The following is a 55,895-nucleotide window of genomic DNA, read 5'->3' as shown; positions in this document are numbered from 1 at the left end:
GACGCGCGCCACCAGGGACGCGGCGAGCAGCCGCTGTGCCAGCGGGGTGTCCAACAATGTCACGTCACCTTGCGGCGGCAGGTTCATGCGGCTCACGCTAGGGGATCAACTCCTACAGAACAAGTGACACTCCTAAAAAAGGATCCGGGTAGGCTGACGGCCATGAGCGGCATGCGTAGCTATGGGGATCCGTGCGGTGTCGCGCGTGGGCTGGACATCATCGGCGAGCGGTGGGCGTTGCTGGTGGTCCGCGACCTGCTGCTCGGCCCCCGGCGATTCAACGACCTGCTCGGCGGCCTACCCGGGCTGAGCCCGAACGTGTTGAGCCAGCGACTGCGCCAGTTGACCGAGCACGGCGTGGTGCGGCGGCGGGACCTGGGGCCGCCCACCCGGGTCCACCTGTACGAGCTCACCGACTGGGGCCGCGACCTGGAGCCGATCCTTCTCCAGTTCGGACGCTGGGGAAGCCAGTCCCCCCAGTTTCCCGACGGCACGCTCGGCATCGACTCGCTGCTGCTGAGCATCAAGGCGGCCTTCGATCCGACGCGAGCCCCGGACCTGGTCGGCAGCTACGCGTTTCACATCGACGCCGACACGTACCTCGCCGACGTCGCTGACGGCTCGGTGCGGCTCCGACGCGGCACGGCGTCCGAGCCGGACGCGACGCTCACCACCGACATCGACACCCTGCGGGCCGTCTGCGGCCACCAGCTCACGATGACCGCTGCGGCGGACTCGGGGGCGTGGCGTCTGGGTGGTGACGAGGACGCCCAGCGGCGCCTCATCGAGCTGCTGCTGACCCCGTTCACTCCCGCGCGCTAGCGACCCGGCGGGAACCGCACGCCGGTGAGGTCTTCCGAGACGGCCCAGAGGCGTTGCTGCACGCTCAGGTCGTGGGATTCCGGGCTGGAGGTGACCAGCCTCGGGTAGCCGCGCGTTTCGCCCAGGCCGTCGGGGCCGTAGTACTGCCCGCCGAGGACGGACGGGTCGGTGGCGGCCCGCAGGGTGGGCAGCGCGCCCGCCGTCGCGGACTGGGCGATCATCGGGGCGAGCCAGGTGATTGGTCCACGGATGACCGCCGGGGCGTTGCGGACCAGTTCGGTGTTGGAGACGCCGGGGTGTGCCGCCACCGCGACGGTGGTGCCGTGCACGGCGAGCCGGCGCTGCAACTCGTAGGTGAACATCAGGTTGGCGAGCTTCGACTGACCGTAGGCGGCGACCCGTCCATAGGACTGCTCCCACTGGAGGTCGTCGAAGTGGATGGCCGCGCGGATGCGGTGGCCGACGCTGCTGACCGTGACCACCCGGGAGCCCGGCACGGGCAGCAGCAGGTCGAGCAGCAGGCCAGTCAGTGCGAAGTGACCCAGGTGGTTGGTGCCGAACTGCATCTCGAAGCCGTCGCGGGTGGTCTGCTTCGGGGTGTACATCACGCCGGCGTTGTTGATCAGCAGGTCGATCCGCGGGTGGGTGGCGCGCAGGCCGGCGGCGGCGGCGCGTACCGATTCCAGCGAGGTCAGATCCAGTTCCCGTACGGAGACGTCGCCGTTGATCCGGGCGGCGGCCAGTTTGCCCTTCGCGGTGTCGCGCACGGCCAGCACGACCGATGCCCCGCGCTCGGCGAGCTGCCGGGCGGTCTCGAAGCCCAGCCCGGTGTTGGCGCCGGTGACCACGGCCACCCGGCCGTCCTGGCGCGGAATCTGCTGCTCGGTCCACTTCATGTCAGGCTCCCCAATGTACCGCCGGTAACTTATGCTCGGAACGGTAATGTACCGCCGGTACGCTGTCAAGGGACCGCCGGTACCTAAGCTAGGGTTGGCGTCATGACGTTCCAGCGGGCGCGCAGCGAGGAGCAGCGTGAGGTCCGGCGCCGGGCGATCCTGGAGACGGCCTCCGCGATGCTCGACGAGATGCCGGTGGCCGCGGTGACCCTGAACGAGCTGAGCCGGCGGGTCGGCCTGGCCAAGACGGCGGTGCTGCGCTATTTCGAGTCCCGCGAGGCGGTGCTGCTCGACCTGATGGACGACCGGACGACGACCTGGCTGGCGGAGCTGGACCACGAGTTGGCCCACGGTGTCGACCTGAGCCGGTCCGCGGTGGAACGGGCGGAGCAGACGGCCGACGTGCTCAGCCGCTCGCTCGCCGCCCAGACCGTGCTCTGTGATCTCTTCGGCGCGCAGGGCGGGGTGCTCGAACACAACGTGTCGGTGGAGGCGGTCCGCCGGCACAAACGGGCCTCACTGGGCAACCTCGCGGTGATGGCCGACCTCGTCCGGCGGCACCTGCCCGAGGTCGGCGACCGCGCCGAACTGTTCTGCCTGAACGCCTTGATGATGGCTGGGGCGCTGTCCGCCTACACCTCGCCGCCGCCGAGCCTGCTCGCGGTCTACGAATCCGAGCCGGCGCTCGCGGTCCACCATATCGACCTGCGGACAGCCCTGCGGCTCGCCATCATCACCTCACTCGTGGGCATACTGCCGCGCTCCTGAGCCAAGGCGCCCTCATCTTCAGCAGGTTTTCTCGTGCGAATACGCGGCGGTGAGGAAGACTGGGACCATCAGCGGCGGTTTGCTCGTTCGATCCCCGTCGAAACACCATCATGTTGCGCGAGCGCCCGGTCATCGCTGACGGCGGAGCCAGCGAGCCGATCGGGGTGGCTGACAAGGAGTGGCGACGTTGAGTGATACGGATCTGAGCGCCCGCAGCGACCGGGGTAGCGAGTACGCCGACCTTTCCCGTCTGGTCCGGAACGCGGGTCTCCTCGACCGTCACCCCCGCCGCTACGCGGTGCGGGTGGCGGTGGTGCTGGGTTGTCTCGCCGTGCTGGGCGTGCTGTTCGTGCGACTCGGGTCGTCGTGGTGGCAGATGGCCACCGCGGCCGGCATCGCGGTGCTCCTCGGGCAGCTGGCGTTCCTCGGTCACGACGCCGGGCATCGGCAGATATTCCGCTCCCGCCAGGCCAACGACGTGGTCGGCCTGGTGTGCGCCAACCTGGTCACCGGGATCAGTTACGGGTGGTGGGTCGACAAGCACAACCGCCACCATGCGCATCCGAACACCGAAGGCCGTGACCCCGACCTCGTGGTGACGCCGCTGTCCTTCACCCCGGGTCAGGCCGCGAAGCAGCGCGGCCTGGGGGCGCTGTTCGTCCGGCACCAGGCGGCACTGTTCTTTCCCCTGCTGCTGGCGGAGGGTCTGCATCTGCACGGCGCCAGCGTCCGGGCGGTGGTCAGCCGCGGCGGGCTCAGGCGTCGACGAACGGAGGCCGGCCTGCTCGTCCTGCACTTCGCCGGCTACCTCGGGGCCGTGTTCCTGGTCCTGAGCGTTCCGCAGGCGATCGTGTTCATCCTGGTCAACCAGGCCCTCTTCGGTCTCTACCTGGGCAGTTCCTTCGCCCCGAACCACAAGGGCATGCCCATCCTGACCGAGGCCGACAACCTCGACTACCTCCGCCGGCAGGTCCTCACCTCCCGCAACGTGCGCGGGGGCCCGGTCATCGACGCACTTCTCGGTGGGCTCAACTACCAGATCGAACACCACCTCTTCCCCAGCATGCCCCGACCCAACCTCCACCACGCCCAGCCGCTGATCCGCCGGTTCTGCGCGGAACACGACATCGCCTACCACGAGACGACCCTCATCCAGTCCTGGGCGCAGGGGCTGGCACACCTACGGGCGATGGGCACCGGAACGACCCGGCAGCGCAACGGCTAACGGGTGAGGCCGACGAGCGTGGCCAGTCGCGCCACGCCGGCCGCCGCCGGCTGCGCGCGGGTGACATCGGCGATCACGGTACGCACCAACGGCCGACACCGCACCAGCCTCACCCCGTTGCGCCGCCACCAGCCCCCGGGCCAGCTCCACGGCGACCGCCCCGAAGCCGGCCCCGGCTGACCAGACCGCCCGCGCTTGATCCACTCGATTTCACCAATATCGCGGTATCAACCACGCCCGGACACCGCGATTTCAAGGAACCCGAGTCGATCGACCCGCCGGCCGAGGAGGCGCCACCGCCGACACGCCTCGCTGCCTCGCGTTCATCGACGCCCGTTATAAGTGCGCACGCTGGGAGATGCGTCGCCCACCATCCGTCAATAGTTTGACCGCCATGATTCTCCCGACGGAGCCGATCGGAAGTTTTCCCCGCCCGCCGGCGCTGCTGGCCGCCATCGCCGATCACGCCGCCGGGCGGATCGGGCAGGATGCTCTGGACGCGCAGTACGACGACGCCGTGCGCGACACCATCGCCACCCTTGAGCGGCTCGGCTCACCCGTGGTCACCGACGGCGAGCAGCGCAAGCCGAGCTTCGCGACGTACCCGCTGTCGGGTCTGGACACCCTCGCGCCCGACGGTGCCGTCGTCCCCTTCGCCGATGGCCACACGCGGCAGTTTCCCCGCCTCACCGCGGGACCGTTCCGCTACGCGACGCGATCGCAGGCATATCTGACCGCCGCGCGACAGCACGCGACAGTGCCGGTCAAGCAGTCGGTCATCGCGCCGTCCCTGCTCAGCCTGCTGTATCCGGAGAAGGGTATCGAGGGGTATCCCCGAGAGGCGTTCCTCGACGACCTGGTCGACGAGGCGGAGGCCGACATCCGCGGCGCGCTGGACGCCGGCGCGCAGACCGTGCAGCTGGACTTCACCGAGGGCCGGCTTTCGATCAAGCTCGACCCCTCGAAGGGCCTGCTGAAGTCTTTCGTGGCCCTGAACAACCGGGTGCTCGAACGGTTCACTCCGCAGGAGCGGGCGCGCATCGGTGTGCACACGTGCCCCGGCGGTGACCAGGACTCCACCCACAGCCTCGACGTGGACTACGCCGAGCTGCTGCCGAGCCTCTTCGCGATCGACGCCGGCGTCTTCTACGTGCAACTCGCCGGCGAGCCCAAGCCGGAACGCGTCCTCGCCGCGATCGCCGAGCACGCCCGCCCGCACCAGCGGATCTTCATCGGCGTGACCGACCCGGTCGACCCGGTGGTGGAGACCGCCGACCAGGTGCGCGACCGCGTGCTGCGGGCCGCCGAATACATCTCGCCCGACCGGCTCGGCACCTGCGACGACTGCGGGTTCGCGCCGTTCGCGGACGACCTGTCCACGTCGCGGGACACGGCGTTCGCCAAGGTACGCGCCCGGGTCGAAGGAACCGCCCTGGCCGCCGATCAACTGGCCGGCTGAGGCAGCGCGGCGCCCGGCCCGCACCGGGCGCCGCGCCACGGCCTCATCCGCCACCTCCGGACGGCCCCAGCGCGGCCAGGGCCAGGCGGTCGCGTTCCTGGGCGTGGGCGCCTAACCAACCCGGGCCGGCACACTCGTGCCGCTCAGCGGGTGACGCCGACGAGCGTGGCCAGTCGCGCCACGCCGGCCGGTGCCGGGTGGCCCCGGGCAACATCGGCGATCACGGTACGCGCCAACGGCCGACACCGAACCTCGGCCGGCGCGACACTGTCCGCGTCCACCAGCGCCCGTGCCGCTGCGCGCAGGTCACCCACCTGGAGGTACGCCCGCGCGACATCGACCAGGTACGCGCCCCGATACTCGGCCGGCAACCGCCGCCACCCCTCCCGCCGCACCACTGCCGAGTGCCGTCGTACCGCCTCGTCGGCGTCACCCCGCGACGCAGCCACCAGCACCCGCGCCACCTCGACAGCCGCCGGACCGAAGCTGGTGCGGTGCGTGTCGTCGTACCCCCGAAGGTTTGCGGCGACGCCCGCGGCCCGGTCGATCAGCTCGTCGGCGCGACGGTGCTCGCCGCAGCCGGCGGCGGCGAGCGCGGCCTGCACCAACAACGTCCCACCCACCGCCCTCCCCCAGTGATCGCCCTCGCCCTCGTGATCAAGAGGTTTGCGGCAAGTGTGATCTCCAAAAGCGCCGCAAACCTCTTGATCACCGTCATGGGGTGAGGGTGGAAAGACGCGGTTGGCGGCGGGGAGCAGCGCGGCCAGGGCCAGTCGGTCGCGGTTTTGCACGCGGAGCGCCTGACCCACCGAGATGGTCGCGGTTGCCGCGAGCAGCGGGTCATCGTGGGCGGCGGACATCGCGCGGTCGGCGGCCAGCCAGGCGAGGTCGGCCTCGCCGAGCTTCACCAACAGCGACGAGGTGATCCGGTACGCCGGCACCAGCAGCTCCGCCGACCGCGCGCCCTGGGCGGCGTCGAGCAGCCCCGGCAACACCCGCACCAACTGTCCGTAGTGCGCATGCTGGTAGGTCAACCAGGCATGCCCGACCTGCCTTCTCAGCTCGTCCGTCTGAGGTGGAGTCTGCGGGATGCCGTAGCGGGCGAGCGCGGCGCGGATGTCGTCCACCCCGTCCGGCGTGCCCGCCGAGGTGCTGCGCGGCTGGCCGAGCAGCACCTCCGGCTCGACCCGCAGGACATGGGCCAGTTCCTGGATCACCGAGTACCGGTCCAGGGTGCGGGCACCCCGCTCGATCTTGTCCACCCAACTCTTCGACCTGCGCAACCGGTCGGCGAGCATCTGCTGCGTCATCGACCGCCGTACCCGCCACCGCGCGACCCGTCGGCCGATCGGGAGGTCATCGTTGGTCACGCCGCCACCGCCGGTCCGGGACCGCGCGGGTCGTGTCATCCACGGGTACGCGCTCCGCCTCGGCCTGCGCCAGGAGGCGCTGCTTGGCGGCCTCCCGCTCGGCCGCCTCACCCTTGTTCTCCGGAGCGCTGTCGTCCCGACCGCTCATCCCCGCCTCCTCCGGTGGAGGCCCAGCAGCTCCGGATCGACCGTTGCGGCGCTGGACCATCAGGACGTACTCACGTCCCAAACCGGACAGTAGGGCGAATTGGTGATGCGGTGATTACTGGCAGTTATGCGGCCAGGTGGATGCCGATACGGCCGGCAAGTTGGCGCAGCTCGTCGGGGATCGCACGGCGCTGGGCACGCTGGGCCAGGGTCACCACGGCATCGCGGGCAAGGGGGTTGATGGCGAACGGGATTGGTGCCGCCCGCTCGGCCTGCACGAACGCGGCGAGGGCTTCGGCGTCCCGGCGACCGCCGTCCGCCAGCGCTCGCCCAATGTCGAGCCAGTACGACAGTTGGCGATTCGATGCCTTGAGCACCTGCGGCCGTATCGTCCTGGACAGTTCGATAACCTTGCCGGACTCGCCCTGCTCTGCCGCGATGGACATCTTCCAGAGTCCGACGTTGGTCGGTCCGAAGCAGCATCCGTTGAAGCCACCGCCGTCGGTCGGATCTCCCAGGCTCGCCGCCTCACGCGTGGCCTCTGCGAGGTGATCCCGGGCCACATCGGGACGAGCGTCCACGGTCGAGGCCAGCGCAGCCATGAGGTGAAGCTGACCAAGCATCTGGCGCACTCGGACATCCGATGCGTCACCTTGAAGCTCCACCAGTGACCGGTCAGCGGATCTGGCCGCCAACCGTGCAGACTCGATCGGCAGACTCTGGGCGTACACGAACCGAGATGCACCAAGCCACGCTCGATCTTCGACGTCCTCAGCAGCGGACACGGATACCCGAGCGGCGTTGAGGGCCAGGTGGCGGTAGCCGAGGTGTCGAATGCAGGTTGAGGCCAGGTAGGCGACCTGAGCGAGCGTGGTCCCGCCCACGGCGGCGGCTTCGAGCAGCAGGCCCGGGAGCATCCGGGCCATAGCCGGGTAGTTGCACGAATTGCGGAGCTGATCGGCGCGGGCGATCTCGGCTGCCAGTCGTTCCGCTGTGTAGGTCGAAGGGCGGCGCTCGCCGTCCTCAATCTCGATCAGGGCCGACCAGATCGCCGGCACGCACTCGGCGGCACTCTCACGAGCCGGATCGCCGGACTCGGTGCCCTGCCCGAGCAGGTCCGCCACCGTAACCTGAAGCGCGGCAGCGAACGCGACCAACGTGGACCGACGATCGATGGTCTTCCGACCCGACTCGACCTGCGACACGTACGACTGGGTGACACCAGCGAGCCCCGCGAGGACGGCCTGAGTCATACCACCACGCCGCATCCGCCAGTACCGGATCCTGGCACCGATGGTGTCCGGCTTCGTCACCATGCCTCCGGCCACCCCACGTAGAGGAGTCAATTGCGGCGCTAAGCCGCTACCAGCGCACGGTACACCGCAAAGCATCGGAATGTGACGCTGAGCAGTCGTGTTCGACTGCTTGCGTGACGCGCGGCAGCAGAACATGCGCAACCCTTCTGGCTGGCGTGGGAGCGGTGTATGAGTCAGGTTGACAAGGACCGCCGCGACCTCATCGAGTTCTGCAAAGGATTACTTCGGCCTGACTCCGGGTCGCATAGTCAGAAGTAGCCCCGATCCATCGCGGTTCGCCCTTGACCGAACCGTGTAGGTGACGCCGCAAGGGTGGTGACTCTCCGCCGTCGACCCACCCACCAGCACCCGCCGCGCAACCCAACACGTCACGTCCCGGTCGGCCAGTAAGCCCCGGATTGGGGATGCCGTGATTACTGCACGTTATGCGGCCAGGTTGATGCCGATACGGCCGGCAAGTTGGCGCAGGTCGTCGGGGATGGCTCGGCGCTGGGCACGCTGAGCCAGGGTCACCACGGCATCGCGGGCAAGGGGGTTGATGGCGAACGGGATTGGTGCCGCCCGCTCGGCCTGCACGAACGCGGCGAGGGCTTCGGTGTCCCGGCGACCGCCGTCCGCCAACGCGCGACCGAGGTCGAGCCAGTAGGACTGCCGACGGATGGACGCCACGAGCACCTGCGGTCGGACCGTCCGGGCCAGCTCAATGACTCGTCCGGACTCGCCCTGCTCGGCTGCGATGGACATCTCCCACAGCCCCACATTGGTTGGTCCGAACCCGCAGCCGTTGAAGCCTGCGCCATCGACTGGATCTCCGAGGGTCGCCGCCTCGCGAGCTGCCTCTGCGAGGTGATCGCGGGTGACATCCAGACGACCGCTCACGGCCGAGGTCAGCGCGGCGGAGAGGTGGAGTTGTCCGAGCATCTGTCGGACTCGCTCGTCTGCGGCGTCGGCTTGAAGCTCGGTCAAGGAGCGGTCGGCAGCGCGGGCGGCGACGGGGGCGGACTCGATCGGCAAGCTCTGCGCGTACGCGAAGCGGGATGCTGCGATCCACGCGGGATCCTCAGCGCGCTCGGCGACCGTCCCGGAGAGCCGGGCAGCGTTGAGGGCCAGGTGGCGGTATCCGAGGTTCCGCAGGCAGGTGGCGGCCTGGTAGGCCACCTGGACGAGCACGGTGCCGCCCACAGCGGCGGCTTCGAGCAGCAGACCGGGGAGCAAACGAGCCATGGCTGGGTAGTTGCAGGACGCACGGAGCTGTTCGGCGCGGGCGATCTCGGCTGCTAGTCGTTCCGCTGTGTAGGTCGAAGGGCGGCGCTCGCCGTCCTCAATCTCGATCAGGGCCGACCAGATCGCCGGCACGCACTCGGCGGCACTCTCACGAGCCGGATCGCCGGACTCGGTGCCCTGCCCGAGCAGGTCCGCCACCGTAACCTGAAGCGCGGCAGCGAACGCGACCAACGTGGACCGACGATCGACGGTCTTCCGACCCGACTCGACCTGCGACACGTAAGACTGGGTGACACCAGCGAGCCCAGCGAGGACGATTTGCGTCATCCCGCCACGCCGCATCCGCCAGTACCGGATCCTGGCACCGATGGTGTCCGGCTTGATCACCACGCCTTCGCCCACTTCCAACCAGAGGACTGAGATAACGATCAACAACCTCTATCCTGCACGACAAACGACACTGCCGTGAAATGCAGCCGTTGACGCTGGAGCGCCCTGGAGACCCAATCAAACCCGTTGACCATCACATGGCCACGCAGGGAAGATGCTTCCATGCTGCGTGTCTACCTCGATCAAAACAAGTGGGTAGACCTTGCCCGCGCAGCGACTGGCCACCGACTTGGCGGACGGTTCGGCGATGCCCTGGCGCTGGCTCGTGCTGGTGTTGCAGCTGGCACCGTGTCATTTCCTCTCGACATGTATCGGTACTGGGAAACCAGCAAGCGAGGCGACAACCGGTCGCGGAACGCAGTCGTCGACGTGATGCGAGAACTCTCGCGCCAACACACCATGGCGCTCCCGTTCGGCATCCTCGACGAGGAACTCGATCGCGCGCTCCAACGGCGATTTGGGCGACCCGCCCAACCCCGCCGGCAGCAGGTCTTCGGCGTTGGGTTGCGACACATCACTGAGGGCCGTATGAACTGGCCCAAGTTAGACCTCAACATGCTGCCAGACGGTGGCTTGTCGCTTCCTGATCACCCACGGGCACAGCTTAATCATGAAGTCACCGAGTCCATTGAAGAGCATCTGCTCCGCGCTGGCCCCGCCACCCTTCTGGCATCAGGGTTCGACCACGCCGCTTCCGACCACGGCCAGCGATTCGTCGACTTTGAGAACACACTCGCCGCATACATCAAGGAAAATCACCTGACCAAGAACGGCGTCGAACAAGCCGTTCGCGGTACCGATTTTATCGATATCCGACCCGCACTCATCGAGGCGCTCGAGGGCATCGGCGTCACCTATGACCAGTTCATGTCCAATTCCACCGTCGCCGACTTGATGAGGTTCATGGACGACTTACCCACCCGTTATGTCACCAATGTGTTGCGCTCCGCCAAGCACCGACAGACTCAGCAGAAATGGGAGCCGAACGATTTCATCGACATCGTCGCGCTTCCTGTCGCGTCGGTATACTGCGATGTCATCATCACCGAGAAGCAATGGATCCACCAAATGCGGCAGGGCAAAATCGAACAGCAGTACTCCACCCGATTGCTCAGCGACGCCGCCGACTTGGTCGAAGTCTTGGTCGATTCCTCTGTTATCTGAGAATTGACCGCGTCACAGCAGCAGGCGGCCCCATAACGACCGGATCAGCCGAAGGTTCGAAGTCTTTGCAGGCAGGACCGACTAGTGATTCTGGCTCGCGCCCAGTAGGCTGACCATATGTTTCCTTCCTTCGTCACAGCTGCCGCGGAAGACTCGGCGTTTTCGACAGGCAAAATGGTAACTCCCGTTGTCGCGGCCCTACTAGGGTTTGCTAGCGGCTACTTTTTGGAAATTGTCAAGTCGAAACGCGGTTCGCGTACCATCTTGGCGTGGGATCTGAAGGTCGAAGAGCCGAAAATTAGCTATGGCGCAACTCATGCTGACCATATCAAGATCAGTTACCGAGGCCACGAGGTTGACCGCCTGGTCAACGTCCGTTACACGCTTACAAATTCCGGGAACACTACCATCAAAGCTCAAACAGTTAGATTTGACTTACCTAAAGACGCCAGAGTGTTACAGCGTGAGCTAGATCCCGAACCCGAGCCAGAACTCGGCGTGCGAGACATCACAAACCAGGATCCGCAATTTGTTGGGCCACGATACAAAATCAGTCAACTGGACCCTGGAGATTCTGTCACCTTCGCCTTGGCAGCAGATGGAGGGTCATGGCACAACTGGAAGGGCGCCCTCCTTCGCAATGAAGAGCATACGGTCGTATATGAGCGTCGAGATGTTGCGCTACATCGTGATGATCAGACTCATGTGGCGCCTTTCTTATTCGGTCTCGCGGCGATTCTGATCATCACAACACTGACCGGGGCGACATCACTCACAATCTGGATCTTGGGCAAATTCTATTTTACTGAACTGGCCTATCTTGGAATTATCATCCTGCTAACTATTTTGTTTGCCGCCACGGCAGCATACTTGCTATCGCACGCACGCCGTGCGACGAGATCTATCGCGCAACGGTTGGCAGTGGGCGGTCACGCTGATGCGTCGCTGGCAGCCCACGGCGAGGAAGCTGGTTTGCATATGCGCCGAATGGCGTGATTCGAATTCGTCCGCCTGAGCCGGGGCAAGGCGAAGACAATTCTCAATAAATTCCTCTAATGCAAACCCCACGCTCACTATCGAAGCGACGGACACGACAGCGACGCCCAACCGAAAGTCATTGGCATGGCTTCAGGATCGGTTTGACGGCACTAGACACGTCGACAGCCAGTTTGCCTCCCCTACCGCTCGCCTTCGATTGACAATGACGCGGGCTAGCACCTTGTGCCCTGCTAGAGTCCCTTCGGGCAGGGGTTTTCTACATTGTCAGGCGTCGAGAAGTGACTGAGTATTCACAACGCCAAAGGGTACGTGCACGCTTGGGGCGACTTGCGACGTAGAGACTAGATGCCCCTGCTGGTCATCGAAGAAAATATGAGGTTTGAGAACGCTCAGAACGGCCCCCTTGTCGATGCCCCCCAGGAAGAAGGCATCGTTGACTGTGACTCCCCACGCCTTGAGGCTGGCGAGGGCACGGTGATGAGAGGGCGCATTTCGAGCCGTAACGATAGCAACATGTAGTCGGATCCGATAGCCTGAATCGGCGGCACGCCTCGCCTCTTCCCGCCGCTGAATCTTGTTAACCTGCTTGAGGAAATCACGCAAAGGACCGGGCGAATGCGGCGTCACGGCATTAGCCGTTTCGTGGGCATGGAAGCCATCAAGTCCTTCAGTCTGCATGACTCGCTCTGATGCGTCGTCTGCAAGAACGCCGTCGAAGTCAAATGCGATCCGAAGGTCGAGGTCGCTGCCGTCCTCCGTGTAGATGGAGGGAAGGACTTGGCCCGCAGGAAGGTTGCGTGCCATCGCCTCTTTTACATCCGTCGGATTAGCCGACATAAAGAGTGACATATGAAGAACGGGCATAAACTTGTATGGCGACTTGCCTTGCATGAATACAGCTCGAGTGATGGGAAGGCCATGATGCTCGACGGACTTCATCACTCTAAGGCCTGTGTCCGGGTCATTTCGCGAAAGAATGATTACCTCAACCAGGGGGCCGTCGTCCCCACTCAGGTCATTAAGCGAAAGAAGCCGTCTTATGAAGGGAAACGCGACGCCGGGTTCAAGCGGGTTTTCCAGATTTTCCTCCTGATACCTCCGGTACTCATCTTCGCCGTGATCGCGAAAGACTTTGTCCGAAGCAGTAAGGTCAAAGAGCGCACTAGAGGCGATCCCGATAACCAGACGGTTCTCTAAACTATATGGCAACTTCAGGCCCTCTGATTTCATCTACCTATCCGGCTAGGTTCATCGGCCTACCATCCTAGACTAGAACCAAAACTGGCCCAAACTCGCTTGGGACCTGAGCGATGTGTAGAGGCAAGTCTCAGACGGTGACACGAGGTACCGCGATTAGACCCAACCCGCAGACAGCGCCGCGAAAGAAGGCGTACTTTTGGATGTGGCGTGAGGGAGCAGCAATCAGCATCCATATTCTAATGCCCCCCGACTTCCTGCGGCCGGGTGTGACGGCGCGCCAATGCTGTAAGCGGACAATTCTTTATTCAACCGCCTGTCGGCGCCATTGTTCCGCAGCACCTACAGGTAGCATCCCAGACAGTTCATCTCGAAGATCCGTGGGCCTCACAACGCCACGATCGCCGCAGTCTCCGCCGGCAACTGGATCCGGTCCCGCATCACGGTGACCCCCTCCCCCGTGGCCAGCAGCACCCGCCGAGCCACCCCCGGCAGCGACACCCCCTGCCCCCGCCCGGCGAAGTTGGCCACGACAAGCGTGTCCCCCCGCCGCATGACCAGGAACTGGTCCCCGTGCTGCACAGACACCTCGTGCATCCGAGGATCCGACAGGTCCGGCGAGGAGCGACGCAAGGCAATCAGCCGCTGGTAGAAGGACAGCATCTCCCGGTGCTCGGGCTTGTCCAGCTCCGCCCAGTCCAACCGCGACCGTACGAACGTCTCCGGGTCCTGCGGGTCGGGCACGTCCCCTTCCGGCCACCCGTGCGACGCGAACTCCCGCCGCCGCCCGGTCCGCACCGCAGCGGCCAACTCCGGCTCCGGGTGCGACGTGAAGAACTGCCAAGGCGTAGAGGCCGCCCACTCCTCCCCCATGAACAACATGGGAGTGAACGGCGCCGTCAGCAGCAACACAGCGCCAACCCGGAGCAACGCAGGCGACAACGAGGCGGAGATCCGGTCCCCGGTGGCCCGGTTCCCGATCTGATCGTGGTTCTGCAAGTACGCCACCAGCCGATGCCCCGGCACCCGCGAGTCCAAAGGACGCCCATGGTGCCGGTTGCGGAAGCTGGACCACGTGCCAGCGTGGAAGAACCCGCCGGTCAGCACGTCCGACAGCGTCTCCAGGGAGCCGAAGTCGCCGTAGTATCCCTGCCGCTCCCCCGTCAGCAACGTGTGCAGGGCGTGGTGGGCGTCGTCGTTCCACTGGGCGTGCAGACCGAACCCGCCCGCCTCCCGAGGCGTGATCAGCCGGGGGTCGTTGAGGTCCGACTCGGCGATCAGCGACAACGGCCGGCCCAGGTGCGTCGACAGCGACTCCACCTCGATGGCCAGCTCTTCGAGCAGCGGCACCGCGCGGGTGTCCGGCAGGGCGTGTACGGCGTCCAGGCGTAGCCCGTCGACGTGGTAGTCGCGCAGCCACATGAGCACGCTGTCGATGATGTAGCGGCGTACCTCGTCGGAGTGCGGGCCGTCCAGGTTGACCGAGCGGCCCCAACTGTTGCTCTGCTCGGCGAGGTAGGGCCCGAACCGCGGCGCGTAGGCCCCGGAGGGCCCGAAATGGTTGTAGACAACGTCGAGGATCACCCCCAGCCCCTTGGCATGGGCGGCGTCGACGAACCGTTTCAGGCCGTCGGGGCCGCCGTAGGGCTCGTGTGGGGCGTACCAGCAGACGCCGTCGTACCCCCAGTTGTGTTCGCCGTTGAAGGCGTTGACCGGGAGCAGTTCGATCAGGTCGACGCCGAGGTTCACGAGGTGGTCGAGGCGGTCGATGGCCGCGTCGAAGGTGCCGTCCGGGGTGAAGGTGCCGATGTGCAGCTCGTAGAGGATGCTGCCGGGCAGCTGCCGGCCCGTCCACGAGGAATCACTCCACTGGAACGCGAGATGGTCGTAGCGGCGGCTCGGCCCGTGCACTCCCGCAGGCTGCCACGGTGACCGGGGGTCGGGCAGTGGGGTTTCGTCGTCGTTCAGCAGAAAGGAGTAGTCGACGCCCGCGTCGGGCACCTCGACCCTCCACCAGCCGTCGGCGGCGGCGCGCATCTCGTGGTCGGTGTCGCCGGCCAGGCGCAGCCGCACCCGGCTGGCGTCCGGCGCCCAGACGGAGAATTCGGTCATGAAAGGGCCTCCTCGGCAGCGGTGGGAGGAGCCAGCAGAGCGACGGGATAGTCGGCCAGGAGATTGTCCAGCGACGTCTCCCCGCCACTGTAGACCCGGCCGGTGAACAGGTCCTTCATCTCGTGAACGGGAAGTGACAGGGCTGTGTCACACCACCCGCCGGCACGCGCGAGACCCAGCGGCAGGCGGGTGGCCACGGCGATCACACCGCCCCGGTCGAAGGCCACCACGTGCCGGCCCGCCGGCCCGTGCGCGGGCACCGGGCGGTAGGTGGTGAACAGCTCCGGGTGCGCCCGCCGCAGCCGCAGCGTCCGGGACACGACGAGCAGCTTCGCCGCTCCGTCGGTGTCGATCGGGGGACGCCAGCCGCCGTCGATCCGCGCCAGCAACTCCCGGCGTACGTCGAAGTCGACCGGGCGGCGGTTGTCCGGGTCGACCAGGGAGTTGTCCCACAGCTCGGTGCCCTGGTAGGTGTCCGGCACCCCGGGCATGGTGAGTTGGATCAGCTTCTGCCCGAGCGCGTTGCACCAGCCGGCCGGGGTGATCGCGGCGGCGAGTTCGGTCAGCTCGTCGTGCAGGCTCGGATCGTCGTACATCCGGTCGACCACGTCGTGCAGGGCCTGCTCGAAGGCCGGGTCCGGGTCCGCCCAACTGGTCGAGGCCCCGGCCTCCCGGGCGGCCTTCTCGACGTACGCGTGCAGCCGCTCCCGCTCGATCGGCCACGCCCCGACGGCGGTCTGCCAGAGCAGGTGGGCGAAGGACGGGTCGGGCAGCGGGGCGTACGCCATCCAGCTCTTGACCTGCTCGGCCCAGCGGCCCGGCAGCTCGCTGAGCACGGCGAGCCGGGCCCGGACATCCTCGCCGCGTTTGGTGTCGTGGGTGGAGAGGGCGGTCATGCTGGCCGGCCAGCGGACCTGCTGGGCGGCGGCGAAGCGGTGGAACTCCGCCGGTGGCACCCCGAAGTGGGCGGGGCTGCCGCCGACCTCGTTGAGCGCCACGAACCGGGTCCAGCGGTAGAACGCGGTGTCCTCCACGCCCTTGGCCATCACCGCGCCGCTGAGCTGCGGGAACCGCATGCCCAGCTCGTCGGCGGGGTCGCGCAGCCGGCGGGTGATCGCGTCCAGGGCGCCGGCCAGGTCGGGGCGGCGGCGACCGGCCTCGGAACGGGCGGCGGCGAGGTGCCGGGCGCCGTGCGGCGGGTAGCCCCGGTAGACCGGGAACGCGGCGGCCAGTTCGGCGAGCGCCGCGCGGGCCTGCTCGGTGGGCACCTCGGGGGCGAGGGCGGCCAGTCGGGTCAGCTCGGCGGCGAGCAGCCGGGTGGCGGCGGCCAGTTTGGTGGCGTGGGTCAGGTCCTCCCAGGAGGTGTGCCGCCCGGCCAGTCGGGTGTCCAGCGCGGTGAAGTCGCCCTCGGCGTCGGTGTCGACGAAGAGCCCGCTGACCGCAGCGAGGGCGTCGTAGCCGGTGGTGCCGTCCACCGGCCAGTCCGGCAGCTCCTCGCCGTACTCCAGGATCTTCTCCACCACCAGCCAGGCGTGCGGCGCGGCCTCCCGCAACCGGGTCAGGTAGCCGGCCGGGTCGCGCAGGCCGTCCGGGTGGTCGACGCGGATGCCGTCGACCTCCCCGTCGGCGGCCCAGCGCAGGATCAGCTCGTGGGTGGCGGCGAAGACCGCCGGGTCCTCCACCCGCAGACCCGCCAGGCCCGCGATGGCGAAGAACCGGCGGTACGTCAGCTCGGCGTCACCACGCCGCCAGGAGACCAGCTGGTAGTGCTGCCGGTCGTGCACCTGCGCCGCGCTGCCGTCGCCGGTGCCGTCGGCGATCGGGAAGCGGTGCTCGTGGTAGCGCAGCTCCCCGTCGACCACCTTGAGGTCGTCCAGGGCGGCCTCGTCGTCGGCAAGCACCGGCAGCAGCAGGCGGCCCCGGCCCCAGTCGATGTCGAACCAGTCGGCGTACGCCGAGTCGCGCCCCCGGCGCAGCACGTCCCACCAGGGCGGGTTGGCGGGCGGAACGGCGACCCCGGCGTGGTTGGGCACGATGTCGACGACCAGTCCGAGCTGCCTGTCGCGCAGCGCGCGCAGCAGCCGCTGCCGGGCCGCCTCCCCGCCCAGCTCCGGGTTGACGGCGCGGTGGTCGACCACGTCGTAGCCGTGCTGGGAGCCGGGCGTGGCGGTCAGCAGCGGGGCGCTGTAGAGGTGACTGACGCCGAGGGCGTCGAGGTAGTCGACGATCGCCGCGGTGGCGTCCAGGTCGAAGCCGGGGCGCACCTGGATGCGGTAGGTGGCCCGTGGAGGGGTGGCCGGCATGTCAGATCGTCCTCTCCAGCACGACGAGGGACCGGTCCGGCACCCGGATGGTGCCGCCCGCGCTGATCACCGTGGCGTCGTCCGGCTCGGGTTCGGCCGTGCTGATCACCCGTTCCCACTTCTGGCCGTACTCGCTGCCGGGCATGGTGAAGTCCAGCGGCGCGTCGTGGGCGTTGAAGCAGAGCAGGAACGACGCGTCGTGGTGCTTCTGGCCGTACTGGCCGCGCTCGCGGATGCCCTCGCCGTTGACGAAGAGCGCCACCGAGCGGCCGAAGTCGTTGCCCCAGTCCTCGCCGGTCATCTCCCGCCCGTCCGGGGTGTGCCAGGCCAGGTCGGGCAGCGGCTCGTCGATGCCGCGGCCGTTCACCGGCAGGCCGGTGAAGAACCGGCGACGCCGGAACACCTGGTGCCTCTTGCGGAACGCGGTGAGCGTCTGCACGAACTCCAGCAGCTGCTCGTCGACGTTGTCCCAGTCGACCCAGGCCAGCTCGCTGTCCTGGCAGTAGACGTTGTTGTTGCCGCGCTGGGTGCGGCCCAACTCGTCACCGTGGCCGATCATCGGCACGCCCTGCGACAGCATCAGGGTGGCCAGGAAGTTGCGCCGCTGCTTGGCCCGCAGCGCGAGCACCGCCTCGTCGTCGGTGTCGCCCTCGACCCCGCAGTTCCAGGAACGGTTGTGGCTCTCGCCGTCGCGGTTCTCCTCGCCGTTGGCCTCGTTGTGCTTGTCGTTGTAGGAGACCAGGTCGTTGAGGGTGAACCCGTCGTGGACGGTGACGAAGTTGATGCTGTGGAACGGGCGGCGGCCGTCGTCCTGGTAGAGGTCGGCGGAGCCGGAGATGCGCGAGGCGAATTCGGCGAGGGTGGCCGGCTCGCCGCGCCAGAAGTCCCGCACGGTGTCGCGGTACTTGCCGTTCCACTCGGTCCACAGCGGCGGGAAGTTGCCCACCTGGTAGCCGCCGGGGCCGACGTCCCACGGTTCGGCGATCAGCTTCACCCGACTGACCACCGGGTCCTGCTGCACCACCTCGAAGAAGGTGGAGAGCCGGTCCACCTCGTAGAACTCGCGGGCCAGGGTGGCGGCCAGGTCGAACCGGAAGCCGTCGACGTGCATCTCGGTCACCCAGTACCGCAGCGAATCCATGATCAGTTGCAGGGAGTGCGGGCTGCGTACGTTGAGGCTGTTGCCGGTGCCGGTGTAGTCGACGAAGTAGCGGCGGTCCTCCTCGCTGAGCCGGTAGTAGCTCGGGGCGTCCACGCCCTTGAAGCTCAGCGTCGGGCCGAGGTGGTTGCCCTCGGCGGTGTGGTTGTAGACCACGTCGAGGATGACCTCGATGCCGGCCGCGTGCAGCGCCTTCACCATGCCCCGGAACTCCTGCACCTGCTGGCCGAGGCGGCCCAGCGCCGAGTAGCCGTGGTGCGGGGCGAAGAAGCCGATGGTGTTGTAACCCCAGTAGTTGCGCAGGCCCAGGTCGACGAGGCGGTTGTCGTGGATGAACTGGTGCACCGGCATCAGCTCGATCGCCGTCACCCCGAGCCGGGTCAGATAGTCGATCATCGGCGGGGAGGCGATGCCCGCGTACGTGCCGCGCAACTCCTCCGGGATGTCCGGGTGGCGCATGGTCAACCCGCGCACGTGCGCCTCGTAGATCACCGAGTGGTGGTAGGGGGTGCGCGGCGGCTTGTCGTTACCCCAGTCGAAGTACGGGTTGACCACCACCGACTTCGGCATGAACGGCGCCGAGTCGGTCTCCGACATCCGCTCCGGCTCCGCCAGGTCGTAGTCGTAGACCGCCGGGTCCCATTCCACGTCACCGTCGATGGCCTTGGCGTACGGGTCGATCAGCAGCTTGTGCGGGTTGCACCGCAGCCCGTTCGCCGGGTCGTACGGGCCGTGCACCCGGTAGCCGTAGCGTTGTCCCGGCTCGACTCCCGGCAGGTACGCGTGCCACACGTACGCGTCCACCTCGCGCAGCTCGACGCGGCGCTCCGCGCCGGTGTCCCACTCGTCGAAGAGGCACAGCTCGATCCGCTCGGCCACCTCGGAGAAGATGGCGAAGTTGGTGCCCATCCCGTCGTAGGTGGCGCCCAGGGGGTACCGCTCGCCCGGCCAGACCTGCATGTCGCTCCTTCAGACCATGGTCATGTGCGCGCCCGCGCCACGAGCGCGCCGGCGGAGGCCGCCCGCGCGCAGGCGGGTATTGCCCCCCGGCCGGGCGCGCCAATCCATCCTTCCAGGCGATGACCAAAAACCACCTGTCTGATGCGTGCTACACCGATCGGGTGTCCTCCGTCACGATGACCCCTTTCGAGATGCGTTCTTGGCCCGGATGCACTTTCCTTGTTCGGGGGCAAGCGTCCGCGCGCGTCCCGCCAGGCCCTCAGCCACCCTTACACCTCTCGCTCCGCCGCCACTGACGCCGGCGCGTACCACCATGCATGGACGGAGATTGATGTGACGACCCTGCGGGTCGACGAGCAGCTCGCTGCCACCAAGGACCGGGCCCACCGGCCCACCGTGACCTCCCGGCCCCAGCTTCCGACCCAGCCCGGTTCCGGCCTCACCGTGCAGCCCGGCACGCCCGTGCCGACGCAGGCCGGCCCCGGGGTGCCCCCGCAGACCCGTCGCATCCTCATGCTGTCCTGGGAGTACCCGCCGGTGCTCGTCGGCGGTCTCGGTCGACACGTGCACGCGTTGTCGGTGGCGTTGGCCGCCGCCGGCCACGAGGTCACCGTCGTCACCCGCCACAGCGAGGGCGCACCCCTGGAGGAGTACGCCGAGGGCGTGCGCATCCTGCGCGCCCCAGAGGACCCGGTCACCTTCCCCCTCGCCACCAGCTCCCTGCTGGCCTGGACGATGGCCTTCAACCACACCCTCACCCGCACCGCCCTGCGCGCCACCCAAGCCGGTTCCTACGACGTCATCCACGCCCACGACTGGCTCGTCGCGCACACCGCGATGACGTTGCGCGACCACCTGGACATCCCGCTGGTCAGCACGATCCACGCCACCGAGGCGGGTCGGCACCAGGGCTGGCTGCCGGAGGAGATGAACCGCACCATCCACGGCGTCGAGCAGTGGCTCAGCAGCGAGTCCAACCGGGTGATCGTCTGCTCCGGTTACATGCGTGACGAGGTGAACGCGCTGTTCGGCGTACCGGCCGGGCGGGTCGACGTGGTCGCCAACGGGGTGGAGCCGCACCGTTGGCGGGTGCCCGCCAGCGCGGTGGCCGCCGCCCGCGCCCGGTTCGCCGGGGACGGCCCGCTGGTCACCTTCGCCGGCCGACTCGTCTACGAGAAGGGCGTACAGCACCTGATCGCCGCGCTGCCCCGGTTGCGCGAGCGGCACCCCGGGCTGCGTGTCGTGATCGCCGGCGACGGCCCGTACCGGGCCGAGTTGGAGGCCGACGTGCACCGCCGCGGACTGGGCGGGATGGTCACCATGCCGGGCTTCCTGGGCGGCACCGACCTGCCGGCGCTGATGGCCGCGTCCGACTGCTTCGCCGTGCCGAGCATCTACGAGCCGTTCGGCATGGTCGCCCTGGAGGGCGCCGCCGCCGGCGCTCCCCTGGCCGTCGCGGCCACCGGTGGTCTCGCCGAGATCGTCGAGCCGGGCGCCACCGGGATGACCTTCCGCCCACACGACCCGGAGAGCCTGACCGACGCCGTGGACGCGCTGCTGTCCGACCCCGACCGCTCCCGCGTCATGGCCCGCCACGCCCGCCGGATGGTCCACGACCAGTACGGCTGGTCGGCGATCGCCCAGCGCACCGCCGCCAGCTACGCCGCCGCCATCCACCACGACGCCGCGTTCACGGCCGAGCGGGCGGAGCAGCGGATGTCGCAGGGGCGGGCGCTCCCGGCGCTTCCCGAGGGCAACCTGCTGGCCGCCGCCGGCCTGCGCTGACCCTCGCCGCCCGGCCCGTTCGCGGTCGATCGACTCGGCTTCCTTGAAATCGGGGTGTCCCGGTGCTGGGACACCCCGATTTCCTCAAAGCCGAGTCGATCGCGGTGGACGGGTCAGCAGTCGATGTACGACCCGCCGTCGTCGAGGTAGTGATCAAACACCCAGCCCGAGTAGGTCGGACCCCCGTTGCCATACCGCACGTGGGTCCAGCCGTTCCATCCGTTGATGTAGTCGCCGTAGCCCTGGCAGTCCAACGTCACCCAGTGCCCGGTCGGGATCCGGGTGACCAGCCCGCAGCTGGTGTGCGGCCCGGTGCGAAGGGCCAGGCCGGTGCTTCCGGCGTCCTGCACCTGGTTGCTGCCGTAGTCCTTGTCCGACCAGGCATGGCTACAGCTGGCGCTCGCCGGCGCCGACGTGACCGCCACGATCCCGGCCGCCGCGACCAGGGTGAGCGCCGCCTGCGCGAGCGCGACAATTGGCTTGGATCTCCGCATTTGTTCTCCCCGTGGTATACCGCCCGATCTTGGTGAGCGGTTTGGAAGACCCTATGGGAAACGATCGATGCATTCAAGCGCGTGGATGGTATCGCCAATGCGCAGCGGCAGCCGTGCCACCGTGCAGCGGGTCGGCCGGGCCTGTCAGGATGTGCGGATGTCTCGTCCTGTCGACGCTCTGGATTCCACCTTTCCGATCGCCGCCTCAATCGCGCTGGACCTGATCCGACGCCCCGAGGTGTCCGCGCAGTGGTCGAGTCCGAGCGCGTTGCCGCACCTGTCCGTCGGAGGTCTGGCGTGCCACCTCGGGCGTCAGGCGGTCCGCGCGGCCGAGCTGCTACCGACGCCGACCGACCTACCCACGTTGGATTCGGCCGACGACCACTACGAGCAGGCCCCCTGGGTCAGCGAGGGCACGCCGGACGAGGAGTCGGTCGTCGAGGGCCCCGACGAGGCGGACGCGGCACGCGGACCAGCCGACCTGCACGGCCGCTCCGCGGACGCCCTGGAAGCGGTCGGCGACCTGCTCTCCAGGGGTGCCGTACGTGACGTCGTGCCGATCCCGTGGCAGGGCTGGTCGCTGCGGCGCGGGGACTTCCTGCTCACCCGTCAGCTGGAGATCGTCGTGCACGCCGACGACCTCGCGGTGAGCGTTGGCCTGCCCACGCCGGAGTTTCCGGCAGAGGTCTTCGACCCCGTCCGCGACCTGCTGGTCCGACTGGCCGTACGCCGTCGTGGTCAGTCCGCGCTGATCAGCGCCCTGAGCCGCAGCGAGCGCGCACGGAACATCTCCGCGTTCTGACGTGTGCCGACGGCCTCGGGTAGGCCCGGCGAACCGGCCACGCCCAGCAAACCGGCTGAGCCCGCCAAGCCCGCCGAGCCGACTGAGCCGACTGAGCCCGCTGCCATCCATTCGTCTCCCACGGGCCCTGTCGAGCTGCCCCAGAAGCGGGGCAAGCGCGATTCGAGGACAGAGCGGAGGGCACAGGGAGAGCACGAGGCCACACGGAAGCACGGACGCAAGGAGCGCACGAAGCGCAAGGAGCGCACGAGGCGCAAGGAGCGCAAGGAGCGCACGAGGCGCAAGGAGCGCAAGGTGCTCACGAGGCGCAAGGGACGCACGGACGCACGGAACCACGGACGCAAGGACGCACGGAGCAAGGGGGCGCACGGGACGCAAGGAACCACGGACGCACGGACGAACGGACGCCCGGCGCGCACGGAGCAAGGGAGCAAGGGGGCGCACGGGACGCAAGGGGTGTACGGGGCGTAGGTGCAATGTTGGGCCGTCGAGCAGGGGCGCAGGTCCGAATGTAGGGCAGCCGGGTCGGCAACGCCTCACCGAGAAGGCAATGTCAGCACTGCCCCACCTGTGGGGCAGCTCTACAGGCGCCGAACCAGACAGCTGTGCGCCACGGCGGCCGGGGCGCGGCAGCGCGGCGCGGCAGGGCAGCGCGGCACGGCCCGGCAGGGCGGCGCGGCCCGGCAGCGCGGCGCGGCAGGGCAGCGCGGCACGGCGCGGCCCGGCAGCGCGGCGCGGCCCGGCAGGGCCGCGCGGCCCGGCAGGGCGCGGCACGGCAGCGCGGGGCGGCACGGCAGCCCGGCACGGCGCGGCACGGCAGCGCGGGGCGGCTACGCCGGACAAGGCGGCAGGCCGTCGACCCCGATGGGGTCGACGGCCTGCCGGCGAAGCGACGAGCGGGTCAGCGCTCGTTGAAGGGGACGTAGTCCCGCTCGGCGGAGCCGACGTAGACCTGCCGCGGACGGCCGATCTTGGTTTCCGGATCGGAGATCATCTCGCGCCACTGGGCGATCCAGCCGGGGAGCCGGCCGAGCGCGAAGAGCACGGTGAACATCTTGGTCGGGAAACCCATGGCCTTGTAGATCAGGCCGGTGTAGAAGTCCACGTTCGGGTAGAGCCGGCGGGAGACGAAGAAGTCATCGGCGAGCGCGATCTCCTCCAACTCCATGGCGATGTCCAGCAGCGGGTCGGGCTTGGCCATCCGGCCCAGCACGTCCTGCGCGGCCTTCTTGACGATCGCCGCCCGCGGGTCGTAGTTCTTGTAGACCCGGTGGCCGAAGCCCATCAGCTTGACGCCGTCCTGCTTGTCCTTGACCTTGCGGACGAAGGACCGGACGTCGCCGTCGCCGGCGTGGATCTGCTGGAGCATCTCCAGCACCGCCTGGTTGGCGCCACCGTGCAGCGGGCCGAACAGCGCATTCACGCCGGCCGAGACCGAGGCGAACAGGTTGGCGTTGCTGGAGCCGACCAGGCGCACGGTCGACGTGGAGCAGTTCTGCTCGTGGTCGGCGTGCAGGACGAAAAGCATGTCCAGCACCTTCGACATCACCGGGTCGACCTCGTAGGGCTCCGCCGGCACGCCGAAGGTCATCCGCAGCAGGTTGTCCACGTACCCCAGCGAGTTGTCCGGGTACAGCAGCGGCTGACCGATGGACTTCTTGTAGGCGTACGAGGCGATGGTGGGCACCTTCGCCATGAGCCGGACCGTGGAGATCTCCACGTGCTCGGAGTCGAACGGGTCCAGGCTGTCCTGGTAGAAGGTGGACAGGGCGCTCACCGCTGACGAGAGCACCGCCATCGGGTGGGCGTCCCGGGGGAAGCCGTCGAAGAAGCGGCGCATCTCCTCGTGCAGCAGCGAGTGCCGCCGAATCCACTCGGTGAACTCGGTCAGCTGCTGCTCGGTCGGCAGCTCACCGTAGATGAGCAGGTAGGAGACCTCCAGGAAGGAGGACTTCTCGGCCAGCTGCTCGATCGGGTATCCCCGGTAACGCAGGATCCCCGCGTCGCCGTCGATGTAGGTGATCGCGGATGAGGCAGCGGCGGTGTTGACGAAACCCGGGTCGTACGTGGTCATCCCGGTTTCTTTCAGCAACTTGCTCACCCCGATACCGGCGGGGCCCTCGACCGCAGGATGCACCGGCATCGACAGCTGCCCACCGGGGTGATCGAGCTTGACTTCCGTCATGTGGTTCCTCGCTTCGCCGGCAGATCTACGTTGAATTGCCTTCGCTTCTACCGTAATTGCGGCTCGGGGGACACCGCCCGCCGTGGTTCGGCGGTGAGGTATGCGTCACCCGTTTCCCGACCCGGCCGCCGGGAAACCCGGCATCTCGCCAGCCGGGACCAGGCCGCACCGAACCGGGCAGCCAGCTCAGGACAGGGCGAGGCGTCGCAGCGTACCGTTCGTCGCGACCTGGTAGACGTCGAGCTTGTTGGTGCCGGCGTGGAACAGCTTGTCGTCGGTGATCAGCGCGGCGAACCGGCGTCCGCCAGGGTCCGCCGGCACCACCGGGACGACGGCCCCGACGCGGCCGTTGATGGCGACCGCAAGGAGGGTGCCGTCCGGGATCTGGTCCGGAACGTCCCCCCAGACCAGCGCCGGGAGGCTGCCGGTGTCCGGGTCCATGGCGGTGAACGCGGCCAGGTCGGCCACCCGGGCGCTGCCGGCGGACGGGCCGGCGCGTACCTCCGTGCCGACCAGGGGGTGCGGGGTCGGCAGGGCCGGCGGGGTGGGCACCCCACCGGGGAAGGTGACCGGCTCGCCGGGGCGGTCGTAGAAGTGCTTCGTGCCGTCGGTGCGCGGGGCCTGCCGGGCGGAACGGCCGTCGACCCGCCACGGCAGCCGGATGCCGGCCTCGTCGGCCACGGTCGGCAGCAGGTCGACGTGTTCCCAGTTGCGGTCGTCCACCCGGCCGGTCTGTTGCCGGGGCTCCTTGATGAACGTCGGCACCCAGGCGACCTCACCGGCGGCGGCCTTGATGGCGTCCATGCCCCGGCCCTGGGCCCCCGGCCGGAAGCTGACCCCGTGGTCGGCGGTCACCACGACGAGGGCCTGGTCGTAGAGGCCGCTGGCGCGCAGCGTCCGCAGCGTCTCGCCGATCAACCGGTCGGTGTAGCCGAGCTGGGCGAGGTGCCGCTGCCGGGCCAGGTCGATCCAGCCGGCGCCGTCGTTGGGCAGGTCCTCCGGGGCGTCGTAGCGTGCCCCGGACGGCAGGTACGCCCACGGTGAGTGCGGCATCAGCAGGTGCAGGAAGTGCAGGGTGGGCCGGGACGTGGGCTTCAGCCCGGCCAGGAAGCTGGTGAACCGGGCCGGCTGGTTGTCGTCCAGGCTGTCCCAGCGGAACTTCGGGTCGGCCGGCACCGGTTCGGCGGCGTCCAGGCCGGCCTCGGCGCGGGTCTGCTCCCGGTACGAGTCCTCCGGGTCGACCGCGCTCTGGGTCGGTCCGGCGATTTGGCCGAGCAGCTTGCCGGTCTCGCGGACCAGCACGCCGAGCCCGCGCTGCGGGGTGGCCGGCTGCTCGCAGCGGCTGGGCGGGCAGAGTCGGGTGATGCTCTCCTCGGCGCGGATGTCGTACAGGCCGCCGAAGGCGGTGAAGATGTTGTCCGGGTACTGCGAGTAGTGCGGGGCGACCGAGTGGGCCGGGTAGCGGCCGGTGAGCATCGCCGGCAGCGCGTTCGGCGTCCACCCGCTGACCCCGGTGGAGTTGCGGTACCAGGTGGAGCCCCCGGCCAGCTCGGCGAAGTGCGGGTAGCGTGTGGCGTCGATCTTTCCGTCCGCGCCGAGCAGGCTGACCAGGGGCAGCTCGTCGAGGATCAGCATGACCACCGGCGGGTGCACGGCCGAGCCCTGCGCGGTGCCGGCCGCACCTCCGTCGCCGCGCGGCAGCACCACCGCCGAGGTGGGTGAGACGAAGAGGAACAGCGCCACGAAGGCCACCGGGCCGGCGGCGGCCAGTCGCAGCGCCCGGCCCGGGGCCTGCCACCGCCGGTGCGCGGTCGCGCCGGCGGCTCCGGTCAGCACGGCCACCAGCAGCAGCGGTACGCCCCGAAGTGGCGTCACGTGCCGGCCCACCTGCACGGCGAGGGCGGCGACCAGCAGCCCGACCAGCGCGGTGTGGGTCAACGCCCGGGTGGTGCGGCCGGCCAGTCGGCTGAGCGCGCCGAGCAGCGCCACCCCGGTCGTGGGGACCACCGTCACCAGGGCGACCAGCAGCAGGATCTGGCCCGGGTCGGCGCGGTGGAAGAGGAAGAAGTCGGGGCTGCGGCCGAGCACGTCCAACAGTGGTTGGGTGGCCACGAGCCCGACCAGCGCGATGATCTCCAGCAGCCGGCCCAGCTCGCCTCGCCAGCCCCGGTTCCACCGCGGTTCAGCCACCCATCACCGTCCGGTAGAGCGTGCGGGTGCCCGAGGGCAGTTCCAGCCGGTCGGTGATCCGCCCCCGGGCGGCGAGCAACGCCTCGAACGTGTCGCGTCGGTAGTCCGGAAAGAGACCGGCGGGCTTGTTGGCCAGCAGCCGGGTCGCCATCGGGTCCTCCGGGTGGACGAACTCCACCACGATCGCGCCGCCGGGCGCGGTGAGCCCGGCCAGCCAGTCGATGACCTCCGGCAGTGGCACGTTGCGTGCGATCGCCAGGTGGTGCACCACGGCCAGGGCGAGCACCACGTCGGCGCGGGCCCGCTCGGCGAAGCCGGCCCGCTCGACGCCCCGCCAGCCGCCCCCCGGCGAGGGGTCGGCCAGGTCCAGCACCAGCGGAAGGATCCGGCGCTGCCCCTCGGCACGCAGCTTCCGGTACAGCTCGTCGACCACGGTCGGGTCCTGCTCGACGGCGACCACGTAGTCGGCGTGCCCGACCGCCAGTCGGGAGTACCGGCCGTCGTTGGCGCCCAGGTCGAGCACCAGGCGGGGGCGGGCGCCGGCGGCCACCGCGGCGGCCACGAACTGTTCCTTCGCCACCCGGTCGCGGGCCGAGTAACCGCAGGTGCGTTGGTAGTCCGACCAGTGGGTCTCGGGCGCGCGGCGGTCCAGCTTGCGGACGAGTTTCTCGATGCCGCGTACCGTGGCGAGCAGCAACTCCCGGGAGAAGCCGGCGGCCCGCAGTTGGTCGCGGACGTCGCTGGTGCTGGTGGCGGCGTTTCTGTGCTGCATGGCCCGGTGCAGGTGCAGGTGGGTGAGCACGCCGGGGCGCAGCCGGCGGGCCCCGGTGAAGAGCGGCCGCAGCTCGTCGGCCTCGATGCCGTCGACCCGGGCGCGCAGCCACGGTTGGAAGTCGACGCCCAGGTGGGCGGTGAGCATCAGCGGGTAGAGCACGGTCTGGCAGAACTGCCGGTAACCGGCCCACGGTTCGCCGTCGCGCACCGGCTCGAAGGAGCCGATGTCGATGAAGACCGGCTGGGCGCCGCGCCACTGCAGGTTGTACGCCGAACCGTCCTTGGTGGTGAAACCCTCGCGCAGCGCGGCCTTCAGGATCTCCAGGTGCAGCAGCGCGGCGTCGCGCAGCATGCTGAACGACCACTCGTACGGGTGGGAGACGAACGGGATGCGTTCGTGGCGCAGCACGGCCGCCCACGGGGCACCGGTCGCGGCGGGCACCAGCGCGGGCGGGGCGTCCTCGGTGGCGCAGACCTTGCGGGCGGCGACGAGCGCCGGGAAGAACGTGCTGCCGGCCAGTGCCCGCCAGTGCTCGGCGGCCTGGGTGTCCAGCCCGCGCAGCACCTCGTCGCCGACGTGGAAGACCCGGTTGGCCGGGTCGCGGAAGGAGGCCGGCTCGGGCCGTACCTGGGTGGGTGAGATCGCCATGGTGGGGATCGGTCCGCTCAGCGCTGGTCGGTGGGTTGCCGGCGGAACCGGTCGACGAGCCGTCGCCAGTAGAGCTTCGCGGCGACCGCGGCGCCGGCCACCCCGCCGACGACCGCCTGCACGATCAGGCTGCCGGATCCCGCGTCCAGGTAGGCCAGATGTTCCACCGATCGCTCCTTGCCCTCGCCGTCTCGACACCGGCGTCCCGGGCGTACACCGATGAGGCTTTTAACCCAGAAAGCCGGACTTGTCCATCACCGTACGCCGGTCGTCATCGCCGTCGCGGGCACATCGGCGTACTCCCAGCCTCGCCACAGAATGTGGCCGGAACGGGCGTACCGCGCCGGTACGCTGCGGACGTGCGCTGGATGATCGTGGACGCGCCGCTGGACTCCTCCGGCTCCGGGCGCGGCGAGGAGCGGGCCCCTTCCGCGCTGCGCCGCGCCGGCCTGCGCGAGGCCCTGGCCGCCGACGACGACGGACGGATCGACGAGGCTCGGCTACGGGACCCGAACCGCGACCCGGAGAGCGGGGTGATCGGCGCGGCGGGTCTGGTCCGGGCCGGTGGCGCCATCGCCGCGCGGGTCGGCGCGCTGATCGCGGACGGGCACCGACCGCTGGTGCTGGGCGGAGACTGCGCCATCCTGCCCGGCATCTGCCGGGCCCTGCCCCCGGCGACCGACCTGTGGTTCGTCGACGCCCATCCGGACTTCCTCGACGGCGCGACCTCGCCCACCGGTGAGGCCGCCGACATGGACCTCTCGGTGGTCACCGGGTACGGTCCGGCCGCCGCCGTCGGCCCGCAGGGCGCGCTGATCGAGCCGAGCCGCGTCCACCTGCTCGGGCATCGCCCGGCCACCGACGAGAGCAGCCGGTTCGAGGCGGGCCGGATCGACCCGGCGATTCACCAGGTCAACGCCGCCGAGGTGCGGCGCCGGGGCGCGGCGACGGTGGGAACGCACCTGGCCGCCAACGGCGAGGGGCCGGCCTGGCTGCACCTCGACCTGGATGTGGTGGACCCGCGGGACCTGCCGGCGGTGACCTACCCCGAGCCGGACGGGCTGCCCTGGGCGGACCTGATGGCGCTGGTCACCCCGCTGGCCCGCGCGGACCGGCTGCTCGGCATGAGCGTGACCGACCTGAACACCGACGAGGACCCCGACGGGCGGCACACACGGCGCGTCGTCGAGGTCCTCGCCGAGATGCTGGGCGACTGACCGGCCGGAGGCCGAGCCGTGTGCCGACTAGGCGTCAACTGTGGGATTCGGCAACCGGACGCTGAACACCGTCCGGCCCGGGCGGCTGTCCACTCCGACCGTCCCGAGGTGGGCCTCCACCACCGCCGCGACGATCGCCAGACCGAGGCCGGTGCTGCCATGCGCGCGCGACCGGGAGCTGTCGCCCCGGGCGAACCGCTCGAACATCTCCGGTTGCAGCTCCACCGGCACCCCGGGCCCGTCGTCGGCGACGGTGAGCACGGCGCTGGTGGCGTCGACCGCGAGGGTGGTGGTGACCGTGCTGCCCGGCGGGGTGTGCACCCGGGCGTTGGTCAGCAGGTTCGCCACCACCTGGTGCAGCCGGGCGGCGTCACCCGGCACCCGGATCGCCACCTCGGGAAGTTCGAGCTGCCAGCGGTGGTCGGGGCCGGCGACGTGCGCGTCGCTGACCGCGTCCACCACCAGGGCGGTCAGGTCCACCGGTTCGACCGCGAGCGGACGGCCGGTATCGAGGCGGGCGAGCAGCAGCAGGTCGTCGACGAGGCTGGTCATCCGGGTGCTCTCCGACTCCACCCGACGCAGCGCGTGCGCCACGTCGGCGGGAACCTCGTCGCGGCCCCGCCGGGCCACCTCGGCGTAACCGCGGATCGCCGCCAGGGGGGTGCGCAACTCGTGGCTGGCGTCGGCGACGAACTGGCGTACCCGAGTCTCGCTGGCCTGCCGAGCGGAGAGCGCGTCGGCGACGTGGCCAAGCATCCGGTTCAGCGCCGCGCCCACCTGACCGACCTCGGTGCGCGGGTCGGTGTCCGGGGCCGGAACCCGGACGGCGAGGGCCACCTCGCCGCGGTCCAGGGGCAGCTCGGTGACGCGGGTGGCGGTGGCGGCCACCCGGTTGAGCGGTCGCAGGGTCGCCCGCACGATCAGCGCACCGGCGGCGCCGGCGAGGACCAGCCCCACGGCGGCCACCCCGGCCTGCGCGGCGACCAGCGCCCAGACGGTCTCCTGGACGCCGGAGAGGGGGACCGCGACGACGCGCACCCGGCCGTCCCAGTACCTGCGGGCCACGGCCCGGTAGTCACCGCGATCGCCGAGGTCGACGGTGCGCGGCCTGGCGTCGACCGGCAGCTCCGCCAACGCGGCGACCTCCCCCACCGGCACGGACTGCTCGTCCGGGAACGGATCGGCGCTGGACGAGCTGTTGGTCAGGGTCCGGGCGCCGGTCACCCGACCGTCGGTGACCTCGGCGACCACCGCACCGGACGGCAACCCGGCTGGGATGGCCGGTCCGTTGCCGGGGAAGGCCGGCCGTCCCGGACGGTCGCCCCGCATGGCCGTGGCGGGGGCCAGCTGGGCGTCGAGCCGGTCGATCAGGAAGTGCCGCAGCGCCACCGTGGTCAGGCCACCGATGGCGACGCTGACCAGGGCCAGCAGCGCGAGCAGGGCAAACACCAATCGGGTACGCAACGAGCGTCCGGCCAGCCAGCGGCGGGCGGCGCGCAGCGGGCGGGGGTTACTCGGCGGGCTTGAGGACATAGCCCGCGCCGCGCAGCGTGTGGATCATCGGCGGCCGACCGGCGTCGATCTTCTTGCGCAGGTACGAGATGTACAGCTCCACCACGTTGGCCTGGCCGCCGAAGTCGTAGTTCCACACCCGGTCGAGGATCTGTGCCTTGCTGAGCACCCGGCGCGGATTGCGCATCAGGTAGCGCAGCAGCTCGAACTCGGTCGCGGTGAGGGTGATGAGCTGGCCGCCCCGGCGGACCTCGTGGCTGTCCTCGTCGAGGCTGAGGTCACCGACGGTCAGCACCGCCTCCTCCCGGGCGGCGACCGCGAGCCCGGAGCGCCGCAGCAGCGCACGCAGCCGGGCGATCACCTCCTCCAGGCTGAACGGTTTGGTGACGTAGTCGTCGCCACCCACGGTCAACCCGGCGATGCGTTCCTCCACCGCGTCGCGGGCGGTCAGGAAGAGCACCGGCACGGTGGGGGCGTGCTCGCGCAGCCGACGCAGCACCTGGAAGCCGTCCAGGTCGGGCAGCATCACGTCGAGCACCACGGCGTCCGGCTGGAACTGGCGGGCGGTGCTCAACGCCGCCATGCCGTTGCCGGCGGCGCGGACCTGCCAGCCCTCGTAGCGCAGCGCCATCGACAGCAGGTCGGTGAGCGTCGGTTCGTCGTCGACCACCAGCACCCGGACGGGTTCGCCGTCGGGGCGACGCAACTCGATCCGGCTCGGCGCGGCCTGCCCGTTCATAACCATGTGGCCCATCGTGGCCGCGTCACCTGTACCGCGCCCCTGCGGAGGCTGTGTGCCAGCTGTGCGACCGGGCCGACGCGACGCCGGCGACACCACCGGTCAGCCCCGCCTCGTGGTCACTCGGACACCCCGTACGCGTCGGTACGCACGAACCGCATGCTCCAGCCGCCCGCCTCGTCGAGCCGGTCGCGTTCGTAGAGATGGTCGGGGCCGGGCTGCACCGGACCGGTGCCGTCGGGATGCCGCATGATCCATCGGTGGGGTGGGGCACCGTCCGGCCCGGCCGGCAGCAGCCGGACCAGGCCGTCCGCGGGCCCGCCGACGAAGCGTACGGTGACCTCGCTCATCGCGGCGCCCCCTCGGGTGACCGTGCCGGCACAATCGGTGACACCGGCTCTGGCTCGCAAGCTACCGCACCGGTCGCCGCGGCGCAGCGGGCTGCCCCGGCCGGCCCGCTCGCGACCGGCCGACGGTTTGCCCAGTTCGGAGCCCGGGTACCGCGACGTGAGCACCCCGCCGTCGGCGGGGCGAGGACGAGGAGTGGTCGATGCGCACGCTGGACGGGCGGTACCGGCTCGATCAGCGGATCGGCGTCGGCGGAATGTCCGAGGTGTGGCGGGCGCACGACCAGGTACTGGACCGACCGGTCGCGGTGAAGCTCATCTCCCCCGGTCCGGACGACCGGCACGGCCCGGTGGACCGGATCCGCACGGAGGCCCGCTCGGCGGCCCGGCTGGTGCACCCGAACGTGGCGAGCGTGCACGACTTCGGCACCTCCTCGACCTGGCCGGGCCAGCCGATGCCGTACATCGTGATGGAGTTGGCCGAGGGCGAGACACTCGCCGCGCACCTGCGTGCCGGGCCACTGGACTGGCGGATCGCGGTGCGGGTCTGCGCGGAGGTCGCCGCCGCGCTGGCCGCCGCGCACGCCGAGGGCATCGTGCACCGTGACATCAAGCCCGCCAACGTCATGCTCACCCCGGCCGGGGTGAAGGTGCTCGACTTCGGCATCGCCATCCCCGCCGGAACACCGGACCCGATGCCGAGCGGGATGGTGCTGGGCACCCCGGCGTACCTGGCACCCGAACAGCTGGACGAGGCGCCGGCCACCCCCGCCGCCGACATGTACGCCCTCGGGGTGCTGCTCTACTACAGCCTGACCGCCCGTCTGCCGTACCGCGCCCAGACCGCCAACGAACTACTCGGCGTACGCCGCTGTCAGCCACCGGAGCCGCTGCCCGACATCGACGGGCTCCCGCCGGAGGTCGCCGAGCTGTGCCACTCCTGCCTCGCCGACGACCCCGAGCAGCGCCCGACCAGCCTGGTCGCCGCGCTGGTGCTGGCCGAGGCCGTGGACGCCCGGGTGTACGTGCCGATGACCATCCCGACGGCCCGCCGTCCGGCCCCGACGTCACCGTGGACCGACCGGGCCGCCGCGGAGGTCACCGAGGCGGTGGCGGTCGTCGACGAGCCCAACCGGGCCGCCGGGCGCTGACCGTGCCGGCCCACCGCGTTCCGCCGCGCCGGGCGGGCAGATCAGCGCTCCGGCCAGCGCGCCGGCCAGCGCTCGGGCCGCATCGCGGGGCCGCGCGGCGTTTCGCGGGGCGGCGGCCGGGTAGCCGGGCTGGTGAGCGACGGGAGAAACGCGATGCCGGATCAGAGTTCCTGGCTGCGTGAGGCCACAGCGACCGCCGAGGGCGGTCACGTACGCACCGACGATGGCGGGCTCTCCACCGCGCTGGCCTCACCGCTGGCGCCGCACTGCACCGGGCTGACCCCGGAACAGTTGCTGGCCGCGGCCTTCGCCTCCTGCCTGCACCACGCGGCGGTGGAGGTGGCCGGGGAGATCACCGACGAGGCGCACACCGTCCAGGTCCGGGCGGAGGCGAAGCTGGGGCGGGACACCGACGGCCGGTACCGGGCCGACGTGCACGCGGAAATCTCCTCGGCCGGCCTGAGCCGAGATCAGTTGGCCGACCTGGTCGAGTACGCCGACCGGCTCTGGCCGTTCTCCAGCAGCGACGCCAGTCGACACCGACTGACCGTCACCCCGGCCGAGAACGGCCGACACTGACCGTTACCCCGGCCGAAAACGGCCGACACTGACCGTCGCGGAGCCAGCCGCCGCAAGCGCGGCGCCTCGCATGATCGTGCTCCATCCTGGTTGTCGTGGCATTAGCCCGCCTCAAGGCCCCGACTTCCTGGATCGAGCACGATCTGCGCGTGCCTGACGGCTTGGGCAAGGCCCGGGGTCGGGTAAGGCCCGGGGGCCGCCCGGTGGAGGTGCGGGTCGACCATTCGGTTGAGGGCGCGGAGTGACATTGTGCGCGGCGGCCGGGCCGGTGAGGCGGCCGCATTCACCCGGCAATTCGGGAATAACCGTCTGGGGTGATCCGCGAGGTTGGGTCGCGTCACCGCCATTTTGCCGGTTAAAGTCGCCATGATCAGGGCAAATTGTGGCGCATGCCACCGTATGGACTGATGGCTTCGGACGGTCAGCTCTTTAGCCTCGGCAGGTGCATCCCGACGACCCCTCCGACCAGAAGCTGACCGACGCCCGCCCGACCACCCCTTCGGACGACGCCGCATCAACCGAACGGACGATCGGCCGTCACCGGGCCCCCGAACCGCCCCGGCGCGCCCTGCTGGGCTCGACTCCGGTGCGGGTGGCGTTGGCCACCGGTGTCACCTGCTGCCTCAGCCTCGTCGCGGTCGCCACCGCGCGCGGCAACGACGACGCGGCCCGCACGGTGGAGCCGCTCGCCGAGGCGGTGGCCGACCGCGCCGCCATCGCCGACGAGCGCGCCTCCCGCTCGCTGGACCGCGACGCCGCCCCGGCACGGATCCTGCCCAGCCCGACGGCGAAGCCCACGCCCACCCCCACCGCCGTCCGCAAGGCCCCCAAGAAGCCGGTGAAGCCACGCCGTCCCCGGCCGGTCGCCGGCCTGGACCAGGCGCAGATGGACAACGCGAAGATCATCGTGGACGTCGGCCTGGAGATGAAGATGCCGCGTCGCGCCCTGGTGGTGGCACTGGCCACCGCGATGCAGGAGAGCAACCTCTACAACCTGGCCAGCGACGTGCTCCCGGAGTCGGCGGAATACCCGAACCAGGGCAGCGGCTCCGACCACGACTCGGTCGGGCTGTTCCAGCAGCGGCCCAGCAGCGGCTGGGGCACGGTCGCCCAGCTGATGCGCCCGTCGTACGCCGCGCGGGCCTTCTACACCGCGCTCAACGAGATCCCCGGCTGGCAGGACATGAGCGTCACCGCCGCCGCCCAGGCCGTGCAGATCTCCGCCTACCCGGACGCGTACGCCCAGCACGAGGACCGGGCGACGACGGTCGCGGCGGCGCTCACCGCCTGAGCCGGGGCACCGGACCCGGCGCCCGCGCGTCTCAGCGACGACCGGGTGGGGGCTGCGCGCCCGCGTCCAGCCCGCCGGCTCCGACCCGACTGCCCGGTACGCCGGCGGCCGCGGTCGGAGTGTCGGCGGGCACCTGGTCGACGGTCACCTGGCCGAGGATCTCGTCCACCTGCGCCGCACGCCGCCGACGGGCATCCAGCGCCGCCTCGAAGTCACGTCGGGCCTGCACGGCGTCCGCGTACGCCCGCTCGCGCACCCGCCGCGCCTCCTCGCGGGCCTCGTCCAGCTCGACGCGGGCCTGGGCCAGGATCTGCGCGGCCTCGCGTGGCACCGCGTCACCGGCGTACCGGGAAACGGCGGCGTCGCCCAGGTCCAGCCGGTCCAGCAGCCCGCTGAGCCAGGCCGCCTCCTGGCGGATCTCGTCCCACTCCCGGGCCGCCCCGGCCGCGCCCTCAGCCCGCGCCGCAAGCCGGGACAACCGGATTCCCAACTCGTCCAGGCAGTGATCCACCTGCCGCTGGTCGTAACCGGTGTCAACGACGGAGAACCTCATACTGTCGCCCCCCAGGCAGCTGCTGTTACTTCCCCACCTGGATCCTCGGCCGCGGAGACGACCACCGAGGGGGTTCGGGGAAAATGTTCAGCATGCGCGCAGGTGACGCTGAGGTCAGGTGCGCTTGGGCAACACGACGACCCGGCCGAAGAACTCGTCGATGCGGCGGACCACGTCGTTGAAGTCGTCCAGGTCGATCGGCTTGGTGACGTACGCGTTGGCCTGCAACGTGTAGCTGCCGACGATGTCGGTGTCGGCGTTGGAGGTGGTCAACACGACGATCGGGATGGTCCGCAGATCCTCGTCCTGCTTGACCGCCCCGAGCACCTGCCGACCGTCCATCCGCGGCATGTTCAGATCCAGCAGGATCACGTCCGGCCGGCGGGCCTGCTCGTGCCGGCCCTCGGCGCGGAGGAACTCCATCGCCTCCTCGCCGTCACTGACCACGTCGATGATCTTCTCGACGTCGGAGTCCGCCAGTGCTTCCTCGATCATGAGCACGTCACCCGGGTCGTCGTCGACCACCAGGATGCGTACCGGCTGCGGGCTGTCTGCGCCCATCACTACCTGCCTCGGGGTCGGCGGGGACGGGACCCTGACGGTCACCGCGCTGGCGGGAAAATGCTGGCGGGGAAATCTAGCCCATCAGGGGGCACTGCGGGACGCGGGGTCGACCGACTCCGGCTCGTAGCGCAACACGTCGGCGAGGCCGGTCACCCGCAGCACCCGCTCGACCCGGCCGTTGGCGCCGGTGAGCCGAAGCCAACCCCCGTCGGCCGCCGCCTGGTTGTCGCCCCGCACGAACACGGCCATCCCGGTGGAGTCGCAGAACGTGAGGTCGGTGAGGTCGAGCAGCACCCTGGTCTCGCCGGCCGCGGTGAGCCGGTCGATCGCGGCGGTCAGCTCGGGGGCGGTGCTCAGGTCCAGCTCGCCCGCGAGCCGCAGGCAGGCGCCACCACCGTCGCGCTCGACGTAGCTGACGCTGAACGTCACCGTTCTCCCCCTCGCTCCACCCTCGGGGTGGGACGTTTGCAGTGCGGCAAGTATACGCAGGGCTGCCTCCACCGCCGCCGGGCGCGGTGATCGATCCGGAGGCCGGTCAGCGGGTGGCGGCGGTCAGCGCCGCGCATCCCAGCGCCAACACCCGCCCCGCCCGGGGGAAGTCCCGTAAAGCGGCGGCGTAGTGCTCCAGAGGCAGGGCGATCGCCCCCGCGGGCACCCCACGACTGCGCAGAATCCCCGACAGCCACTGCACGAACTCGGTGAACAACGAGGCGTCGTCGACGTAGACCGCAGCGGCCAGGAAATCCACGATGTGGCCCAGGTCGCTGATCGTCGCGTCCAGCTGGGCGGCGGTGTACGCCCGTGCCGCCGGCACCCGTTCCCGCAGCTCCGCCAACGCGCTGTCGATCAGCTCACCCCGACGGCGCACCAGGCTGGCGTACTCGTCGTCGGCCAGGTGGGTCAGCCGCGCCGGCGGCACCCCGCGCAGCGCCCGCTCGTCAGCGATCAACTCGGCCGCCGAGGGCGCGTCCGGCGCCCAGGCCACGCCGAGCCGCCGCGCCCACCGGCCGTCCGCGCCGAAACCGCGCCCTCCGACCACCACCGGCACGTCCGACCGGCGACAAGCCTCGATCATGCGGTGGGCGTACGGCAGCCGCATCGGCAGCGCGGACGCCAACGCGACCGCGTGCGCGTCGTAACGGTGCAGGTACGACACGAGGTGCGCCGCGGGCACGCTGGCGCCCAGGAAGGTCACCTGCCACCCGCGCAACCGCAGCACCTCGGCCACCAGCCGGGGCGGCAGCGCGTGCCACTCGCCGTCCATGCAAGCGACGACGACCCGCCCGCCGGTCGGCCGAATTTTGACGTGCGCGGCCACCGCCGCCACCACCCGCTCGCTGATGTGGGTGGCCGCGTGCTCCTGGGCGACGCTCCACTCGTTACGCGCCCACCGTTCGCCCACCTCGGCCTGTGCGGGCGCGACCAGGTCGAGCAGCACCCGCTCCGCCGGTACGCCCGCGTCGAGCAGGTCGATCGCCAGGTCGGTCGCGGCGTACTCGTCGGCGTCGGCGAGGCAGTCCAGGTAGCCGGAGTACGCGCTACCAAGGTCGGCGTCGGTCGTGGCGGCGGTCACGCGTCAGTTCCCTTCGGTCCGGTCGACGCCGGCGGTACCGCGTGCAGATGCCGCGCCCCGCGCCCACCCAGGCCGGCAGCTCGCAACGCCAGCACGGCGATGTCGTCGTGGTCGCCGTGCCCCAGCCAGTCGCAGGTGATCTGCTCGACCCGTTCGGCCAGGGCCGGCGCGGGCATCCGCTGGCAGCCGGTCAGCGCACTGACCAGCCGCTCGGGGCCGAACTGCTCGTCGCCACGCCGGCCACCCCGGGCCTCGGTCACCCCGTCGCTGTAGAGCAGGCAGGTCTCGCCCGGTGCCAGCCGCACGGTCACCTCGCCGACCCGGGGGTCGGACACCACGCCGATCAGCATGCCGCGCAGCGGCACCGCCTCCACCTCACCGGAGGCGCGCAGCACCAGCGGCGGCAGGTGCCCGCCGCCGGCCATGGTGAGGGTGAGACCACCGTCGCGCTCCGGGCGGGCCACGCCGAGCACCATCGTGGCGAATCTGCCCTGGCCGTGCGCCTGGGTCGTCTCGAGCAGCGCGTCGTTGAGCAACCGCAGCAACCGTGCGGGGTGCGACTCCAACCGGTGCAGCGCCTGGAGGCACTGACGTAACTGACCGGTGAAGACGGCGGCCTCGACGCCCTTGCCGGACACGTCGCCGAGGAAGAACACCGAGCCCCCGTCGGGGAGCCGGTGCGAGCCGTAGAAGTCGCCGCCGATGCGCAATCCCGCCTGCGCCGGCCGGTACGCGGTGCCCCACTGCACGCCGACGGCCTCGACCGGCTCGACCGGCAGCAGGCTGGCCTGGAGGGTGTCGGCCACCTCCGCCTGGTCGCGATAGAGCAGCGCGGTGGTCAACGCCGCGCCGGCACGGGCCGCGAACGCGCGGATCAGCTCCACGTCGGCGTCGTCGTACCAGCGGGTGGCGCGGCGGGCCACCAGCAGCACACCGACCGGCGCGTCCCGACCCGGCAGTGGAACGACCCGGGCGGCGCTCTCCGCGCCGGCGAGCCCCGGCAGCCAACCGGCGTCGACCGCCTGCTCGACCAGCCAGTCCACCGCGTGCGGCTCGGCCCCGGTGAGCGCGTCGGCGATGGCGGAGGGCAACCCACCGCCGGCCAACACGCCGCTGTCCACCATCGGCGCCTCGTCGTCGGCACGCGAGGCCCGCCACCAGCGGGATCGGCCGGCGCGTGGGGCGAGCACCAGCACCGCCACCTCGGCCAGGGTCGGCACGGCGAGTCGGACCGCCGCGGCAGCGGCCCGGTCGGGGTGCAGGGGGTTGCCCAGCTTGTCACCGACCACGGCCAGGAACGCCGAGCGGGCCCGCTCGGCGAGCAGCGCGTCGGCGCGGCTGGCGCTGTCGGTGACATCCTCGACGTACCAGCAGCAGCGGGCTCCCGAGAGCGGCACCTGGCGGGCGCTGAGCCGACGCCCGCGGTGGGTGAACGCGCCCACGGCGTTCTCGGTCAGCCCCGGCACGCCTGCCGCACTGAGCAGCTCGCCGGGTGTCACCTCCGGCAGCAACCGCTCGGCCACCGGGCTGACGTGCCGCACGACGCCGTCGGCGTCGCAGACCACCAGGCCCTCCCGGAAGTGCTCGACGACCTCGAACCAGTCGGGCGTGGCCTGACCCCGGTCGGGGGCCAGCGGCGGCAGGGCCGCTGGTGGGCGGGGGCGGACGTCGGCGGACCACGCCGGGGGTCGTGTCGTGCTCGGCGTGGAGAGCCGTCCGTCGCCCGGGTCCGTGTCCCTGACGTCGGAAGCAGTCACCAGCTGAGCCTCACTCCTTGTCGTCCACCGAACCCGTGCCGGAACCGGCGTCTACGGTCAAAACTTTCCAACCCACCCTACGCCCGAACACTGTTGGCGGCATCTCACCGCAGGTGGCGGGGGTCGGCACCGACCGCGACCGGTACCCGCCGCGCCGGTCGGCGGCGGCACCGTCGCCCGAGGATCGGCACGCCGCCGGGCGACTGACGCGCGCGCGGGCGGCTGACGCGCGCGCGTCAGTCGCCCTGGCTTTGCGTTTTGTTCCGCGACCGGGAAAATGGAGGGATGCCCGACCAGCTGCTGACCATCGAGACAACCCGGCTCGCCGCCGGGCACGTCCGACTTCGGCTGAGCGGTGAACTCGACTACGACACCGCCCCCGAGCTGATCGCTGCGGCGGCCGACCTGCGCGGCGACCGGGACGCCCCGGTCCAGGTCGACCTGACCGGTGTGACCCTCTGCGACTCCTCCGGGCTCAGCGCGCTGCTGGTGGTGCACCGCGCCGCCGGGACGATCCGGTTGACCGGAGTCAGCCCACAGCTGCAACGGATGCTCGACCGCACCGGCCTGAGCGAGTTGCTGGCCGAGGCTTACGCCGACGACGACGTGCGCGCCATCGGCTGATCCGCGGCCATCCCGGGAGCGAAACGGGGATGGCCCCCGACCCTGGGACCTGGGGTCGGGGGCCGGAGGAATGTCTAGGGCGCCGTCATCTGCTGGAGCCGGGGGCCGCTCTCGCGCAGCTCGCCGGTGGGGGCGGAGTCGACGTCATCGGGTTTCCCCGAATCGGGCGTCTGGTACAGGTAGCGGACGAACTGCCCACTCGCCTCGTTGTCGTCCGCGCCGGGCCACTGACCGATGCAGTCCATCCCGATCACCTCGCGGCCGGTCCCGTCGGCCTCCTCCAGCAGCGCCCACAGGCTCACCGGGTAACACCTGGTGATCTCGGGCGTCACCTGCCAGCGGGCGTACCAGCCGGGTCGGGCGGGGACGATCTCGACGATCTCCTTCATGACGACCTTCCTTCCGCGTACCTCGGAAGAACTCCGGTCCTGACCCGATCGTGCGGGCCGGGCGGGTGAGCACCCCTCACCCGTGCCGGATGAAGCGTGGCGGGGGCCGGGTGGACCCGGGCCGGTGGCCTCCGTTTCGTTCTCCGGGACGGCGGGAAGGCGACTGGCGCAGCCACGATCCCCAGCGGAAGGGGTGCCACCATGCGCAAGCAGATGGAGGGCGACAACCAGCGGCGTCGGGCGCTCGCCCGGCAGGCCCGCGAGCAGAATCGCCAGCCCAGCGAGATCGGTGCCAGCCTGAGCGCCTCCAAGCAGCTCACCAGCCTCGACCAGGGCAAGCGTGCCGGCCCACCGCCGGCCGGGCTGCACAAACCGGACACCACGCGCGGCGGGCCGGCACCGCCGGCGGTCGGCAGCGCCGACAACCCGAGGCCCCAACCGTCCCCGCCGAGCGGCGCGGCCGGCGTGCGCAGCATGGGGTACCACGACCTGGTCGACGAGGTCCGGCGGCGCGCCGGGGTCGACTTCAAGACGGCCAAGGTGGGCACCGAGGCCACCGTGCTGGTCCTCGCGTTCGCCCTGGGGACCGCCGAGCGGCAGCGGCTGCTCGCGGCGGTGCCCGCGTCGCTGCACGACGTACTGCCGGTCGACGGCATCGAGCGGCACCAGGACCTTCCCGGCTTCCTGGCCGAGGTGGGCCGGATCAGCGGCAACACCCCGGAGCAGGCCCGGTATCAGGCGGAGGCGACGATGGCCGCGCTCGCCGAGCAGGACGGCGACCTGGTCGAGTCGTTGCACGTACCGGACGGGCTGCGCGACCTGCTGAACCCGCCGGAGGCCGGCGGCGGCCTCGTGGGCGCCTCCACCACCACACCCACCCTGGACGCCGACGAGATCAGCGCGGCACTGGACGACCTGCCGTACTGGGCCGGCGACAGCCAGGGCCTCTACCGGGTCGTCGCGCTGCCGCCGGACAACCTGGACCGGGTGCTCGCCCGGCTCGACCGGCTGCGCCAGGACAACGGCCGTGGCCCCAGCATCGGACGTCCGGGAGACACCGCCGCCGTACTGACCGTGCGGACCAACCAGGCCGACGGGGTGACCGCGCTCGACGTGGATCTCGCCCGCCAGATCGATGCGGCGATCGACGAGGTGGGGGCCGGGATGGCCGGCGGCTGACGGCCGTCACGACATCGACGGGCCGGCGGACCGGGGACAACCCCGGCTCCGCCGGCCCGTCTGCCGTGCCGGGCCACCGGCGGGCCGCACCCTGGGCTGGGCTAGCGTGCCGGATATGAACCGCGCCGCCGACCGGCTGGAACTGGTCGCCGACCCGGTCCGCCGGACCGGGCGGACACTGCTGTCCGCCGGGGTCGAGCAGTCGTACGTGGACGTCGAGGATCCCCGCCACCTGCACTTCGAGTACGTCCGCCGGATCGCCTCGGCGGTGGAGGTGGCCGCTCCGGCCGGCGCTGCGCTGACCGTCCTGCACCTGGGCGGCGGGGCGTTGACGCTGCCCCGCTGGCTGGCTGCCACCCGGCCCGGCTCTCCGCAACGGGTCGTCGAGCGGGACACGGCGGTGGTGGAGCTGGTCGCCCGGGAGCTGCCGCCGCTGCCCCCCGAGGTGCGGGTGGAGGTCGCCGACGCCCGGGACGCGCTCGCCGAAACCCCGGCCGATCGGTACGACCTGGTGATCGCCGACATCTACCGGGCGGCCCGGATGCCGGGGCACGTCCGCACCGTCGAGTTCGCCGCCGAGGTGGCCCGCACCCTGCGCCCCGACGGCTTGTACCTGGTCAACGTCACGGACCTGCCGCCGCTGGTCGGCACCCGGGGGCAGGTGGCCACCCTGCGGGCGGTCTTCGCCGACGTCTGCGTGCTGGGCGACCGGCGGATGCTGCGCGGCCGGCGCTACGGCAACCTGGTGCTCGCCGCGACCTCCCGCCCCGGTGGGCTGCCGGTGGCCCGGCTGGCGGTGGCCGCCCTGCGTGACCCGGTGCCCGGCGGTCTGCTGCACGCCGACGCGCTCACCACGTTCGTCGCCGGCGCCCAGCCCGTCACCGACGCGGACGCCAGCTCGCGCCCCTGATCACCGCCGCGACCGCAATGCCGGGTTTCCGACGGCGTGGGCGGGGAAGGCGCGTCGGATGAGCAACGCCGACGATCGGCAGACCAGCCGCCGAACCCTGATCGTGATCGGTCTGGCGCTGGCCACCGTACTCGCACTGGGATTCGTCTACGCGACCCGCCGGGTGCTGGTCTGGGCGGTGGTCGCCGCGTTCTTCGCCGTCGCGCTCAAGCCCCTCGTCGACGGGTTGCAACGCCGGTTCGTCCGGCATCGGGCATTGGCCACGCTGCTGGTGTTCCTCGCCGCGTTCGTGCTGCTGGCGGCCCTGGCCGCGCTGATCGTGGTGCCGCTGTTCGGGGAGCTGGGCCGCTTCGCCGATCGGGCCCCGGAGCTGCTGCGCGACGCCCGCGCCGGTCGGGGACCGGTGGGGCAGGTGCTGGAGCGCACCGGGGCGCGACGCTACGTCAGCGAGCACTCCGACCAACTGCGCGAGTTCGGCGGCCGGCTGCGCCAACCCGCGGTCGGCGTGCTGCGCGGCATCATCGAGACGGTCGCCGGGCTACTCACCGTCATCGTGCTCGCGTACCTCATGGTGTTGGAGGCGCCGCGGATCACCCGCGGCCTGCTCGCGGCGGGCGGGGACGGTCAGGGCGAGCGGCTACGCCGGGTGGGCCGGGAGGTGTCCCGTACGGTCACCGGCTACCTCACCGGAAACCTGCTGATCAGCGTGATCTGCGGGTTGTTGACCTACGCGGTGCTGGCCCTCACCGGGGTGCCCTTCGCGGCCGTGATCGCCCTGCTGGTGGCGGTCGCCGACCTGTTACCGCTGGTCGGGGCGACCCTCGGCGCGGTGATCGCGGCCGGGGCCGGCTTCCTGCACTCCCCCACCGCCGGAGTGGTCGTGCTGGTCTTCTTCGTGGTCTACCAGCAGTTGGAGAACCACCTGCTCCAGCCACTCATCCTGTCCCGCGCGGTCCGGCTGAACCCGTTGACCGTGCTGGTCAGCGTGCTACTCGCGGCGGAGCTGGCCGGTCTGCTCGGCGCGCTGCTGGCCATCCCCGCCGCCGGCATCGTCCAGACCCTGCTGCGCGAGTACGGCCCGCGCCGGCTCCGGCCGACCCCGCCGGCCGGACCGGCCGCGCGGTCCGAGCGGCCGGCCGCCGGCGACGCCGACTGACCGACGTGGTGCCCGTTCAGCGGGAACGGCTCGCGACCTCGGGTGTGGTGCTCTCCAACGGCACCGCGTTGGCTGGCACCAACCCCAGTTGGACCGCGGAGCGGGTCAACGCGGCGTCCAACGCCCAGTCGGCACTGACCCGCGTACGGTTTCCCGGCATCGCCATCAGGTGGTACGCCCGGGTGACGGCCTTGGCCGGCAGCCCGGCCAGGTTGATCTGCAACGGGTTCGCCGCCGCGTCCTTGCCACCCAGGTCCACGACCCAGCCCAGGTCGTGGTGCTTGTACGGCTTGCGCCGACCGAAACCGTACGACGCGGCGATGTTGTGTGCCGCGCGCTTGCCCTGCCGCTGCGCGTGCTGCGCCGTCATCCCGCAGACCTTCCCCGGGTTCACCAGGTCGGGAACCGCGGCGGCGTCGCCGATGGCGAACACCTCCGGGTAGCCGGGGACGTTGAGGTACTCGTCGGTCACCAGCCGCCCCCGGTCGGTGCGCAGGCCCAGCTCGTTGACGAACGGGTCGGGGCGCACCCCCACACACCACACCAGGGTGCAGGTCGGCACGTACTCCCCGTCGGTGAGCTTCACTCCGTCGCAGGTCGCCTCGGCCACCGAGGTGCCCATCCGCACGTCCACCCCGCGCCGGTTGAGCACCTTGTGCGACGTGTCCGACATCCGCTTGTCCAGCTCGGGCAGCACCCGGGGGGCCACGTCGAGCAGCATCCAGCGCGGCCGGATGGTGAGCCGGGGCCGCTGGGCGTGCAGGGCGTCGGTGAACAGCTGCCCGTGCGCCGCGACCTCGGTGCCGGTGTAGCCGGCCCCGACCACCACGAACGTGGCGCGGGCCTGCTGCTCGGCCGGATCCTCGGCCTGCTCGGCCAGCTCGAGCTGCCGGACGATGTGATCGTGCAGGTAGACGGCCTCGGGCAGACCGCGGAAGCCGTGCGCGTACTCGGTCACCCCCGGAATGGGCAGCAGCTTGTTGACACTGCCCACGGCCAGCACCAGCCGGTCGTACGCCAGCCGGTTCTGCTCCCCCTCCGCCTGGGTGAAACCGACCCAGCGGTTCTGCAGGTCGACGTGGTCGGCCTCACCGATCACCACCCGTACGCCCTTCAGCGTTCCGGTCAACGGCACGGCGATCCGTCTGGGCTCGACCACCCCGGCCGCCACCTCGGGCAGCAACGGCAGGTACAGGAAGTAGTCGGTGGAGTTCAGCACCACGATCTCGGCCCGGTCCCGGGCGATCCGGCTCAACGTCTTCGCCGCGTGGTAACCGGCGAACCCGGCCCCCACGATCACCACACGAGGTTTCGTCATTGCGGGCCGTTTCCCGTCGAAGCCCGTGACAAACGTCCGACACACCACCCGGTCCGGCGGGCCACCGCTCAGGCGGGGGTTGGCGCGGTGATCGCCCAACGCTCGTGGTCGCGCCAGGCGCCGTCGATGAACAGGTAGTCCGGGGAGAAACCCTCCAACCGGAAACCGAGCTTGCGGGCCACCCGCCGCGACGGCTCGTTGCCCGGCTGGATGTTCGCCTCCAGCCGATGCAACCCGACCGAGGTGAACGCGTGGTCGATCACCAGGGCGACGCCCGCCGAGGCGTGCCCGGTCCCGCTGTACGGCAGGAACGCCGCATAGCCGAGGTACCCACCGCGCAGCGCGCCGAGCACGATGCCGCTGATGTTCACGTAACCGGCGATCGCGCCGCTGGCCCGGTCGCAGATCAGGTAGCCGGCGCTGTCGCGGCGGCGAATCCGGCGCAGGTAGAGCTCGTACTCCTCGGGGGTGGCCGGCGCAGCCAACCACGGGTGGTGCAGGTCCCGACTGCGCCGCGCCGCGGCCACGAACTCGTCGGCGTCGGTGGGCCGGGGTCGCCGGATCGCGGCGGGACCACCGGAACGCAGGTATCTCACGGCGGACCACTCTGACCGACCGGCACGCCCGCTGTCCAACCAGGCTGAGCAGCGATCGCGCTCGAACAAGGATGTCAACGTCGTTGCGTTAGGGCTGACGGCTGTTCGTCAACCGGCATCGCCTCGCCGATCATGCAGTTGTGGTGGGCAACAAAACGCCCAAAAGCTGCCAAATCGGGCACCACAACTGCATGGCTCAGCGCACGTAACCACTACATCAGTGATCGAGCACGATCATGCGGGCGTCGGCCGGGTCAGCGGGGCGTCCGCACGCTGAACTCCTGACCGTCGGGGTCAGCCAGCACCAGCCGGCCCGGCCCATCCTGGGCGGTGTCGATCCGGGTCGCCCCGAGCGAGAGCAGACGGTCGACCTCGGCCTGCCACGCGACGCCAGCAGCCGGGGTGAGGTCGAAACGCACCCGGTCCCGGCCGCCGTTCGGCATCAACGGTGGGCCACCCCAGCTGATCTTCGTGCCGCCGTGCGGCGACTGGATCGCGGTCTCCTCGTCCTGGTCCCAGACCAGCGGCCACCCGAGCGCCTGGCTCCAGAAGTACCCGACCTGCTGCGATCCGTCGCAGGCCAGCGCACCGACGAAGCCGCAGCCGGCGAGGAAGTTGTTGCCCGGCGCGATGACGTCGAACTCGTTGCCCTCGGGGTCGGCGAGCACCACATGATCGATCTCCGGGCCCTGCCCGATGTCGGCGTGCCGCGCGCCAAGCTCCAAAGCCCTGGCCACCGTCCGCCGCTGGTCCTCCAGGGAACTGCTGGTCAGATCGAAGTGCATCCGATTCTGGACGACCTTCGGCTGCCCAGACGGCACGAAACGCACTCGGATCTCGGTGTCGGCCCCGGGCAGGACCAGGACGCCGTCGCGCGGGTCCTCGACCATCTCCCGACCCAACAGTTCGGACCAGAACCGCGCGAGGCGTTCGGGCTGGGCTGCGTCATAGCTGATCGCGAACAGGTGAGCCGTCATCGCGCTGGTCATCTCCGATCCGACAGACCGCCGTGCGGTCCTTGGGGCGGAAGCCTAGGGACGAGCCGCGACCGCCGCACCCGAGTATTCGGCTGTGCTGTTGGAGGTCCCCGGCCGGCGGTGGCTGCTCGCCGGGAGGGCCCCGGAAATCGTCGATGCCAGAATCGACCGGTGGGGAACAAGCTGACGGCGGCGCCGTCGCTCGGGTCGTTCACCGATCCGGCGACCTTTCTCGGCGCGGCTCGCGCCGCCGGTGAGCGCGTCGAGCGATTCCTCGATGTCTGGGACGCCTCGCCCGCCTCGTCGGCAGACCGCCACCTGGCCAAGATGGTCACCGGACTCAACTTCGCCGACCAGCGGTCGAGCGCACTCGGCGACTGGTTACGCCGCGAGGCCACCCGCGACCGCCTGTACCGCGCGTGGGAACGTGATCATGATTCGCCATGGGCCGACGACCTCGCCCGGGCACACGATCTCCTCCGCCCCTGAAGGCTGTCGTTTGCGAGCAGAGCACGCGTACCCCGGCGAGCTGACGTCGGCCGAGAAGCGCCGTGCCGAGGAGACCCGCTGGAGGCAGGACCGCAGCGTCCCTCAGCCGGCCCAGCGTCCGGTCAGAGCGGACCGGGGAAGGTCTGCTCCATCGGCATCGGCACCTGGAGGTAGGTGGTGCCGCGCATGTCCAGCCAGGCCCGGTCCGGCCCGCGCACCAGGCGCACCATCACCTCCTCGCAGGAGGGGCAACGGGCCACCAGGCCGGGGGCGTGCGAGTAGACGTGCAGGCTGGCCATCGACCCGGTCATCCCGCAGTTCTCGCAGCGGCCCATCGCGCTGCTCAGGTCGACGGTGAACAGCTCACGCATCGGGCCGTCGAGCATGTTGCCGTCCAGGTACGACATCTCGGTCATCGAATCTCCTCGACACTGCGTGAGCGGGCGGGCGGTCAGCCGGTGGGGCCGAAGCGTTCGGTCTTGACCCGACGCGACGGGTGGCCCAGCCCCACCAGCAGGTCGGCCACGGTCTCCACGAACGCGGTCGGGCCGCAGACGTAGGTGAGCGGTTCCAGGTCCGGCGGCCATCCGTGCGTGTTGACGTCCGGCAGCCCGATGCGGTGCGGTTCACCGCGCCACCCCTCGGGCGCCTCACGGGTGTAGACGTAGGCGATGTCCAGGCCGAAGTCGTCGCGGCCCCGGCGGCGCAGCTCGTCGGCGTAGATCACGTCACCGGGGGTGCGCACCGAGTAGATCAGCCGGAACGGCGCTTTGCTGCCCACCGCCCGCCGGGCCCGGATCATCGCCATCAGCGGCACGACGCCGGAGCCACCGGCGACGAGCTGCACCGGCGCGGTCTCCTCCGGCCGCCAGATGAACCAGCCACCGAGCGGTCCGCGGACCTCCACCGGGTCGCCGGCCCCGAAGACGTCAAGGAGGTACGGGGACACTTCCCCGTCGTGCACCCGTTGCACGGTCACCTCGATGCGCGGGCCGTTCGGGCCGTCCACGGCCGGCCCGGCGATCGAGTACGACCGGGCCGCCTGGTAGCCGTCCGACGCGGTGAGCCGCAGGTCGACGTGCTGCCCGGGCAGGTGCCCCGGCCAGTCCGGCACCTCCAGCACCAGGGTCTGCGCGGTGGGGGTCTCCACCCGGCGCTCCACCAGCCGGCCGACCTGCCAGCGGTTGGGCGTCCGACGCTGCGTGCTCGTCGCCACGGCGCGCTCAGTCACCCTGGTACCGCTGTTCGCGCCACGGGTCGCCGTAGTCGTGGTACCCGGCGGTCTCCCAGAACCCCGGCTCGTCCATCGTCTTGAGCCGGAGGCCACGCACCCACTTGGCGGACTTCCAGAAGTACAGGTGCGGCACCAGCAGTCGGGCCGGCCCGCCGTGCTCGGCCGGCAGCGGGGCGCCGTCGAAGGTGTGCACCACCCACGCCTGGCCACCGCGCAGGTCGTCCAGCGGCAGGTTGGTGGTGTACCCGCCGTAGGAGTGCGCCAGCGCGAAGTGCGCCCCCGTGTCGACGTCGGCGAGCAGCGTGTCCAGTGAGACGCCCTGCCAATTGGTGCCGAGCTTGGACCAGCGGGTGACGCAGTGGATGTCCACCATCGGCGTCTCCTGCGGCAGGGCCATCAGCTCCTGCCACGACCACCGGTGTTCGCTGCCGTTCTCGGCGGAGATGACGAACTCCCAGGTGTCCAGGGACACCCGGGGCGTCGGGCCGGCCGAGAGCACCGGAAAGTCCTCGGTCAGATACTGGCCGGGTGGCAGGGCCGGCTCCTGCGTGCGGGGCCGACCCTGGAAGCCCGGTGACACGATTCCCATTGCACAGTCGTACCACCCGCGCCGGTCGGGGCGGGAGCTTTCCCGCGTACCCCCTCGCCGTGCGGCGCGGCGCGGTCAGTGCCGATCCGCGACGACCTGGCGGTCCTCGGGCAGGTCGCCGCCCCGGGTGGCGCGCAGGCTGGTCAGGGTGACCACCACCAGCACACCGATGATCACGCCGAGCGAGGCCAGGGTGGGGATCTGCGGCACGCTGTCCCAGATGCCGTGTGCCCAGTGCAGACCCAGCTTCAGGCCGATGAACGCCAGGATGATGGCCAGGCCGTAGCTGAGGTGCACCAACCGGCTCAGCGCCGCGTGCAGGACGAAGTAGAGCGCCCGCAGGCCGAGCAGGGCGAACGCGTTGGTGGCGAACACCAGGTACGGGTCCTCGGTGATGCCGTAGACCGCCGGCACCGAGTCGACCGCGAACACGACGTCGGTGGCCAGCACCGCGACCACCACCAGGGCGAACGGCGTGAGTGCCCGCTTGGCGCCCTGGCGGACGGTCATCCTGGTGCCGTGGTAGTCGTCGACCACCGGCATGACCTTGCGCAGCAGCTTCACCGAGCGCATGTTGTTGATGTCGACTTCCTGCTGATGCCCGGACATGGCATCGCGCAGCAGTTTCACCGCGGTGGCGATGAGGATGATCGAGAAGAGCAGGAAGGCGAAGTCGAGGGTCTGCAACGCCGCCGCGCCGAGGGCGATGAAGACGGCCCGCAGCACCAGCGCGCCGGCGATGCCGTAGAGCAGCACCCGCTGGGCGAGCACCGCCGGCACCGCGAACGCCGCCAGCAGCAACATGAAGACGAAGAGATTGTCGACCGAGAGGGACTTCTCGACCAGGTAACCGGTCAGGTACTCCACGCCCTGCTGACTGCCGAAGCGGGACCAGATCCAGGCGCCGAACGCCAGCGGCAGCGCGATGTAGAAGGCCGACCAGCCGATGGCCTCCCGCATGGACACCTCGTGCGGGCGGCGCGTGACCAGGAAGTCCAGCACCAACAGCAGGATGACGCCGATGATGGTGACCGCCCACAGCGTGGGCGTGCCCACCGACGACAGGTCGCTGGCGGCGGACAGATATGACACTTCGCTCATCTGGGGTCTCCTCGAACACCGTCATGTTCGAGGTCTCCTTCACCCACCACCTGATGGGCAACCACCCGAGGCGCGCGCCGGGCGCGCCGTACTGACCGGAATGGTTCGTGGGAAGTACTCCCCTCGCACGACAAGGTTAGGCCAGGCTGAATCTTCATGCCAAGCGGGACATCGATGGTTGCCCTGGTAAACCGCTGTGTGCCCGCGACGGACGCGCTGAGCCGCCGCTGTCAGCCCCGGCGCAGCGTCGCGCCCGGGGCCATCGCCTGCTCCACCAGGTCCCGGTAGTCACGCGGCAACTGGGTAGCCACGTCGTCGAACTCGCCGCCGGTGATCGCCTCACGCAGGGTGGTGAAGACCGCCCGGCTGGCATCCCGGGCGGCCGGCTCCCGCACACCGGCGCGCGACGCGACCCGGGCGACGAACTCCGCCGCGCCGAACCGGTCCGCCTGCTCGGTGCTCGGGCTCGGTTTGAGCACCAGTTGCAACGGCTGGGGCAACTGGGCCGCCAGGTCCAGGACCTCGCCACCGGTCAGCCGCTCGGCGAACGTCTCCAACACGGCCCGGGTCAGCTCGACCGCCCGCTCGGACGACGTCGCGGTGCGCTGGGAAACCTGGTCGATGAAGGTGTCGTAGTTCATCGCGTACTCCCTTGGGCTCGCGTCGGCGCCTGCGGGTACCCGACGTGGCGGAGCGGAAACGGGCCGGGATTCCTCCCCCGGGTGGGCGTGACCGCCCGGGGGGCGGGTAACCGCCGCCGGTCGTCACCACATCGATGCCCGAGGGAGCCCACGCCATGGCGAGCTACGCCGACGTCCTGCAGTACCTGTCGAGCCTGGACTACCCGGCCGAGAAGGACGACGTGGTCCGCGAGGCCGAACGAGAGGGCGCCCCGCCGGACGTGCTGAAGGCGCTACGCGCCCTGCCCCCGGTGGACTACGCCAACGGGACCGAGGTGGCCCGGTCGGCCGGGATCGAGGCAGCTCCCGAGGTGGGCCCCGCCCAGCGGGCCGAGCAGGCCCGGGACAAGAAGCACAACCGGGTCTCGCAGCACCTGCGCGGCATCTGATCCGGCGGTGGCGCCCACACTCCGGAGACAGGATCCGCACCGATGACCTACACCGGAGGCCCGTCCCGCCCGGTGGAGGTGCGCTTTCCCGCCTCCCGGCAGCTCGCCGTGGTGGCGGTGGTCGGGCTCGTCGCCGGCTGCGCCTTCGCGCTGGTGCTGCCGCTGCCACTCGCCGCGCTGGGCGGCTGGGACGTGGGTGCGCTGAGCTGGCTCGTACTGGTCTGGCACAAACTCTGGCCAATGGACGCCGAGCGGACCGCCCAACTGGCCGTGCACGAGGACCCGAACCGGGCGGTCCGGGACGCGCTGCTGCTCGTCGCCTGCCTGGTGAGCCTGCTGGCCGTGGGGCTGGTCGTGGCCAGCGCGCAGAGCGCACCCCCGGGCCTGGCCCGGGAACTGCACAGCGGTCTGGGCGTGCTCAGCGTGCTGCTCTCCTGGTTCGTGGTGCACACCGTATTCGCTGCCCGGTACGCCCGGATCTACTACACCGGCCCGGACGGCGGGGTGAACTTCAACCAGCCCGAACCGCCGCGCTACTCCGACTTCGCGTACGTGGCGTTCACCATCGGGACGACGTTCCAGGTTTCCGACACCAACCTGACCAGCAACGAGATGCGTCGCACGGTGCTGCGGCACTCCATGGTGTCGTACCTGTTCGGCGCGTTCATCATCGCCGTCACGGTGAACCTGCTGGCGGGTCTGGCGCGCTGAGGCTTGGGTGCGACGGGCCGGTCCCGGGGGCGACACGGGGTGGGCCGAACGAAGGGCCGGGACAGGCGGGCGCCCTGGTCACGAACCGCGACCTAGGGCGCCACGCAAGCCTGCCCAGGCGGTAAGCCGCGTCCGAACCGGTCGCGACCACCAGGCGGTGGAGGTCCGCTCGAACCGAGCGGCCAGCACTGCCGGGTCCAACCATACGGCAGAACATCCTCCGTTTGGTCAGAATTTGGCGAAGTGTGGGCCAGGGCACGTCACGGGCGGCCGGTCACCTCCGCGTACCGGTGCTCCAGGTCGACCCGGGCCAACGCCCCCACCAACCAGGCCAGCCGCTCCGACTCGCCACTGGCCAGGCCGGCCAGGTCGTCCGCCGACCGGCCCAGGCCGAGCCGACGGGCGGCAGCCAACGCCCGCCGGTCGGCGACCGGGGCCACCTCCCGCCACAGCGCCTGCACCTCGCGGAGAAACAGGTCGACTACCGCGTCGTCCACGCCGGGAAGCTCGGCGAGGAGAGCCCGCTCCCGGGCCGGCTCGTGATGCGCCACCGACCGCAACCGCCGCAGATCACCCCGGTACCGCTCGACGACCGTCCGGGCCAGGTCACCCAACACATCGGCCAACCCGTCCACGTCACCACGCTGGCCGCTGGCGCGCAGCACCCGTGCCCGGTCCTCGTGCAGCGACCGCGCCAGCCGGGCCGCGCTGTCCCACCTCTCGTCCCGCAGCGCCCCCGCCGCGTCCAACGCCCGCCGGAAGTCACCACGGCGGGCCAGCAGCACCGACAGATAGAGCACCTGGAACAGGCTCGCCGGGTTGTTGGTCACCCGAAACCCGTACTGTTCGGCGAAGCCCCGCCCGCTGCCGGCGAGCCGGCGCGCCAGACGTTTACGATCCTCCACCGGATTGATCAGAGTGGTCGCCATGCCGGCGACTACCCGCACCACAAACGGCCACACACCAGCCGACCGCCCCGGCGTGGTCAGCCGTGCAGGCCCGGCGTGGTCAGCCGTGCAGGCCGCCGGTGCGGTCGCGGGCCTTCAGCCGGGTCGTGGGCAGGGCGGGCGCCGGCAGCGGCGGCGCCGAATCGTCGGCGACCACCCCGAAGCGTCCGTCGCCGGCCATCCAGTCCTCCCGGGCGGCGGCGATCTCCTCGTGTGAGCGGCCGACGAAGTTCCACCACATCACCAGCGGCTCCTCGAACGGCGTACCGCCCAGCAGCAACAACCGGGCCCCGGCCCCGCCCCGCACGGTCAACTCCCGGCGACCCGAGCCCAGGTACAGCAGCGCCCCGGGCTCGAACCCGACCCCGGCCACCTCCGCGGACCCGGACATCGCCAGCACGGCGTACTCGAAATCAGGCCGCAACGGCAGCGTCGCCGGCGCCGTACCGTCCAGCTCCAGCTGCACACCCACCAGCGGCGTGTGCACCACCGCCGGTGACCGCGCCCCGGCGAACTCGCCGACCAGCAGGGTGACGTCCAGGTCACCGTCCCGCCAGCGCGGCAGGTCGGCGTGGTGCGCGAAGTCCGCCGCGCCGGCCCGCGCCGGGTCCGGCAGCGCCACCCACAGCTGCACGCCGTGCATGACCGGCGGATGGGTGGCCGGCGACCGCTCCGAGTGGGCGATGCCGTTGCCGGAGGTCATCACGTTCAACTGACCGGGCACGATCGGTTGCACGTTGCCGAGGCTGTCCCGGTGCAGAATCTCACCGTCGAGCAACCAGGTCACCGTCTGCAGGCCGGTGTGCGGGTGCGGCGGCACCTCCATGCCGGGCCGCTGCGCCACATCGTCCGGGCCGAAATGGTCCACGAAACACCAGGCGCCGACCATCCGCCGGGCGCGCTGCGGCAACAGCCGCCGCACCGTGGTGTACCGGCCCAACGGCACGTCGTGGCCGGGCAACAACACACTGCCGGGATCGACGTCGGCCACGCCAGGTGGTCGGGTCTGCGCCAGCATTGATTCAGTACGCTCCACCGCCCGACTGTACGCGCACGCCCACCCGCCACTGCCGCGCTTCCCGGCAGGTGCGGGCGCGCTCACCAGCGCGGGCTTGGCGGCGTGGGGTCTGGCGGCGTGGGGTCTGGCGGCGTGGGGTCTGGCGGCGCGGCCTTATTGGTTGCTGGAGACCAGCACGCTGTTGGCGCCCGCGACGAGGTCCAGGTACAGGCGCGCCGCCGCCCGGTCCCAACCCGGTGTGCCCAGCACCGAACCCGCGGCCACCCCGTCCCAGCGGTCGTCGCGTACCACCACCGAGCCGGCGCCGGCTCCCACCCGAACCCGTACCGGGATCTGACCGGGAACGCGGACGTCGAGCTGACTGGTCCCGCCGGTGAGTCGCACGGTCAGGGTGCCGCCGGGGTTCGTTTCGGCGGGCCCGGCCGGAGTGATCGGTGGCAGGAGGAGCTGGGTGCGGCTGGAGCCGCCGGCCAGTTCCACGCCCAGCAGCCGAGCCCGGGTCAGATCCAACACCTGGGCGCTCACCCCGCCAGCGAGTTGGAGACGCCAGGCGACCCGCTCGTTGAGCAACACCCGCACGGCCCGCGGACCGCGCGTACCGGACTCCACGAGGTCAAGCCGCACGGTCTCCCCCTGCACCGCCGGTCGGCCCGCCACAGCCGAGCCGGCCGGGGTACTGATCCGATACAGGTCATCGCCCAACTCGGCCACCCGCAGCTCGAACGAGGACAACCCATCCGCGAGCACGAAGGTGCCTCTCTGCCGACCTGCCAGCGGCGCTGTCAACAGTTGTTCGGCAGCGGCACCCGCACCACCGCGGCGACCTCCAGCCGAGCCCGGGTCAGCGGCGCCCCCCGAACGACCGCCGCCACCGGGCCGTAGGTCATCGGGGCGAGTGCCGTCCGGACGAGTGCCGTCGGGTTGGCTGGAGTAGGTCATGCCGAGTCGGTCCGGATCGGCAATGATCACGGCAACCGCCGCCGTACCCAGAAGCAACACGACAGCGGCAGCAACCACCAACAGGCGAGCACCGGTGGACCACCGTCGTGGGGCGGCCTCACCGGAGGGTTCCGGGTCTGACTCCGGTTCGCGATCCACGCCGTACCCCACTGCGGCCATGCCTCTGTCCCTCCGCCGGTCCCCGTCCACGGGTACGTACCCGCCAGCCGATCGGATCACTCGGCGGCGATCACCTCACTCCGCTACGTCGTCGAAGTGAATCTTGGACACTTTCCGTTCACACAGAACGGAAAGTGTCCAAGATCTACGAACAGCGGGCGACCAGACGCCATCCATCTCCGTTGAGGCCGCCGCGATACGGCGACACGCTCGTCATGCGGCCAGCGAACGGCGTCGGCAACCAACGCAGGTGTACGTGCATGGCGCCCGACGCACGGTCCGCGGCGACCAGCGCACACCCGGCGGGGGGCCAGAACGACAGCAGAGAGGCCGCTGGCCGGCACCCGGTGGTGGGTGCCGGCCAGTGGTCGGTGTCCTGCTGTTCTCGTGTGGGTCAGCTGTTCCAGTATCAGCTGTTCCAGTACTGGCCGACGAGGTCGGCGGCCTGCTGCTCCCACTGGGCGTACGCGTCCGGGTACGCCGAGACCTGCACGGTCTGGGCGGCCTGGGTCAGCGGCATGTCCTGCCAACCGTCAACCTGGCGCAGGCCCTTGAGGAACGCGGTCGTCGAGTACTCGGGGTCGGTGATCTGCTCCGGCGTACCCCAACCCGAGCTCGGGCGCTGTTGGAACAGGCCCAGCGAGTCGTGGTCGTTCATGTCGCCGAGGTGGCCCAGGTTCTCCAGCTTCGACTCCTGCAGGCTCGTCGCGATCGAGATGACCGCGGCCCGCTCCGGGAGACCGGCCTTCTTGGTGGCGGCGATGATCGCCTTGGCGTTGGCGGTCTGCTCGTCGTT

At 70.6% G+C, this 55,895-nt stretch carries 55 protein-coding genes (1 of these 55 running past the window's edge); 19 read left to right on the top strand and 36 right to left on the bottom strand.

What is annotated here, in order from left to right:
- Nucleotides 1-87 carry the start of a pyridoxamine 5'-phosphate oxidase family protein gene (locus AB0J33_RS24165; protein WP_363616286.1) on the bottom strand. It extends 417 nt beyond the left edge of the window, so 87 of the gene's 504 nt are visible here — the first part of the coding sequence; its start codon is at nt 85-87; the stop codon falls past the left edge of the window.
- A gap of 75 nt (nt 88-162) precedes the next feature.
- Between AB0J33_RS24165 and AB0J33_RS24160 the strand changes: the two genes are divergently transcribed.
- Complete coding sequence (locus AB0J33_RS24160; RefSeq protein ID WP_363616285.1) at nt 163-822, top strand: winged helix-turn-helix transcriptional regulator; 660 nt, start codon at nt 163-165, stop codon at nt 820-822.
- Here the strand turns inward: AB0J33_RS24160 and AB0J33_RS24155 are convergent.
- Complete coding sequence (locus tag AB0J33_RS24155) at nt 819-1,718, bottom strand: SDR family NAD(P)-dependent oxidoreductase (protein WP_363616284.1); 900 nt, start codon at nt 1,716-1,718, stop codon at nt 819-821. The two genes, AB0J33_RS24160 and AB0J33_RS24155, sit on opposite strands and share 4 nt — an antisense overlap.
- A 102-nt stretch (nt 1,719-1,820) precedes the next feature.
- On the opposite strand from AB0J33_RS24155, the gene AB0J33_RS24150 reads away from it, so the two are divergent.
- From AB0J33_RS24150 to AB0J33_RS24140, 3 genes are all read left to right on the top strand, one after another.
- The gene (locus tag AB0J33_RS24150) at nt 1,821-2,486 is read left to right on the top strand and encodes a TetR family transcriptional regulator (protein ID WP_363616283.1); all 666 of its coding nucleotides are present in this window, start codon (nt 1,821-1,823) and stop codon (nt 2,484-2,486) included.
- A 187-nt stretch (nt 2,487-2,673) separates the two neighbouring features.
- Entirely contained in the window at nt 2,674-3,711 is a 1,038-nt protein-coding gene (locus AB0J33_RS24145) for an acyl-CoA desaturase (protein WP_363616282.1), read from the top strand.
- Nucleotides 3,712-4,105: 394 nt separating this feature from the next.
- On the top strand, nt 4,106-5,170 hold the full coding sequence (locus tag AB0J33_RS24140) for a cobalamin-independent methionine synthase II family protein (protein ID WP_363616281.1): 1,065 nt from the start codon (nt 4,106-4,108) through the stop codon (nt 5,168-5,170).
- 143 nt (nt 5,171-5,313) lie between these two features.
- Here the strand turns inward: AB0J33_RS24140 and AB0J33_RS24135 are convergent, their stop codons facing one another.
- From AB0J33_RS24135 to AB0J33_RS24120, 4 genes are all read right to left on the bottom strand, one after another.
- The gene (locus tag AB0J33_RS24135; RefSeq protein ID WP_363616280.1) at nt 5,314-6,540 is read right to left on the bottom strand and encodes a helix-turn-helix transcriptional regulator; all 1,227 of its coding nucleotides are present in this window, start codon (nt 6,538-6,540) and stop codon (nt 5,314-5,316) included.
- On the bottom strand, nt 6,527-6,688 hold the full coding sequence (locus AB0J33_RS24130) for a hypothetical protein (RefSeq protein WP_363616279.1): 162 nt from the start codon (nt 6,686-6,688) through the stop codon (nt 6,527-6,529). The genes AB0J33_RS24135 and AB0J33_RS24130 overlap by 14 nt, the downstream gene beginning before the upstream one ends.
- Before the next feature lie 124 nt (nt 6,689-6,812).
- Nucleotides 6,813-8,003, bottom strand: coding sequence for a helix-turn-helix domain-containing protein (locus AB0J33_RS24125; protein WP_363616278.1), 1,191 nt, complete (start codon nt 8,001-8,003; stop codon nt 6,813-6,815).
- Between the two features lie 423 nt (nt 8,004-8,426).
- Nucleotides 8,427-9,611: a helix-turn-helix transcriptional regulator gene (locus AB0J33_RS24120; RefSeq protein ID WP_363616381.1), complete on the bottom strand. Its 1,185-nt coding sequence runs from the start codon at nt 9,609-9,611 to the stop codon at nt 8,427-8,429.
- Between the two features lie 168 nt (nt 9,612-9,779).
- On the opposite strand from AB0J33_RS24120, the gene AB0J33_RS24115 reads away from it, so the two are divergent.
- Both AB0J33_RS24115 and AB0J33_RS24110 read left to right on the top strand, forming a co-directional pair.
- Nucleotides 9,780-10,781, top strand: a complete 1,002-nt coding sequence (locus tag AB0J33_RS24115; protein ID WP_363616277.1) for a hypothetical protein — start codon at nt 9,780-9,782, stop codon at nt 10,779-10,781.
- A gap of 117 nt (nt 10,782-10,898) precedes the next feature.
- Nucleotides 10,899-11,777, top strand: a complete 879-nt coding sequence (locus AB0J33_RS24110; RefSeq protein ID WP_363616276.1) for a hypothetical protein — start codon at nt 10,899-10,901, stop codon at nt 11,775-11,777.
- Between the two features lie 267 nt (nt 11,778-12,044).
- Here the strand turns inward: AB0J33_RS24110 and AB0J33_RS24105 are convergent, their stop codons facing one another.
- The 4 genes from AB0J33_RS24105 to glgX all read right to left on the bottom strand — a co-directional run bounded on the left by AB0J33_RS24105 (nt 12,045) and on the right by glgX (nt 19,511).
- Nucleotides 12,045-13,010, bottom strand: coding sequence for a 5'-nucleotidase (locus AB0J33_RS24105; RefSeq protein ID WP_363616275.1), 966 nt, complete (start codon nt 13,008-13,010; stop codon nt 12,045-12,047).
- A gap of 354 nt (nt 13,011-13,364) precedes the next feature.
- A complete protein-coding gene (gene treZ, locus AB0J33_RS24100) occupies nt 13,365-15,089 on the bottom strand; it encodes a malto-oligosyltrehalose trehalohydrolase (protein ID WP_363616274.1) in 1,725 nt (574 codons plus the stop codon).
- Complete coding sequence (gene treY / locus AB0J33_RS24095; protein WP_363616273.1) at nt 15,086-17,392, bottom strand: malto-oligosyltrehalose synthase; 2,307 nt, start codon at nt 17,390-17,392, stop codon at nt 15,086-15,088. Before treY ends, treZ begins: the two co-directional genes overlap by 4 nt.
- A 1-nt stretch (nt 17,393) precedes the next feature.
- Complete coding sequence (glgX, locus tag AB0J33_RS24090; protein ID WP_363616272.1) at nt 17,394-19,511, bottom strand: glycogen debranching protein GlgX; 2,118 nt, start codon at nt 19,509-19,511, stop codon at nt 17,394-17,396.
- A 333-nt stretch (nt 19,512-19,844) separates the two neighbouring features.
- On the opposite strand from glgX, the gene AB0J33_RS24085 reads away from it, so the two are divergent.
- Nucleotides 19,845-21,296 (top strand): glycosyltransferase family 4 protein, encoded by a 1,452-nt coding sequence (locus AB0J33_RS24085; RefSeq protein ID WP_363616271.1) that lies wholly within the window; start codon nt 19,845-19,847, stop codon nt 21,294-21,296.
- A 113-nt stretch (nt 21,297-21,409) separates the two neighbouring features.
- Here the strand turns inward: AB0J33_RS24085 and AB0J33_RS24080 are convergent, their stop codons facing one another.
- Nucleotides 21,410-21,790 (bottom strand): SH3 domain-containing protein, encoded by a 381-nt coding sequence (locus AB0J33_RS24080; protein ID WP_363616270.1) that lies wholly within the window; start codon nt 21,788-21,790, stop codon nt 21,410-21,412.
- 157 nt (nt 21,791-21,947) lie between these two features.
- Here AB0J33_RS24080 and AB0J33_RS24075 point away from each other — a divergent pair, with 157 nt between their 5' ends.
- Nucleotides 21,948-22,592, top strand: a complete 645-nt coding sequence (locus tag AB0J33_RS24075; protein ID WP_363616269.1) for a maleylpyruvate isomerase N-terminal domain-containing protein — start codon at nt 21,948-21,950, stop codon at nt 22,590-22,592.
- 901 nt (nt 22,593-23,493) lie between these two features.
- Here AB0J33_RS24075 and AB0J33_RS24070 read toward each other — a convergent pair.
- The 4 genes from AB0J33_RS24070 to AB0J33_RS24055 all read right to left on the bottom strand — a co-directional run bounded on the left by AB0J33_RS24070 (nt 23,494) and on the right by AB0J33_RS24055 (nt 28,557).
- On the bottom strand, nt 23,494-24,777 hold the full coding sequence (locus tag AB0J33_RS24070; protein ID WP_363616268.1) for a citrate synthase: 1,284 nt from the start codon (nt 24,775-24,777) through the stop codon (nt 23,494-23,496).
- A gap of 186 nt (nt 24,778-24,963) precedes the next feature.
- Entirely contained in the window at nt 24,964-26,967 is a 2,004-nt protein-coding gene (locus AB0J33_RS24065; RefSeq protein WP_363616267.1) for a sulfatase-like hydrolase/transferase, read from the bottom strand.
- The gene (locus AB0J33_RS24060) at nt 26,960-28,390 is read right to left on the bottom strand and encodes a class I SAM-dependent methyltransferase (RefSeq protein WP_363616266.1); all 1,431 of its coding nucleotides are present in this window, start codon (nt 28,388-28,390) and stop codon (nt 26,960-26,962) included. Before AB0J33_RS24060 ends, AB0J33_RS24065 begins: the two co-directional genes overlap by 8 nt.
- Nucleotides 28,391-28,407: 17 nt before the next feature.
- Entirely contained in the window at nt 28,408-28,557 is a 150-nt protein-coding gene (locus tag AB0J33_RS24055) for a hypothetical protein (RefSeq protein ID WP_165947858.1), read from the bottom strand.
- Nucleotides 28,558-28,758: 201 nt separating this feature from the next.
- Between AB0J33_RS24055 and AB0J33_RS24050 the strand changes: the two genes are divergently transcribed.
- Complete coding sequence (locus tag AB0J33_RS24050) at nt 28,759-29,607, top strand: arginase family protein (protein ID WP_363616380.1); 849 nt, start codon at nt 28,759-28,761, stop codon at nt 29,605-29,607.
- A 27-nt stretch (nt 29,608-29,634) separates the two neighbouring features.
- Here the strand turns inward: AB0J33_RS24050 and AB0J33_RS24045 are convergent, their stop codons facing one another.
- From AB0J33_RS24045 to AB0J33_RS24035, 3 genes are all read right to left on the bottom strand, one after another.
- Nucleotides 29,635-31,140: a HAMP domain-containing sensor histidine kinase gene (locus AB0J33_RS24045; protein WP_363616265.1), complete on the bottom strand. Its 1,506-nt coding sequence runs from the start codon at nt 31,138-31,140 to the stop codon at nt 29,635-29,637.
- The gene (locus tag AB0J33_RS24040) at nt 31,118-31,864 is read right to left on the bottom strand and encodes a response regulator transcription factor (RefSeq protein ID WP_363616264.1); all 747 of its coding nucleotides are present in this window, start codon (nt 31,862-31,864) and stop codon (nt 31,118-31,120) included. The genes AB0J33_RS24045 and AB0J33_RS24040 overlap by 23 nt, the downstream gene beginning before the upstream one ends.
- 113 nt (nt 31,865-31,977) lie before the next feature.
- Nucleotides 31,978-32,208: a hypothetical protein gene (locus tag AB0J33_RS24035; protein WP_363616263.1), complete on the bottom strand. Its 231-nt coding sequence runs from the start codon at nt 32,206-32,208 to the stop codon at nt 31,978-31,980.
- A 200-nt stretch (nt 32,209-32,408) separates the two neighbouring features.
- On the opposite strand from AB0J33_RS24035, the gene AB0J33_RS24030 reads away from it, so the two are divergent.
- The 3 genes from AB0J33_RS24030 (at nt 32,409) to AB0J33_RS24020 (ending at nt 35,226) form a co-directional block, all read left to right on the top strand.
- On the top strand, nt 32,409-33,356 hold the full coding sequence (locus AB0J33_RS24030; protein WP_363616262.1) for a serine/threonine-protein kinase: 948 nt from the start codon (nt 32,409-32,411) through the stop codon (nt 33,354-33,356).
- A gap of 153 nt (nt 33,357-33,509) precedes the next feature.
- Nucleotides 33,510-33,935, top strand: coding sequence for an OsmC family protein (locus AB0J33_RS24025; protein WP_363616261.1), 426 nt, complete (start codon nt 33,510-33,512; stop codon nt 33,933-33,935).
- Between the two features lie 442 nt (nt 33,936-34,377).
- The gene (locus AB0J33_RS24020; protein WP_363616260.1) at nt 34,378-35,226 is read left to right on the top strand and encodes a hypothetical protein; all 849 of its coding nucleotides are present in this window, start codon (nt 34,378-34,380) and stop codon (nt 35,224-35,226) included.
- 31 nt (nt 35,227-35,257) lie between these two features.
- On the opposite strand, the gene AB0J33_RS24015 is transcribed toward AB0J33_RS24020, so the two are convergent.
- The 5 genes from AB0J33_RS24015 to AB0J33_RS23995 all read right to left on the bottom strand — a co-directional run bounded on the left by AB0J33_RS24015 (nt 35,258) and on the right by AB0J33_RS23995 (nt 39,673).
- Nucleotides 35,258-35,779, bottom strand: a complete 522-nt coding sequence (locus AB0J33_RS24015) for an ATPase (protein ID WP_363616259.1) — start codon at nt 35,777-35,779, stop codon at nt 35,258-35,260.
- Between the two features lie 114 nt (nt 35,780-35,893).
- Nucleotides 35,894-36,340 (bottom strand): response regulator, encoded by a 447-nt coding sequence (locus AB0J33_RS24010; RefSeq protein WP_363616258.1) that lies wholly within the window; start codon nt 36,338-36,340, stop codon nt 35,894-35,896.
- An 84-nt stretch (nt 36,341-36,424) separates the two neighbouring features.
- Nucleotides 36,425-36,772: an STAS domain-containing protein gene (locus tag AB0J33_RS24005; protein ID WP_363616257.1), complete on the bottom strand. Its 348-nt coding sequence runs from the start codon at nt 36,770-36,772 to the stop codon at nt 36,425-36,427.
- Between the two features lie 106 nt (nt 36,773-36,878).
- Nucleotides 36,879-37,916, bottom strand: coding sequence for a cobalamin-dependent protein (locus AB0J33_RS24000; RefSeq protein WP_363616256.1), 1,038 nt, complete (start codon nt 37,914-37,916; stop codon nt 36,879-36,881).
- Nucleotides 37,913-39,673 carry a PP2C family protein-serine/threonine phosphatase gene (locus tag AB0J33_RS23995; RefSeq protein ID WP_363616255.1) on the bottom strand — a complete coding sequence of 587 codons (1,761 nt, stop codon included), beginning with the start codon at nt 39,671-39,673 and terminating at the stop codon, nt 37,913-37,915. Before AB0J33_RS23995 ends, AB0J33_RS24000 begins: the two co-directional genes overlap by 4 nt.
- A gap of 285 nt (nt 39,674-39,958) precedes the next feature.
- Between AB0J33_RS23995 and AB0J33_RS23990 the strand changes: the two genes are divergently transcribed.
- A complete protein-coding gene (locus AB0J33_RS23990) occupies nt 39,959-40,297 on the top strand; it encodes an STAS domain-containing protein (protein WP_363616254.1) in 339 nt (112 codons plus the stop codon).
- A 74-nt stretch (nt 40,298-40,371) separates the two neighbouring features.
- Here AB0J33_RS23990 and AB0J33_RS23985 read toward each other — a convergent pair whose 3' ends face one another.
- Nucleotides 40,372-40,686 (bottom strand): hypothetical protein, encoded by a 315-nt coding sequence (locus tag AB0J33_RS23985; protein WP_363616253.1) that lies wholly within the window; start codon nt 40,684-40,686, stop codon nt 40,372-40,374.
- Nucleotides 40,687-40,887: 201 nt separating this feature from the next.
- Here AB0J33_RS23985 and AB0J33_RS23980 point away from each other — a divergent pair, with 201 nt between their 5' ends.
- From AB0J33_RS23980 to AB0J33_RS23970, 3 genes are all read left to right on the top strand, one after another.
- Complete coding sequence (locus AB0J33_RS23980; protein WP_363616252.1) at nt 40,888-41,865, top strand: DUF2267 domain-containing protein; 978 nt, start codon at nt 40,888-40,890, stop codon at nt 41,863-41,865.
- A 115-nt stretch (nt 41,866-41,980) separates the two neighbouring features.
- Nucleotides 41,981-42,775, top strand: a complete 795-nt coding sequence (locus AB0J33_RS23975) for a fused MFS/spermidine synthase (RefSeq protein WP_363616251.1) — start codon at nt 41,981-41,983, stop codon at nt 42,773-42,775.
- 58 nt (nt 42,776-42,833) lie between these two features.
- On the top strand, nt 42,834-43,931 hold the full coding sequence (locus AB0J33_RS23970) for an AI-2E family transporter (protein ID WP_363616250.1): 1,098 nt from the start codon (nt 42,834-42,836) through the stop codon (nt 43,929-43,931).
- 16 nt (nt 43,932-43,947) lie between these two features.
- Here AB0J33_RS23970 and AB0J33_RS23965 read toward each other — a convergent pair whose 3' ends face one another.
- From AB0J33_RS23965 to AB0J33_RS23955, 3 genes are all read right to left on the bottom strand, one after another.
- Complete coding sequence (locus tag AB0J33_RS23965) at nt 43,948-45,249, bottom strand: NAD(P)/FAD-dependent oxidoreductase (RefSeq protein WP_363616249.1); 1,302 nt, start codon at nt 45,247-45,249, stop codon at nt 43,948-43,950.
- 68 nt (nt 45,250-45,317) lie between these two features.
- Nucleotides 45,318-45,845, bottom strand: coding sequence for a GNAT family protein (locus tag AB0J33_RS23960; protein ID WP_363616248.1), 528 nt, complete (start codon nt 45,843-45,845; stop codon nt 45,318-45,320).
- Nucleotides 45,846-46,099: 254 nt separating this feature from the next.
- Nucleotides 46,100-46,822, bottom strand: coding sequence for a VOC family protein (locus tag AB0J33_RS23955; RefSeq protein WP_363616379.1), 723 nt, complete (start codon nt 46,820-46,822; stop codon nt 46,100-46,102).
- A 171-nt stretch (nt 46,823-46,993) separates the two neighbouring features.
- Here AB0J33_RS23955 and AB0J33_RS23950 point away from each other — a divergent pair, with 171 nt between their 5' ends.
- The gene (locus tag AB0J33_RS23950; RefSeq protein WP_363616247.1) at nt 46,994-47,311 is read left to right on the top strand and encodes a hypothetical protein; all 318 of its coding nucleotides are present in this window, start codon (nt 46,994-46,996) and stop codon (nt 47,309-47,311) included.
- 122 nt (nt 47,312-47,433) lie between these two features.
- Here the strand turns inward: AB0J33_RS23950 and AB0J33_RS23945 are convergent, their stop codons facing one another.
- The 5 genes from AB0J33_RS23945 to AB0J33_RS23925 all read right to left on the bottom strand — a co-directional run bounded on the left by AB0J33_RS23945 (nt 47,434) and on the right by AB0J33_RS23925 (nt 50,876).
- Nucleotides 47,434-47,727, bottom strand: a complete 294-nt coding sequence (locus tag AB0J33_RS23945) for a DUF6510 family protein (RefSeq protein ID WP_355420842.1) — start codon at nt 47,725-47,727, stop codon at nt 47,434-47,436.
- A 35-nt stretch (nt 47,728-47,762) separates the two neighbouring features.
- Nucleotides 47,763-48,527: a ferredoxin reductase gene (locus tag AB0J33_RS23940; RefSeq protein WP_363616378.1), complete on the bottom strand. Its 765-nt coding sequence runs from the start codon at nt 48,525-48,527 to the stop codon at nt 47,763-47,765.
- A 7-nt stretch (nt 48,528-48,534) separates the two neighbouring features.
- Nucleotides 48,535-49,134, bottom strand: coding sequence for a sulfite oxidase-like oxidoreductase (locus AB0J33_RS23935; protein WP_091408112.1), 600 nt, complete (start codon nt 49,132-49,134; stop codon nt 48,535-48,537).
- Between the two features lie 75 nt (nt 49,135-49,209).
- Nucleotides 49,210-50,235 carry a TerC/Alx family metal homeostasis membrane protein gene (locus AB0J33_RS23930; RefSeq protein ID WP_363616246.1) on the bottom strand — a complete coding sequence of 342 codons (1,026 nt, stop codon included), beginning with the start codon at nt 50,233-50,235 and terminating at the stop codon, nt 49,210-49,212.
- Between the two features lie 230 nt (nt 50,236-50,465).
- Entirely contained in the window at nt 50,466-50,876 is a 411-nt protein-coding gene (locus AB0J33_RS23925) for a DUF2267 domain-containing protein (RefSeq protein ID WP_363616245.1), read from the bottom strand.
- 155 nt (nt 50,877-51,031) lie between these two features.
- Here AB0J33_RS23925 and AB0J33_RS23920 point away from each other — a divergent pair, with 155 nt between their 5' ends.
- Together AB0J33_RS23920 and AB0J33_RS23915 are read left to right on the top strand one after the other, a co-directional pair.
- Nucleotides 51,032-51,304: a DUF2795 domain-containing protein gene (locus AB0J33_RS23920; protein WP_030332551.1), complete on the top strand. Its 273-nt coding sequence runs from the start codon at nt 51,032-51,034 to the stop codon at nt 51,302-51,304.
- 42 nt (nt 51,305-51,346) lie between these two features.
- Entirely contained in the window at nt 51,347-52,015 is a 669-nt protein-coding gene (locus AB0J33_RS23915; protein WP_363616244.1) for a DUF1345 domain-containing protein, read from the top strand.
- Between the two features lie 260 nt (nt 52,016-52,275).
- Here the strand turns inward: AB0J33_RS23915 and AB0J33_RS23910 are convergent, their stop codons facing one another.
- From AB0J33_RS23910 to AB0J33_RS23895, 4 genes are all read right to left on the bottom strand, one after another.
- Nucleotides 52,276-52,944, bottom strand: coding sequence for a hypothetical protein (locus AB0J33_RS23910; RefSeq protein WP_363616243.1), 669 nt, complete (start codon nt 52,942-52,944; stop codon nt 52,276-52,278).
- Nucleotides 52,945-53,023: 79 nt separating this feature from the next.
- Nucleotides 53,024-53,998, bottom strand: a complete 975-nt coding sequence (locus AB0J33_RS23905) for a pirin family protein (RefSeq protein WP_363616242.1) — start codon at nt 53,996-53,998, stop codon at nt 53,024-53,026.
- A 135-nt stretch (nt 53,999-54,133) separates the two neighbouring features.
- Complete coding sequence (locus AB0J33_RS23900; RefSeq protein ID WP_363616241.1) at nt 54,134-54,727, bottom strand: hypothetical protein; 594 nt, start codon at nt 54,725-54,727, stop codon at nt 54,134-54,136.
- Nucleotides 54,728-55,508: 781 nt separating this feature from the next.
- A partial coding sequence (locus AB0J33_RS23895) for a hypothetical protein (RefSeq protein WP_363616240.1) occupies nt 55,509-55,895 on the bottom strand: 387 nt, incomplete at its 5' end.

Source organism: Micromonospora sp. NPDC049645 (assembly GCF_040675155.1).
Lineage (GTDB): Bacteria > Actinomycetota > Actinomycetes > Mycobacteriales > Micromonosporaceae > Micromonospora.
Note: the sequence above shows the minus strand (reverse complement) of the source record. Positions and strands in the feature narration are given on the sequence as shown.

Bases quoted from the DNA above. Each gene is read 5' to 3' on its own strand.
- AB0J33_RS24030 (WP_363616262.1), top strand. From the start codon at position 32,409: ATGCGCACGCTGGACGGGCGGTACCGGCTCGATCAGCGGATCGGCGTC.
- AB0J33_RS23910 (WP_363616243.1), bottom strand. From the start codon at position 52,944: ATGGCGACCACTCTGATCAATCCGGTGGAGGATCGTAAACGTCTGGCG.
- AB0J33_RS24075 (WP_363616269.1), top strand. From the start codon at position 21,948: ATGTCTCGTCCTGTCGACGCTCTGGATTCCACCTTTCCGATCGCCGCC.
- AB0J33_RS24035 (WP_363616263.1), bottom strand. From the start codon at position 32,208: ATGAGCGAGGTCACCGTACGCTTCGTCGGCGGGCCCGCGGACGGCCTG.
- treY (WP_363616273.1), bottom strand. From the start codon at position 17,392: ATGCCGGCCACCCCTCCACGGGCCACCTACCGCATCCAGGTGCGCCCC.
- AB0J33_RS23955 (WP_363616379.1), bottom strand. From the start codon at position 46,822: ATGACGGCTCACCTGTTCGCGATCAGCTATGACGCAGCCCAGCCCGAA.
- AB0J33_RS24050 (WP_363616380.1), top strand. From the start codon at position 28,759: ATGATCGTGGACGCGCCGCTGGACTCCTCCGGCTCCGGGCGCGGCGAG.
- AB0J33_RS24025 (WP_363616261.1), top strand. From the start codon at position 33,510: ATGCCGGATCAGAGTTCCTGGCTGCGTGAGGCCACAGCGACCGCCGAG.
- AB0J33_RS24155 (WP_363616284.1), bottom strand. From the start codon at position 1,718: ATGAAGTGGACCGAGCAGCAGATTCCGCGCCAGGACGGCCGGGTGGCC.
- AB0J33_RS24125 (WP_363616278.1), bottom strand. From the start codon at position 8,003: ATGGTGACGAAGCCGGACACCATCGGTGCCAGGATCCGGTACTGGCGG.
- AB0J33_RS24115 (WP_363616277.1), top strand. From the start codon at position 9,780: ATGCTGCGTGTCTACCTCGATCAAAACAAGTGGGTAGACCTTGCCCGC.
- AB0J33_RS24130 (WP_363616279.1), bottom strand. From the start codon at position 6,688: ATGAGCGGTCGGGACGACAGCGCTCCGGAGAACAAGGGTGAGGCGGCC.
- AB0J33_RS23985 (WP_363616253.1), bottom strand. From the start codon at position 40,686: ATGAAGGAGATCGTCGAGATCGTCCCCGCCCGACCCGGCTGGTACGCC.
- AB0J33_RS23920 (WP_030332551.1), top strand. From the start codon at position 51,032: ATGGCGAGCTACGCCGACGTCCTGCAGTACCTGTCGAGCCTGGACTAC.
- AB0J33_RS23945 (WP_355420842.1), bottom strand. From the start codon at position 47,727: ATGACCGAGATGTCGTACCTGGACGGCAACATGCTCGACGGCCCGATG.
- AB0J33_RS23935 (WP_091408112.1), bottom strand. From the start codon at position 49,134: ATGGGAATCGTGTCACCGGGCTTCCAGGGTCGGCCCCGCACGCAGGAG.
- treZ (WP_363616274.1), bottom strand. From the start codon at position 15,089: ATGACCGAATTCTCCGTCTGGGCGCCGGACGCCAGCCGGGTGCGGCTG.
- AB0J33_RS24010 (WP_363616258.1), bottom strand. From the start codon at position 36,340: ATGGGCGCAGACAGCCCGCAGCCGGTACGCATCCTGGTGGTCGACGAC.
- AB0J33_RS23930 (WP_363616246.1), bottom strand. From the start codon at position 50,235: ATGAGCGAAGTGTCATATCTGTCCGCCGCCAGCGACCTGTCGTCGGTG.
- AB0J33_RS23965 (WP_363616249.1), bottom strand. From the start codon at position 45,249: ATGACGAAACCTCGTGTGGTGATCGTGGGGGCCGGGTTCGCCGGTTAC.
- AB0J33_RS24070 (WP_363616268.1), bottom strand. From the start codon at position 24,777: ATGACGGAAGTCAAGCTCGATCACCCCGGTGGGCAGCTGTCGATGCCG.
- AB0J33_RS24150 (WP_363616283.1), top strand. From the start codon at position 1,821: ATGACGTTCCAGCGGGCGCGCAGCGAGGAGCAGCGTGAGGTCCGGCGC.
- glgX (WP_363616272.1), bottom strand. From the start codon at position 19,511: ATGCAGGTCTGGCCGGGCGAGCGGTACCCCCTGGGCGCCACCTACGAC.
- AB0J33_RS24110 (WP_363616276.1), top strand. From the start codon at position 10,899: ATGTTTCCTTCCTTCGTCACAGCTGCCGCGGAAGACTCGGCGTTTTCG.
- AB0J33_RS24080 (WP_363616270.1), bottom strand. From the start codon at position 21,790: ATGCGGAGATCCAAGCCAATTGTCGCGCTCGCGCAGGCGGCGCTCACC.
- AB0J33_RS24140 (WP_363616281.1), top strand. From the start codon at position 4,106: ATGATTCTCCCGACGGAGCCGATCGGAAGTTTTCCCCGCCCGCCGGCG.
- AB0J33_RS24105 (WP_363616275.1), bottom strand. From the start codon at position 13,010: ATGAAATCAGAGGGCCTGAAGTTGCCATATAGTTTAGAGAACCGTCTG.
- AB0J33_RS24015 (WP_363616259.1), bottom strand. From the start codon at position 35,779: ATGAGGTTCTCCGTCGTTGACACCGGTTACGACCAGCGGCAGGTGGAT.
- AB0J33_RS24060 (WP_363616266.1), bottom strand. From the start codon at position 28,390: ATGGCGATCTCACCCACCCAGGTACGGCCCGAGCCGGCCTCCTTCCGC.
- AB0J33_RS23970 (WP_363616250.1), top strand. From the start codon at position 42,834: ATGAGCAACGCCGACGATCGGCAGACCAGCCGCCGAACCCTGATCGTG.
- AB0J33_RS23980 (WP_363616252.1), top strand. From the start codon at position 40,888: ATGCGCAAGCAGATGGAGGGCGACAACCAGCGGCGTCGGGCGCTCGCC.
- AB0J33_RS24045 (WP_363616265.1), bottom strand. From the start codon at position 31,140: ATGTCCTCAAGCCCGCCGAGTAACCCCCGCCCGCTGCGCGCCGCCCGC.
- AB0J33_RS23925 (WP_363616245.1), bottom strand. From the start codon at position 50,876: ATGAACTACGACACCTTCATCGACCAGGTTTCCCAGCGCACCGCGACG.
- AB0J33_RS24040 (WP_363616264.1), bottom strand. From the start codon at position 31,864: ATGGTTATGAACGGGCAGGCCGCGCCGAGCCGGATCGAGTTGCGTCGC.
- AB0J33_RS23975 (WP_363616251.1), top strand. From the start codon at position 41,981: ATGAACCGCGCCGCCGACCGGCTGGAACTGGTCGCCGACCCGGTCCGC.
- AB0J33_RS23990 (WP_363616254.1), top strand. From the start codon at position 39,959: ATGCCCGACCAGCTGCTGACCATCGAGACAACCCGGCTCGCCGCCGGG.
- AB0J33_RS24160 (WP_363616285.1), top strand. From the start codon at position 163: ATGAGCGGCATGCGTAGCTATGGGGATCCGTGCGGTGTCGCGCGTGGG.
- AB0J33_RS23915 (WP_363616244.1), top strand. From the start codon at position 51,347: ATGACCTACACCGGAGGCCCGTCCCGCCCGGTGGAGGTGCGCTTTCCC.